This is a genomic window from Chelativorans composti (assembly GCF_039541695.1).
GTDB lineage: Bacteria > Pseudomonadota > Alphaproteobacteria > Rhizobiales > Rhizobiaceae > Chelativorans > Chelativorans composti.
In genome coordinates this window covers 114351-171637 of sequence record NZ_BAABGS010000074.1, presented here as the reverse complement: position 1 = coordinate 171637, position 57287 = coordinate 114351, and the positions used below count along the sequence as shown (strand labels likewise).

The window sequence follows — 57287 nt, the reverse complement described above, 5'->3', positions numbered from 1 at the left end:
GCCCCGTGCGCGCACCGGCCTTGTGAGCCGCTTCGATAGTCGTGAGGCATTGCATGATGTTCAGGCGTTTCGTTGGTACTCTGTTGATCGCATCATTCGTTTTCGCGCCGCTGGCCGCTGAGGCCCAGGAGAGCGTGCGCGACACGCTTTCACAGCTCCTGCGCGGGACAGCGTCCACGGAGCAGCCGGTTCAGCGGAAGGTTCCCTTCAACAACGAGGAAGTGCTGCTTTCCTACGCGCCGCTGGTGAAGAAGATCGCGCCGGCGGTGGTCAACGTCTATGCCTCGACGCGGGTGGAGGTACGCTCGCCGTTCATGGGCGATCCTTTCTTCGAGCGGTTCTTCTCCTTCCCGCAGATGCCGCCCCGCGTGCAATCCTCGCTGGGCTCCGGCGTGCTGGTGGACGCAAGCGGCTTCGTCGTCACCAACTACCACGTGATCAGCGGCGCGGACGAGGTGCGCGTGGCTCTCGCCGACGGGCGGGAGTTTGCCGCCAAGATCGTGCTGCAGGACGAGGGGCTCGATCTTGCGGTGCTCAAGGTGGAGGCGGACGAGAAGTTTCCGGCCGCCGCCCTCGGCGACTCGGACGCGCTCGAAGTGGGCGACCTGGTGCTTGCCATCGGCAATCCGTTCGGCGTGGGCCAGACGACCACCAGCGGGATCGTTTCTGCTGTCGCGCGCTCGCTCGGCGGCATCGGCGACGTGGGCTATTTCATTCAGACGGACGCCGCGATCAATCCCGGCAATTCCGGCGGCGCGCTGGTCAATATGGCCGGTGAGGTGATCGGCATCAACACGGCCATCTACAGCCGTTCGGGCGGCTCGATCGGCATCGGCTTTGCCATTCCCGCCAATCTGGTGCGGGCGGTCGTGGAATCGGCCAAGAAGGGGCTCGACCATTTCGAGCGGCCCTATATCGGAGTGGATGTGGACCGCGTGACGCAGGACATCGCCCACGCGCTCGGCATGGCGCGCCCGGCCGGGGCGCTGATCACCAACATCGCCAAGGACAGCCCCGCGGAAAAGGCGGGCATCGAACCTGGCGACATCGTGGTATCCGTCGACGGCAAGCAGGTGGACACGCCAGAGAGCCTGGACTATCGCCTGGCCACGCTGCCGCTCGGTTCGACGGCGAGGATCGATGTACTGCGCAACGGCGAGACGAAAACGCTTTCGCTCTTGATCGAGAAGGCTTCGGAGGGCCAGGGCGTCGAACTCCTGATCGAGGGACGCGGGCCCTTCGCCGGGGCCAAGGTCTCGGATCTCACTCCCGCGCTCATCCAGCGGATGCGTCTGCCTGTCAATCGCACCGGAGTCGTGATAACGGACATTGCCCGCAATTCGCCGGCCGCGCGCGTGGGCCTGAGGCCCGGCGACATCATCCGCGAGCTCAACGGCGAGACGATCACCTCGGCCGAACAGCTGAAGCGGATCGCCGAGGGCGACGGGCGCATGTGGCGCTTTGCGATCGACCGGGGCGGGCGGATCATCGAACAGATCTTGCGTTACTGATACATGGCTGACCTTTTCGACCAGACCGCAGGAACAGCGAACCAGACGCCAGGAAAGCCGCTGGCCGACCGGCTGCGGCCGACCCGGCTCGCCGACGTCGTAGGGCAGGAGCATCTCACCGGTCCCGACGGAACGCTCACGCGCATGATCAACTCCGGTTCGCTGGGCTCGCTCATCTTCTGGGGGCCGCCCGGCACGGGCAAGACCACCGTCGCGCGGCTGCTCGCCAACGAGACCTCGCTCGCCTTCGAGCAGATCTCGGCGATCTTTTCGGGTGTTGCGGACCTCAAGAAGGTGTTCGACGCGGCCCGGCTGCGGCGCCAGCAGGGGCGGCAGACGCTGCTGTTCGTGGATGAGATCCATCGTTTCAACCGCGCGCAGCAGGATTCCTTCCTGCCGGTCATGGAAGACGGAACGGTCGTGCTGATCGGCGCGACGACGGAAAATCCATCCTTCGAGCTTAACGCGGCGCTGCTGTCGCGCGCGCGCGTGCTCAACTTCAAGCCGCATGACGCGGAGAGCCTCGAGAAGCTGCTCCAGCGCGCGGAGAAGGAAGAGGGCAAGGCACTGCCGCTCACCGAAGAGGCGCGCGGCGTGCTGATCCGCATGGCGGACGGGGACGGGCGCGCGGTGCTGACGCTTGCCGAAGAGGTCTGGCGCGCGGCGCGCCCGGGCGAGACCTTCGACGCGGAAACCCTTCAGAAGATCGTGCAGCGGCGCGCGCCGATCTATGACAAGAGCCAGGACGGGCACTACAATCTGATCTCCGCACTCCACAAGTCGGTGCGCGGATCGGACCCGGACGCCGCGCTCTATTACCTCTGCCGCATGTTCGACGCAGGCGAGGATCCGCTTTACATCGGCCGCAGGCTCGTGCGCATGGCGGTGGAGGACATCGGCCTCGCCGATCCGCAGGCGCTTGTCATCGCCAACGCGGCCAAGGACGCCTATGACTATCTGGGTTCTCCGGAAGGCGAGCTTGCACTGGCGCAGGCCTGCGTCTATCTCGCCACGGCGCCGAAGTCGAATGCGGTCTACACGGCGTTCAAAGCCGCCATGCGGTCGGCCAAGGAACACGGATCGCTGCTGCCGCCCAAGCATATCCTCAACGCGCCGACCAAGCTCATGAAGGAAACCGGCTACGGCGAGGGCTACCAGTACGACCACGACATGCCGGATGCGTTCTCGGGCCAGGACTATTTCCCGGAGGCCATGGGGCGGCAGACCTACTACAATCCGCCCGAGCGCGGTTTCGAACGGGAGATCCGCAAGCGGCTCGACTACTGGGCGCGGCTCCGGCGCGAGCGGTCCGGCAGGGGCTGAGACGGGCAACACGGCGATCTGAACAAGGAAAGGGACAGCCATCCTGTACCACCTGCTTCTGGTCTGTCTGGGCGGCGGAATCGGCGCCGGGCTGCGGCACCTGACGAATGTCGGCGCGGCGCGGCTGCTCGGTGTTGCGTTCCCGTGGGGCACGTTCACTGTTCCTGGCAACCGGGATTCTCGGCGGGTTCACCACCTTCTCGGCGTTTTCTCTGGATGCGACGCTGCTGTGGGAGCGCGGGGCGGTGTCTCTTGCGGCTGCCTACGTGCTGGCTAGCGTATTAGGGGCCATTCTTTTCCTGTTTGCGGGATTGTGGCTCGCAAGAAGCGTTTTCTAATGGTATGCCCGCCGAAATGGTGAAGACATGGCAGGCATAGAACAGATCAAGGTGGAAGACAGCGAGGCGGGCATGCGGCTCGATCGCTGGTTCAAGGTACATTATCCGGGGCTCGCGTTCGGGCAGCTGCAGAAGCTCCTGCGCACGGGCCAGATCCGGGTCGATGGCGGTCGCGTGAAAACGGACACGCGCGTGCAGCCCGGCCAGATCATTCGCGTGCCGCCGCTCGGTATCGACCGCAAGGGCGCGCAGCCCATGACGAGCCGTACGATTCGCGACCGCGGCGACGCCGAAGTGCTGGCGCAGATGCTGCTCTACGAGGACGACAAGGTGTTCGTCTTCAACAAGCCGGCGGGCCTCGCCGTCCAGGGCGGCTCGGGAGTCAACCGGCATGTGGACGGCATGCTCGAAGCCTGGCGCAACAAGAAGGGCGAGAAACCGCGCCTCGTGCACAGGCTCGACCGCGACACGTCCGGCGTGCTCGTCGTGGCGCGCACGCGGCTTGCGGCGGTGAAGCTTACGGAAGCGTTCCGCGAGCGCGAGACCAAGAAGGTCTACTGGGCGCTGGTGAAGGGCGTGCCGCGCAAGCGGGAAGGCAAGATCTCGACCTGGCTGCTGCGCGAGGCCACCCCGGACGGTGACAAGATGCGGATCGCCAAGCATGGCGAGCCAGGGGCGGAGCACGCCGTCACGCTCTACCGGGTGGTGGAGCAGGCCGGGCAGGCGCTGTCATGGCTCGAACTGGAGCCGCAGACCGGCCGCATGCACCAGCTGCGCGTGCATACGACGCATATCGGCTGCCCAATTATCGGGGACCCCAAGTATTTCGTCGCGGATCACAACTGGGAGCTCCCGGGCGGAATCCAGAACCGGCTGCATCTCCATGCCCGGCGCATCGTGATCCCGCATCCGGATCCCGGCAAGGGCGTGATTGACGTGACGGCCGAGCTGCCGCCGCACATGAAGCAGAGCTGGAACCTGCTCAGCTTCGACGAGGCTTCGGCCGAAGAAGAATGAAGGGAAGGTGGCCGCGCCAACGCCGCCGCCTATATGAATGACATGCGTGAACTTCTGAACGATCTCGAACAGGGGCGCCAGCCGGACCCGATCCGCGCCGCCCAGGAAAGCATGCGCCCGCAACTGCCCCGGCGCTTCTACAAGGAAGTAACGGTGGGCGGCGAGGAGGGGGCCTTCAAGGTGCTGCTCGACGGAAAGACCGTACGTACGCCCGGCGGAGCCGAAGTCATTCTCCCCAGGGAAGGCATGGCGCGGCTCGTGGCGGACGAATATGCCGCGCAGGGCGAGCGGATCGATCCGATGACCATGCCGGTGACGCGGCTCGTCAACACCGCCATCGACGGCGTGGCGCGCGACCCGCAGGCCGTTCTCGAGGATATCCTGCGGTATGCCTCGTCCGACCTGCTTTGCTACCGCGCCGAGTCGCCAGAGCGGCTTGTGCAGATGCAGCGGGATGCCTGGGATCCGGTGCTGGACTGGATCGAGGGGACGATCGGTGCGCGCTTCGTGCTCGCCGAAGGCGTGATGCACGTGCAGCAACCGCGCGAGACCATTGCTGCGGTCGGCAGCTATCTCGCGCAGCGGCGCGAGGTGTTCCGTCTGTCCTCCCTCCATGTCATGACGACGCTGATGGGATCGTCGATCCTGGCGTTGGCGGTCGAGGCCGGGTTCCTCGATGCCGAGGACGCCTGGAGGGCCGCCCACATCGACGAGGACTGGAACGCCAGCCAATGGGGCGAGGATTACGAAGCCGCCCAACGGCTTGCCGCTCGCAAGCGGGACATGATGGCGGCGGTTGAATTGTTGCGGATTCTCTAGTTAACTGATCAGCAGAGGCCGACCCTTTTCTCGCCGATCATCGAGGTGCCCGATGTCCCTTGAAACCTGGCTTGCATTCGCGGCGGCGTCTGCCGTGGTGGTCGCCATCCCCGGACCGACCATTCTTCTGGTGGTCTCCTACGCCCTGAGCCATGGGCGCAGAATCGCTTTTGCGACGGTCGCCGGCGTGACTCTCGGCGACTTCACCGCCATGACGGGCTCGATGCTCGGCCTGGGCGCTTTGCTCGCCACTTCGGCCACGCTGTTCACCGTGCTCAAGTGGATCGGCGCGGCCTATCTGATCTACCTTGGCATCAAGCTCTGGTGCGCGCCGGTGAGCGAGGAGAGGGGGGAGACGCCCGACGCCCCAGCTGCCACCTTGCGGCCAGGCCGGATCTTCCTGCACACCTATGCGGTAACCGCGCTCAACCCGAAGACGATTGTCTTCTTCGTCGCTTTCCTGCCGCAGTTCATGAACCCTTCATCGCCGTTGCTGCCGCAGATGGTCATTCTGGAAGTCACCTTCCTCGTCATCGCGACGGTGAACGCGGCGCTGTACGCGTTCATGGCCTCGGCCATCCGCTCGCGGATCGGCAATCCTACCGTCCAGTACGTTATCAATCGGACGGGCGGCACGCTGATGATCGGCGCCGGCCTGCTCGCGCTCGGCTGGAAGCGCGCAGCCGCTTAGAAGAGCAGTTCAGTTTTTTACGAAACACTGAACTGCTGTAGGTAAGCGGCTGGTCATGGTTCCGGACAGAAACCGGTTTCCACTTTCCTTGAACGGCTCCAGGCCCGGTTCCGAGCAGGTCTGAACCGTCTCCTTCCGGCCGCAGGAAGCATATGATTGGAGACGTTCAGATTTTCCCGGAGGTGCAGGTCGCTCAAAATCAGTTCCGCGGACTATCAGATTTCGATCCTTGATAAGTTTTAAAAAACAAATAGGTGAGTTAGAATCTTCACGTTCATGTGAAGGTTGAAGCTTTTGGAGTCGGTCAAAATCCTCCGGGGAAGACCGTAGCCCTGTTCGTTAGCTACGGGCAAGAGGTAGCGCTTTTCAAGCACGCCCCGGCGCGCGGATGGGAAACCGCTGCGGGCTTTCGTACAGAGCGGCGAAAAGGCTGGCTTGGGCCACACGAGGCTGAACATGTCAGGGCAGCTTGGGCCGGTCCTTCTCGCCGGGCAGGATGATCAGGTCGCTCTCCTCCGCAGGGCGCTGCAGGTGCCGCGCCTCGTCCCAAGGGGCGCGCAGCCAGATATCGATCTCCTCGTCACGGGTGAGGATGACTGGCATGGCCTTGGGGTGCACCTGCGCCACAAGGGCGTTCGACGCGGTGGTAAGAAAAGCATAAAGTTCGTGGGTGGCCGGTTCCTCGCGCGCGAGGCGCTTTCCGGTCCAGCGCGTCCGGAGCCCGGCGAAGAAAAAGGGGCGTCCGTCCGGCCGCGCGAACCAGGCGTCCGGAGTCCGTTCGCCCGGCCGCTTGCGCGCGGGATCAGGCTCGGCGAATTTCAGCACCGGCACCAGGCATCGGTGCCCGGGTGAGAGCCAGGGACGCCAATGGGGCGAGACGGTGTTGCGGATGTTGGTAATGCCATAGTCGAAGTCCTTGCCCTGGAGCATCGAGGGAGGAGAGGGCATGCCCCAGCGAGCGCGCACCATCTCAGGCCCGCCCTCGACCATGCGTATGACGGGACCGAACCGGTTCGGATAGACGTCGAAGCTTTCCTCATTGAAGAAGGCCCGGTCCGCCAGCCTGTCCAGAAGGCGCGAGAGCTGGCGAAGCGCCTCAATGTTCGTTGTGGAGGTGTAGAGGTTGCACATGGCCGTATAACCCGCCCTGACGGCAGGTACGATGGCTGGTTTTTGTCCAGCCTGGCAAGATACAGCGGCAATGTTGAAGGCTTGGTGCGGACGGCGGGGGTCGAACCCGCACGGGCGAAGCCCGAGGGATTTTAAGTCCCTTGCGTCTACCAGTTCCGCCACGTCCGCATTGTGGTCCTTTTCCCTTGCTTCAGCCGCTGCGTCAATTGCGGCAGAGACGTTTTCCGGACTCTTCCGCAAGGATTTGGTCCGCGCGGCAGTCTCGACAGATGCCACGAGCACTTGATGGCAAATGACCGCAACAGGCAACAGGGCAGGGCAGGGCCTGACGGCGGCCCCGCCGCATCATCACTCAGTGATACCGCCGGATGAGGCCGACGAGCTTGCCCTGCACCTTCACGCGGTGGGGCGGGAAGATGCGGGTCTCATAGGCGGGATTGGCGGCCTCCAGGGCGATGGAGGCGCCCTTGCGGCGGAAGCGCTTCAGCGTCGCCTCCTGGTCGTCCACCAGCGCCACGACGATGTCGCCCGGGTTGGCCGTCTGGGTGTGGCGGATGATCACCGTGTCGCCGTCGAAGATGCCGGCCTCAATCATCGAATCACCCTTGACCTCAAGCGCATAGTGCTCGCCGCCGGAAATCATGTCCGGCGGGACGGCGATGCTGTGGGTCACGTGCTGAATGGCGTCGATCGGCACGCCCGCGGCGATGCGGCCCATGACCGGAATGGATATGCTTGTCTCGCTGGAAACCGGCGTGGCACGCGAAGGCGTCGGCGCCGGTTCGGGCTGGCTCTGGCCGCCCTGGATGACCGAGGGGGAGAAGCCCCGGGAACGCGGCGGCACGTTCGGCATCATCGAATCCGGCAGGCGTATGACTTCCAGAGCCCGCGCGCGGTTCGGCAGGCGGCGGATGAAGCCGCGCTCTTCCAACGCGCTGATCAGGCGGTGGATCCCCGACTTTGACGCGAGGTCCAGAGCTTCCTTCATCTCGTCGAAGGAAGGCGGGATGCCGGTCTCCTTGAGACACTGGTGAATGAACAGCAAGAGTTCATGCTGCTTGCGGGTTAGCATCGGCTCCGAACCCCTGAATCAAAGTAAAAACAAATCCAGAACATAACGTAGACGTTCAGGATGTGTTCTGCAACTGGTAACTTGCAGGGCGAAAGGTTAGAGCGGCGTTAACGCAGCATGAGAACCTGGCAGCGCTCGCCGGCCTCCGCCGCCGGCGCATGCGGTTGGCGGATGATGAGCGCGTTCGCGGCGGCAAGCACGCTCAACATGGAGGAGTCCTGGACGGGGAAGGGGGTGGCGATGAGCCCGCCCGGTCCGGGGACCACCGTGGCGCGGACATAGTCGCGCCGGCCGTCGTTGGCGGGCATGGGGGCGCCGAGCTCCGCCTGGTGCAGGTTAGGCGCATGCAGCCGTCCGCCGAGGCGGCGCACGAGCGGCCGCAGGAAGACGTGGGCGCATATGAGACTCGAGACGGGATTGCCCGGCAGGCCGAGCACGGACATGCGGCCCAGGCGTCCGAAGATCAGCGGCTTGCCCGGCCGCATGGCGATCTTCCAGAAGGAGAGCTCCATGCCCTCTGCGGCAAGCACCTCGCGGGTGATGTCGCGGTCGCCGACGGAGGCGCCGCCTAGCGTCACCAGCACGTCGGCCCCCGCCTCGCGGGCGCGGCGCACGGCGGCGGCGAAACCCGCATGGTCGTCCGGCACAATGCCGAGATCGAGCACCCGGCCGCCGTCCTGCTGGACGAGGCCGGCGACGCCGAAATTGTTGGAAGCGATGATCTGATCCGGACCCGGCTCGGCTTCCGGGGGCACGAGTTCGTCGCCCGAGGCGATGAGTGCCACGAGCGGGCGACGGATGACCGGCACCTGAGCATGGCCCGACGCTGCCGCCAGGGACAGTGCCGCCGGATCGAGCGTGCGGCCCGCTTCCAGCACCGTGTCGCCAGACCGAAAGTCCAGTCCCGCGCGGCGGATATGGCGGCCTGGGGCGGCAGGCTCCAGCGCCTCGATCCTGCCTTCGTCGATGACCCGGGCGTTTTCCTGCAGAACGATCGTGGTGGCGCCCTTCGGCAGCGGAGCGCCGGTAAAGATGCGCACGGCGGTTCCGGCGGTCACTTCACCGTCGAATCTTTTGCCTGCGGCGGAAGTGCCGATGACCTTCAGGGTGACAGGCGTGCTGGCAATATCGGCGTCCCGCACTGCGTAGCCGTCCATGGCCGAGGCGTCGAAGGGCGGCTGCGTGCGGCGCGCCTCAATCGGAGCAGCCAGAACGCGGCCGACGGCCTCGGCGAGCGGAACGGTTTCAGCGGAGACGGGCTGCACGCCCTCCAGGATGCGCTCGAGGGCCTCATCGACAGAAAGCAGGGCCATCAGTCCCGCTCCCCGCGCTTCCAGTGGCCGGACTTGCCGCCAAGCTTCTCCTCAAGCCGGATTTCCCCGATCACCATGTCCTTATCGAGCGCCTTGGCCATGTCGTAGATGGTGAGGCAGGTAACGGAGACAGCCGTCAGCGCCTCCATCTCGACGCCGGTCTTGCCGGTGAGTTTGGCGAGGGCGCGGATCCGCAGGCCGGGCAGGGCCTCGTCCGGCTCGATGTCGACGGAAACCTTGGTGAGTGCAAGCGGGTGGCAGAGCGGAATGAGGTCGCTCGTCCTCTTCGCTGCCATGATGCCCGCGACGCGCGCCACACCGATCACGTCGCCCTTCTTCGCGTTGCCGGCAAGAATGGCCTGCAGCGTTTCAGGCGCCATCCGAACGCAGCCGGTCGCGACCGCCACGCGCTCCGTATCCGCCTTGGCTCCCACGTCGACCATGTCGGCCTTGCCCTCGGCGTCGAGATGGGTAAGCCGCTTATCCTCCTCCGCGGACATGAAAACCCTCCTTCAGGCGGCCGGGGCGAGCCCCAGCAGGCTGCGCGTTGCCTCCGCCACGTTCTGCTGGCGCATCAGGCTTTCGCCGACGAGGAAGCTGCGAATGCCCACCTTGGCAAGCCGCTGACAGTCTTCGTGGGTGAAGATGCCGCTTTCGCCGACGATCAGCCGGTCGGACGGGATCATGGGTGCGAGCCTCTCGGACGTGGCCAGCGTCGTCTCGAAGGTTCTGAGGTTGCGGTTGTTGATGCCGATCATGCGGGAGGAAAGCTTCAGCGCCCGTTCCAGTTCCTCCTCGTCATGCACCTCGATGAGCGCGTCCATGCCGAGCTCGAAGGCCGTTTCCTCCAGCGCGCGCGCCGTGTCGTCATCGACGCTCGCCATAATGATGAGGATCGCGTCGGCGCCGAGCAGACGGGCTTCCAGCACCTGGTAGGTGTCGAGCATGAAGTCCTTGCGGATGGCTGGCAGCGAACAGGCCGCCCGCGCCTGGACCAGAAACTCGGGCGCACCCTGGAAAGAGGGGCCGTCGGTGAGCACGGAAAGGCAGGCAGCGCCGCCCTGCTCATACTCCTTCGCCAGCGCCGGCGGATCGAAATCGGCGCGGATAAGGCCCTTCGAGGGGCTAGCCTTCTTGATCTCGGCGATGAGACCGAAGCCGCCCTGGTCCTGTTTCGCCTTCAGCGCATTCATGAAGCCGCGCACGGGCGAGGCGTCCTTCAGCCGCGCCTTCAGTTCCGCCTGGGGGAGGGCGGCCTTGGCAGCAACGATTTCCTCGCGCTTGTAGGCTTCGATCTTGCGCAGAATGTCCGCCATCAGATGCTCCTTCCAGTGCAGCGGGCAGTTGTCGTTTGCGTCGGTGAAGGGCAGGGCCTCAGTCAGCCGTTTTCCGGTTGGAGACCTCCACGAGCTTCTCGAGCGTGCGCAGGGCAGCGCCTGTGTCGAGCGACTGCGTCGCCATCGCGATGCCTTCCTCAAGGCTCGAAGCCTTGTCAGCCACCACCAGCGCGCCCGCGGCATTGAGAACCGCGATGTCGCGGTAGGGGTTCCTGGCGCCTTCCAGAACGGCGCGCAGCGCCTTGGCGTTCGCGACGCCGTCACCGCCGCGCAGCGAGGCCATGTCGGCCTGTGCGAGGCCGACGGATTCCGGCGTGATCTCGAAGGTCTTCACCTCGCCATTTTCGAGGCTCGCCACCAGCGTCTTGCCGGTCGTCGTCATCTCATCGAGGCCGTCACCGTGAACGACCCAGGCCTTCTCGGCGCCAAGGTTGCGGAGGACATGGGCGAGCGGCTCCACCCATTGCGGCGCGAACACGCCGAGCAGCTGACGCTTGGCTCCGGCCGGATTGGCGAGCGGTCCGAGCAGGTTGAAGATCGTGCGCGTGCCGAGCTCGAGGCGCGTCGGGCCCACGTGGCGCATGGCTGAATGGTGCATGGGCGCAAACATGAAGCCGATGCCGGCTTCAGCAATGCAGGCCGCGATCTCATCCGGCCCCAGCTCGATGTTGACGCCGAGGGCGGCCAGCGAGTCGGCCGCGCCGGACTTCGAGGAGAGGGCGCGGTTGCCATGCTTTGCCACCGGCACGCCGCACCCTGCCACGATGAAGGCGGCACAGGTGGATACGTTGTAGGAGCCGGAGGCATCGCCGCCGGTGCCGACAATGTCGACGGCGCCTTCGGGCGCGCTGACGCGCAGCATCTTGGCGCGCATGGTCTCCACCGCGCCGGTGATTTCGGCCACCGTCTCGCCGCGCACCCGCAGCGCCATCAGGAAGCCGCCCATCTGGCTCGGGGTCGCCTCACCGGACATGATGATGTCGAAGGCCTCGCGCGCTTCCTCGTGGGTCAGCGGCGTACCCGTTGCCACCTTCGCAATATGCGCCTTCAGATCAGCCATGACTTACCTCAGAACAGGGTGAGGGCCTGCTGTACCGCAGCCCGGTTGACCGTGACACCCAGATCGGCCTGCAGGCGCGCGGCAAGCTGAACCAGCAGATCCTGGGTCATGGTATTGCCGACCGCCCTGGCGACATCAGCCGGGACGCTTTCCGCGGAGGCGGAAGCAGGCTGAAAGACCTCCGTGACCTGGAACAGGAACTCGCCGTCTCCCGCCGGGTTCGCAAACGAGCCAACGGAGCCCTGCGGGATGCCGAACACGGCGGTAACGCCCGGACGGCCGAGGTCGGGATCGTTCGCCTCGCGCTTCAGACCACGCTTGGTAATCTTCTCCAGACCGAACTCGGAGGCGACCTGGTCCAGCGTCCTGGTGCCGTCGCGCACCGCCTTGGCAAGCTCCTCGGCCTTGGCCTTCAGGCGCTTCGCGACTTCCTCCCTGGTCCAGTCGGCGACCACGCGGTCGCGCACCTCGTCGAGCGTGCGATCACGGGCGGGGATGATCTCGTCCACCTCGTAGAACAGATAGCCGTGCGAGCCCACGTCGATGGGCGCGTTCTCGATGCCTTCGTCCGTCTCGAAGGCTGCCGCGAGAAGGCGTGGAGCGGCCGGCAGGTCGGAGACGACATTGCCGTTCTGGTCCTCGCCGCCGCGCGAGATGGCCTTCACGGTGCGAACCTGAAGGCCGAGGCTCTGGGCCGCTTCGGCAAGCGTGGCGCCGCCGGCGCGCGCATCCTCGTAGGCGTCATAGGCGTCCTGGATCTGCCGGGTCGCGTCGGAAATGGCGAGTTCCTTGCGGATCCTGTCCTTCACCTCAGCGAGCGGCGTTACCTTCTCCGGCTCGATCTTGGTGACGCGCAGGATGACCGGGCCGAACATGCCGTTCACAATGTCGCTCACCTGGTTCTCGGCAAGCGAGAACGCCGCATCGGCGATGGTCTTGTCGGCGATCTGGGCATGGGTGAGAGAGCCGAGGTTCACGTCCTCGGGCTTCTTGCCCTGGAGCTGAACCAGATCCTCGAAGGTGACGCCGGACTTCAGGCTTTCGACCGCCGTGCTGGCGGCTTCCTCGCTGTCGAAGTTGATCTGCTCGATCGTGCGGCGCTCCGGCACCGTGTAGCTGGCGCGATTCTGCTCGTAGTAACGCTCGATGTCCTCATCGGAGACCGCGTCCGGATCGGCGATGTCCTCCGGCTCCAGCTTCACGAAGCTGATAGTCCGGTACTCGGGAGCCGCGTACCCGGCCTTGTGCTCCTCGAAATAAGCCTTGAGTGCATCGTCGGACGGAGCCTCGACCGGCTCCACCAGCGAACGCGGCAGGGCCACGTATTCAATCGTGCGGTCTTCGCCGCGATAGCGGGCCATGCTGGCAAGCAGGGTGTCGGGCGCCTTCACGCCGGTAGCCAGCGCGTCGACGATCTGCTGGCGGCGGGCGGCTGCCGTCTGGTTGCGCAGATAGGCGTCGCGGGTCATGCCGATCTGCTGGAGGATGTAGTCAAACTGGGCGACGTTGAAGCGACCGTCCGGGCCCTTGAAGGCAGGATCGGCGGCCGCAAGTTCCGCAATGCTCTCACGGGAAACGCCAAGGCCCATCTTGCGGGCCATTTCGTCAAGCAGGGCGCCGACCGTGACCTCCGAGAGAACCTGCTCGCTGATACCGAGGGCCTCCGCCTGGGCGCGCGTCAGCTGCGTGCCGAGCTGGCGCGACAGCTCCGAGACCCGCCGATCGTAGGCCAGTCGATAGTCCATCGCCGACACGCTCGTTCCGCCAACGGTCACGACCGATCCGCCGGTCGGATCCATCAGCATCTGTCCGGAAATGCCCCAGATGCCGAAACTGACGACAAGAATGGCCAGCAGGAGTTTTGCGATCCAGGTGTTGGCTGCGTTGCGGAGACTGTCGAGCATGGAAACGTTTCTTGCCAGCTGTGAGGTTATGGTGATCAACTGTTGGGAATAGCGTCGTTATTCGCCACTGTCGATTGCTTTGTGATGCCTTTTTGATAGTGAACAGACAAGTTGTCCGCTAGCTGATCAGGAGTTGCAGCCCATGACGCCAGGAATTCGTCCGCTCATCGCCGGAAACTGGAAGATGAATGGCACAGGAGCCTCGCTTGGCGAACTGCAGGCAATTGCCGCAGGTTTCGCCGAAGCTTCAGGCGCGAAGGCGGACGGACTGATCTGCGTGCCGGCTACGCTGCTCGATCGGGCATCGAAGGTTCTCGCTGGCTCGCCGGTCGCTTCCGGCGGCCAGGACTGCCATGCCAAGGACAGCGGCGCGCACACGGGCGACATTTCCGCGCCCATGCTCAAGGACTGCGGCGCATCCTTCGTCATCGTCGGCCATTCCGAGCGCCGCGCCGACCACGGCGAGACCGACGCGGATGTCGCTGCAAAGGCCCGTGCGGCCTGGAAGGCGGGGCTCGTCGCCATCATCTGCATCGGCGAGACGCGCGAACAGCGGGAGGCAGGCGAGACGCTTACGGTTCTCTCCAGCCAGATCGCCGGTTCGGTTCCGGCGGAGGCGACGGCTGCAAATACCGTGATCGCCTACGAGCCGGTTTGGGCCATCGGCACCGGCCTCACGCCCACCATTCCCGACGTTGCCGAGGCCCATGCCCATATCCGCGCCGAGCTCGCCAGGCTGCTGAGCGAAGAGGCGGCAAAGGTGCGTATCCTCTACGGCGGCTCGATGAAGCCCGACAACGCAGCCGATCTGCTATCGGTCGCCAATGTGGATGGCGGACTGATCGGCGGCGCAAGCCTAAAGGCCGCTGACTTCCTGGCCATCGCGGGGGCGGCGCGCGGCGCATAGGTGCAATCCCGCCGCCGCGCCTTGTAATGGGGCGAAGGATGGTTATCCTGTGCGCGGGGCTTGGAAATGCCGCGAAACGCGTGTATTGAGCCGCGTCCGCATATGGCATCAGCCCATGACCGCCGGAAGGAAAGATGCAGAATATCCTCATTGTCATTCACCTGCTTATCGTTGTCGCTCTGGTTGGCGCCGTTCTCCTGCAGCGCTCTGAGGGTGGCGGTCTGGGAATCGGTGGCGGCTCGGGCTTCATGACGGCCCGCAGCGCAGCCAACACGCTGACGCGCACGACGGCGATTCTCGCCGCTCTCTTCTTCGCGACTTCGCTGGGCCTCTCGGTGCTCGCCCGTTACCAGGAGCGTCCGACCGACATCTTCGACCAGCTTCAGAGCAATCAGCCGGCCTCGAGCGAGGGCCGCGGCGGCGTCCTCGACCTGCTTGGCCCGGCGCCTACCGAAGTACCGGAAGCTGCGCCTGAGAGCGCGCCCGCCGAGGTTCCGGCCGGTGAGGCTGCTCCGGCCGAGCCGCAGGTGCCGAACGCGCAGTAAGACTGGCCCGACGGCCAATAACGGAATCAAACGAGCAGGACCGGCAACGTCCGGTCCTGTTCACTTTGGGCGCGCGTATGCGGAGAGACCCGTTATGCGCAGAAAAATGGCCGGGACATTAAATTTGTTCTGGCAAAATCACCTCTGTCCGGATAAGCGATAATTCCCATGGCGCGATATGTTTTCATCACTGGCGGCGTGGTTTCCTCCCTTGGCAAGGGCATAGCAGCGGCAGCGCTGGGTGCGCTCCTGCAGGCACGCGGATACCGTGTTCGCATCCGTAAGCTCGATCCCTACCTCAACGTCGATCCCGGCACGATGTCGCCTTACCAGCACGGTGAGGTGTTCGTGACCGATGACGGAGCGGAGACCGACCTGGATCTTGGCCACTACGAACGCTTCACCGGGCGCTCGGCGGTCCGTTCCGATAACATCACCACTGGCAGGATCTACCAGAACATCATCGAGAAGGAACGGCGCGGCGACTACCTCGGCGCGACGGTTCAGGTGATTCCGCACGTCACCGACGAGATCAAGAGCTTCATCCTCGACGGCAACGAGGACTACGACTTCGTTCTCATCGAGATCGGCGGAACCGTGGGCGACATCGAGGCGATGCCGTTCCTCGAGGCGATCCGCCAGCTCGGCAACGAGCTGCCGCGCGGCGGCGCGGTCTATGTGCATCTCACGCTGATGCCCTACATCCCGGCGGCCGGCGAACTCAAGACCAAGCCGACCCAGCATTCGGTGAAGGAACTGCAGTCGATCGGCATTGCGCCGGACATTCTTCTGGTCCGCGCCGACCGTCCGATCCCCAAGGAAGAGCGCCGCAAGCTCTCGCTGTTCTGCAACGTGCGCGAGAGCGCCGTCATCCAGGCGCTCGACGTCAGGCACATCTATGACGTGCCGATGGCCTACCACAAGGAAGGCCTGGATTCGGAAGTGCTCGCCGCCTTCGGTATCGACCCGGCGCCGAAGCCGCGTCTGGAGCGCTGGAACGAGGTGACCTCGCGCATCCACAATCCGGAAGGTGAGGTGACGATCGCCATCGTCGGCAAGTACACGGGCCTCAAGGATGCCTACAAATCGCTGATCGAGGCGCTGTCGCACGGCGGCCTCGCCAACCGCATCCGCGTCAATCTCGAGTGGATCGAGTCGGAAATCTTCGAGAAGGAGGATCCGGCTCCGTATCTGGAGAAGGTGCACGGCATTCTCGTACCGGGCGGTTTCGGCGAGCGCGGCTCGGAAGGCAAGATCATGGCCGCCAAATTCGCCCGCGAGCGCAAGGTGCCGTATTTCGGCATCTGCTTCGGCATGCAGATGGCCTGCATCGAGGCGGCCCGCAACCTTGCCGGCATCACCAAGGCGTCCTCGACCGAGTTCGGCCCGACGGATGAGCCGGTCGTGGGCCTGATGACCGAGTGGCTGCGCGGCAACATGCTCGAGAAACGTGCGGCAAGCGGCAACCTTGGCGGCACGATGCGCCTGGGCGCCTATGAGGCGAAGCTTCTGGAAGGCTCCCGCGTCGCGCAGATCTACGGCACGACCGAGATTTCGGAGCGCCACCGCCACCGCTACGAGGTGAACATCGAGTACCGGGAGCGGCTCGAGGCCGCGGGGCTGGTCTTCTCCGGCATGTCGCCCGATGGCGTGCTGCCTGAGGTGATCGAATACCGGGACCATCCGTGGTTCATCGGCGTGCAGTACCATCCGGAGTACAAGAGCCGGCCGTTCGAGCCGCATCCGCTGTTCGCCTCCTTCATCGCCGCGGCGGTGGAGCAGTCTCGCCTGGTCTGAGACATACGGAAGGGGATTGCATGATCCGGCGTTTCGCCGGATCATCGCTTTGGGGGGCCGTTTCAGGAGCGTTCGGAGGCGCAAGCGCCGGAGCAAAATCCGGTAGCGTACCTGAAAGCGTGCTGTCCGGGACATGACGGGAAGACCTGGCGCCTGCAGACCGCCCGATTCGGTCCGGACCTGGTCACAGGGCGCCGTCAGACATCTTGCAGGAGTAGCAGACATGAAGCCGAACGCCCGAGTTGAGGTGGGAAACGTCGTTTTCGCCAATGATGCGCCGCTCGCGCTCATTGCGGGACCGTGCCAGCTCGAAAGCCGTCAGCACGCCTTCGACATGGCCGGCAGCTTGAAGGAGATGGCCGAGAAGCTGGGCATCGGCTTCGTCTACAAGACCAGCTTCGACAAGGCGAACCGCACCTCGCTCTCCGGCGCGCGCGGCGCGGGGCTCGAGGCGGCGCTGCCGGTCTTTGCCGACCTGCGCAAGGAACTAGGCGTGCCGGTGCTGACCGACGTCCACACCGAGGAACAGTGCCGTATCGTGGCGGAGGTGGTGGATGTCCTGCAGATCCCGGCCTTCCTCTGCCGCCAGACCGATCTGCTGGTCGCGGCCGCGAAGACGGGCAAGGTCGTCAACGTGAAGAAGGGCCAGTTCCTGGCCCCTTGGGACATGAAGAACGTGGTGGGCAAGGTCGTCGGCTCCGGCAATCCGAACGTCATGGCAACGGAGCGCGGCACGAGCTTCGGCTACAACACTCTCATCAACGACATGCGTGGCCTGCCGATCATAGCGGAGCAGGGCGTTCCGGTGATCTTCGACGCCACCCACTCGGTCCAGCAGCCGGGCGGCAAGGGCGATTCCACGGGCGGCGAGCGCCGTTTCGTCGAGACCCTGGCGCGGGCGGCGGTGGCCGTGGGGGTCGCCGGCGTCTTCATCGAGACGCATCAGGACCCGGACAATGCGCCATCCGACGGACCCAACATGGTCCATCTCAAGGACATGCCGGCACTCATCGAACGCCTGATGGCCTTCGACATGGTTGCAAAGGACCTGTGACGACACACCGACACTCATGGTAAGCCGCTCGAGCCATGAGATTGACGAACGGTGAGCCCTGTCGAAACGCAGGGCTCCGGTTTCTCCAATCCTCCCCGGTGGTTCGACGCGGTCACCGTGAGGGCGGGCATTCCGAGCGCTCCCGCCACGACGGCGGGTGTGGGATAGAACCTGTGATTTGCGCGGGATCGCCTCGACCTCGGGAGCAAGACGCGGCACAATCCGAATCCAGTTGTGATGGGTGAAGAAGATCATGGCAAGCGAACCGCGTGATCCGATCAGGCGTGCAGCGATGCAACAGGCTGAGGAGGCGAAGAAGCCGTCTCCGTCTGCGCCGCTGCGCCGGTTCATCCATCTGCGCGTCCACTCGGCGTATTCGCTGCTGGAGGGCGCGCTCCACGTCGGCAAGATCATCAATCACGCGATCGGCGACAATGCACCCGCCATCGGCATCGCCGACACCAACAACCTGTTCGGCGCGCTGGAATTCGCCCAGAAGGCCTCCAAGGAGGGTCTGCAGCCGATCGTCGGCTGCCAGCTCGCCACCCATTTTCACGACAGTCTTGCAGAGGCGCGCAAGGGCAACCGCAAGAACGCCCAGCAGGAATACGACCCGCTGCTGCTCATCGCCGCGACGGAGAAGGGCTACGACAATCTCGTCAAGCTGGTGAGCCGCGCCTACCTCAACCACGAGCCCGGCACGCCGCCCCACATTACGCAGGAATGGATGCGGGAACTCTGCGAGGGCATCATTTGCCTGACCGGCGGCCCGAGAGGACCGGTGGGCGTTGCCCTGCAGATGGGCCGTAAGGAAATTGCCGAGCAGCGGCTGCTGTTCCTAGAGGAGACGTTCGGCGACCGGCTCTATGTGGAGCTGGAACGTCTCGGCAATTATGATCGCACGCTGGAAGCGGCGACAGTTGATCTCGCCTACACGCATGACCTCCCGCTCGTCGCCACCAACGAGGCGTTCTTCCGAAGCCGCGACGACTACGAGGCCCATGACGCGCTGATCGCCATCGCCGAAGGCGCCGTCGTCGCGCAGGACGACCGCCGCCGCCTGACGCCGGACAATTACCTCAAGTCGCAGGCGGAAATGTCCGAGCTGTTCGCCGATCTGCCGGAGGCGCTCGACAACACGGTGGAGATCGCGCAGCGCTGCTCCTACTATCCCAAGACGCGCAAGCCGATCCTGCCGCGTTTTGCCGGTGCCGGTTCGGATCCGGAGACGGCCGAGAAGGCGGAGGCCGAGGAACTCAAGCGCCAGGCCCGCGAGGGTCTGGAGCGCCGCCTGAAGGCGCACGGGCCCGCCAAGGGGCACACCGAGGAGGACTACAGGGAACGCCTCGAATACGAGCTCGGCATCATCGAGCGGATGAAATTCCCCGGCTACTTCCTCATCGTGTCGGACTTCATCAAGTGGGCCAAGGCGCACGGCATTCCCGTCGGCCCAGGGCGCGGCTCGGGTGCGGGCTCGCTTGTCGCCTACGCGCTGACCATCACCGACATCGATCCGCTGCGCTTCTCGCTCCTCTTCGAGCGTTTCCTCAACCCGGAACGCGTCTCGATGCCGGACTTCGATATCGACTTCTGCCAGGACCGGCGTGAAGAGGTCATCCGCTACGTCCAGGAGAAGTACGGCCGCGAGCAGGTGGGCCAGATCATCACCTTCGGTTCGCTGCAGGCGCGCGCAGTGCTGCGCGACGTGGGCCGCGTGCTGCAGATGCCCTACGGGCAGGTGGACCGGCTCTGCAAGCTGGTGCCGTCCAACCCGGCCAATCCGACCCCGCTCAAGAAGGCGGTGGAGGAGGAGCCCCGATTCGCCGAAGAGGTGGAGAAGGAACCAATTGTCGGCACGCTGCTCGAGATCGCCATGAAGCTCGAGGGCCTCTACCGCCACGCCTCCACGCATGCCGCCGGCATCGTGATCGGTGACCGCCCGCTCTACGAGCTGGTGCCGATGTACCGCGATCCGCGCTCCGACATGCCGGTCACCCAGTTCAACATGAAGTGGGTGGAGCAGGCGGGTCTTGTGAAGTTCGACTTCCTGGGCCTCAAGACGCTCACCGTGCTGCAGACGGCGGTGAACCTCATCCGCCGGCGCGGAATCGAGATCGATCTGTCCAAGATCCCGCTCGACGACAAGAAGACCTACGAGATGCTGTCGCGCGGAGAGACGGTCGGCGTGTTCCAGGTGGAAAGTGCCGGCATGCGCAAGGCGCTGATCGGCATGAAGCCGGACTGCATCGAGGACATCATCGCGCTGGTTGCCCTCTACCGCCCGGGCCCGATGGAAAACATCCCGGTCTACAATGCCCGCAAGCACGGCGAGGAGGAGATCGCGTCGATCCATCCGATGATCGACCACCTGGTGAAGGAGACGCAGGGCGTTATCGTCTACCAGGAGCAGGTGATGCAGATCGCCCAGGTGCTCTCGGGCTACACGCTCGGCGAAGCAGACCTGCTGCGCCGCGCCATGGGCAAGAAGATCCGCGAGGAGATGGACAAGCAGCGCGTCCGCTTCGTGGACGGCGCCAAGAAGAACGGTGTCAGCGAGGCGCAGGCGAACACTATCTTCGACCTTCTCGCCAAATTCGCCGACTACGGCTTCAACAAGTCGCACGCGGCAGCCTATGCGGTCGTCTCCTACCAGACGGCCTATCTCAAGGCCCATTACCCGGTGGAATTCCTCGCCGCGTCGATGACCTACGACATGGCGAACACCGACAAGCTCAACGAATACCGGCGCGATGCCCAGCGCCTCGGCATCGAGGTCGTGCCGCCATCCGTCATGACCAGCCATCGCATCTTCGAGGTGGGCGAGAACCGCATTTACTACTCGCTCGCAGCCATCAAGGGCGTGGGCGAGGCCGCCGTCGACCACATCGTCGCCAAGCGCAACGAGAAGCCCTTCGAGAGCATCGAGGACTTCTGCTCGCGCGTCGATCCGCGCATCGTCGGCAAGCGGGTGCTGGAAAGCCTGATCTGCGCGGGTGCGCTCGACTGCTTCGGCCATGACCGAGCGGCCCTGTTCCAGGGCATCGACCGGCTGATGGGCCTGTCCGCGCGCGCTGCGGAGGACGCGGCGCTGGGACAGGGCGACATCTTCGGCTCCGCCGCGCTCGAGCCGCAGAAGCTGCACCTGCCGGTGAGCGAGCCATGGCTACCGGCCGAACGCCTGCACCGCGAATTCCAGGCCGTCGGCTGCTATCTCTCCGCCCATCCGCTCGACGATTACCGCGGGGCGCTTGAGAAGCTCCGCGTCCAGACCTGGGCCGAGTTCCAGGCCGCCGTGAAGCGCGGCGCCACCGCCGGGCGGCTCGCCGGAACGATCACCGCCAAGCAGGAGCGCAAGACCCGCACCGGCAACAAGATGGGCATCGTGCAGCTCTCCGATTCAACCGGCCAGTACGAGGCCGTGCTGTTCTCCGAGACGCTGAATCACTACCGTGACGTTCTTGAGCCCGGCAAGTCGGTCGTGATCACGGTGAACGCGGAAGACCGGCCCGAGGGCGTGAACCTGCGCATACAGACGGTGCAGTCGCTCGACGAGGAAGCGAGCAAGATGCAGAAGGCCCTTCGCGTCTACCTGCGCGACCCGAAGCCGCTGCAGCTAATTTCCGCCCAGCTCAACACCCGCGGCGAAGGGCAGGTGAGCCTGATCGTCATCAAGGATGGCGGCCAGGGCGAGGTCGAGGTGAGCCTTCCGGATCGCTACCGCCTGACGCCTCAGATCGCTGCCGCCATGCGCGCTGTCCCCGGCGTGGTGGATGTGGAGCTCGTGTAGCGGTTGAAGTGCTTTTCATTGCGTCTTAGGAATTTGTGTCAAGTTATTTGAAAAATAGGGGAATAGGCCGTTGGTCGGCGCGGGCGTCCAACCTTGCGTCGCTTGCCCAAGCTGCTGGAGCAATTCAGACTTTAACGAACACTTCGAATTGCTCGGGTGAAGACTACCCCTTCGCCGGCGGACAGTGGAACGTGTAACCGGTCTCCACCGCCGACTTGCCAAACTTGTCCCGCAGCCTGTCGATCGCCGTTTCGGCCAGCGCGCGCTTCTGCGCCTGAATGTCGATGAGGTCCGGCGGGTCGGCAAGGGACGCGTCCGTCAGGTCGGTGACGCCGATGCCGAGCAGACGGAACGGGGTGCCGTCAACTTCCCGCTGCAGCAGATCGACACCCGTACGGAAGATCCGGTCGGCAAGCCGCGTGGGGCTCGAAAGCTGCCGGTTGCGGGTCCGAAGGCGGAAATCCCGGGTCTTGAGCTTCAGCACGACCGTGTTTCCTGCGATGCCCGCCTTCTTGAGGCGGGCGGACACCTTCTCGCTCATCGCGCGCAGGATCGGCACCAGTTCGTCCAAGGCCGCAATGTCGCGGTCGAAGGTGATCTCGTTCGAGACGCTCTTGGCCTCGCTTTCGGGCTCGACCCGGCGGTCGTCCTCGCCGCGCGAAAGCCGGTGGAGCCGGTCGCCCATGACGCCGTAGCGCCGCATGAGCTCTTCCCGTTCCATCCGCTGCAGCTGCCCGACCGTGCGAATGCCGTCCTTCGCCAGTGTCTCGGCGAAGGCCTTGCCCACGCCCCAGATGATCGTCACCGGTTTGTCGGCGAGGAAGGTGACCGCCTCGTCACGGCCGATGACGGAAAACCCGCGCGGCTTGTCCAGGTCGGAGGCCACCTTGGCCAGGAACTTGCAGTAGGAGAGGCCGACCGACACCGTAATGCCGATGTCGCGCTCCACTTCCCTGGCGAAGCTCGCGAGCACGTATGCGGCGGGCGCCCCGTGCAGCTTCTCGGTGCCGGAAAGGTCGAGGAATGCCTCGTCGATGGAGAGCGGCTCCACGAGCGGGGTGAGCCGCAGCATGCGCTCGCGCACCTCCCGCCCGACGCGCGCGTACTTCTCCATGTTCGGCTTGATGACCACGGCATCGGGGCAAAGCTTCAGCGCCTGAAACATCGGCATGGCCGAACGCACGCCGTGGATGCGGGCGATGTAGCAGGCGGTGGAGACCACGCCGCGCTTGCCGCCGCCCACGATCACCGGCTTGTCGAGAAGCTCCGGGTTGTCGCGCTTCTCCACCGCCGCATAGAAGGCGTCACAGTCGATGTGCGCGATCGCGAGCTTGTCGAGCTCAGGATGAGCGAGCAACCGCGGACTTCCGCACGTCCGGCAGCGCCGCTCGGTCCCGCTGGCGGGGGCAAGGCAGTCGCGGCAGAAACCTGACATGCTGCGGTTGTCTTTCATGACGAAATATGGGAACGTAACGGGAAAACAGCGTACACCGCCATCCTCCGGTCCTCAACCACGCAGGGCTAGAATTCACCGGAGATTGAGGCCATGGGTGATTCCACCAGGGCTTCCCGTGTCAGGGCTGGTAGTCCCAGCGGTCATCGCCGAAGGGCAGGCTGCGGGCCGCCCCGCTCACCTGCTGGGGTGAGATGTCGGCAGACTGGCAGAATGCAAGCAGTGTGGGCTCGTGGGCGAGAACGAATTGCAGCACACCGGCCAGGAAGCCGGGCGCGGCGGCGGTCTCGCGGATCTGGGAGGCCTCGATTCCCGAGATGCTCAGGAACCGGGGGAGCAATTCCTCGCTGCTCGCGATGAAGCCCAGTGCCTTGATGGCGATGTCTTCCGCGTGTTCCCGATCCATGCCGCATACCCCTGACGTCTTGGTGGAAAGGATTTGATAGGCATAAGACCGAAAATGTACAAGGCAAGGGGCTGCAGGATTGGTGGTCACCATCATTTCGACGCACGCGTTCTTCAATTCTTAAGAAGGATGAGGCATGGCAGGGGCGTCAGCGAGACCTGCACGGCTGCTGGTGCGAAAGGCAAGCGCGCGGCCCGGGTTGCGGGGAGAGCAGGCGTCAAGCGCTGATGGGGAGAGCGATGGCCAAGAAAGTGATGATCGTCGAGGACAACGAGCTCAACATGAAGCTCTTCCGCGACCTGATTGAAGCCAATGGCTACGAGACCGTTCTGACCCGAAGTGGTCTGAACGCGCTCGAGCTCGCCCGTGAACACAGGCCCGACCTGATCCTGATGGACATCCAGCTCCCGGAAGTCTCCGGGCTGGAAGTCACCCGGCGCCTCAAGCAGGATGAAACGCTGCGATCGATTCCCGTGATCGCCGTGACGGCGTTTGCCATGAAGGGCGACGAGGAACGCATCCGCCAGGGCGGCTGCGAGGCCTACATCTCGAAGCCGATATCGATCACGAGCTTCATACAAACGATAAAGACGTATCTGGGGGACGTCTAAGGGCAGGTTCTTGCCAGGACTGGGGTAAACAAGCGGGGTGGGGGCATGACCGCTCGAATTCTGGTGGTCGATGATGTGGCTGCGAACGTGCGGCTGCTCGAAGCGCGGCTGTTGGCCGAATATTACGACGTGGTGACTGCTTCGACAGGGCAGGAAGCCCTCGAAATCTGTGAAGAGGGCAAGATCGATCTGGTCCTGCTGGACGTGATGATGCCTGGCATGGACGGATTCGAGGTCTGCCGCCGGCTGAAGGGCAGTCCGCGGACGCAGCACATTCCGGTCGTCATCATCACGGCCCTTGGTCAGGTGGACCAGCGCATCACCGGCCTCGAGGCGGGCGCGGACGATTTTCTGACCAAGCCGGTCAACGACCTGCAGCTGCTGACGCGCGTGCGCACGCTGACCAGGCTGAAGGCGCTCACGGACGAATTACGGCTGCGCGCAGATTCCGCCAGCGATCCCGCTCTCGCGGAGCTGTTGCATCCGGCCGCGCAGGAATATCAGGAGCCCGCGCGGCTTCTGCTGGTGGATCCCGATGCTTCGTCTTCCCGCATGATCGCCGGCATGCTGCTGCAGCACTACGTGGTGGACGAGGTGTCGGAACCCCAGACCGCGCTGCTGCGGGGCCTCGAGCGGGATTATGACTGCATCCTCGTGGCTACCGGCGCGGAGGACGGCGATCCCCTGCGGCTCTGCGCGCAGTTTCGGGCACTTGAACAGACGCGACTCGTTCCCATCATCCTGATCGCAAGTCCTGGCGAGGAGCATCAGGTGCTGCGCGGGCTGGAACTGACGGTCAACGACTATCTCCTGCGGCCCATCGTGCCGATGGAGCTGGTGGCGCGCGTGCGTACGCAGGTGAAGCGCAAGCGCTACAACGACCAGCTGCGCGCCAGTGTCGCCAGGACGGTTGAAATGGCGATCACCGATCCTCTCACGGGCGTCTACAACCGGCGTTACCTCGACGGCCACCTGCCCACGCTCTTCAACCGCGCCCAGGCGCGCCAGAGACCGCTGTCGCTGATGCTGATCGACATCGACCGCTTCAAGTGGATCAATGACGAGATGGGCCATGCTTTCGGCGATCAGGTGCTGCAGGAATTCGCGCTCCGGTTGCGTCGCAACCTGCGAAGCATCGATCTGATCAGCCGCTATGGCGGAGAAGAGTTCGCCATCGTCATGCCCGAGACGGACCTTGCCTCGGCGCGCATCGTCGCCGAGCGGATCCGCGGCGAGATCGCGAACAAGGCGTTCTCCTTCAGCGACGGCAGAACGCTTCGGGTGACCGCAAGCGCCGGAATCTCGACGAAGAAACCGTTCGACGACAGTCCCGAGCAAATGCTTCAGCGCGCCGACGACGCTCTCTACGAGGCAAAGAAGCAGGGCCGCAACCAGGTGGTTGCACCGGCTGCCTGACCAGAGCCCAGACCAGACGGGCGCGGTCATTGCAATGCGACGTCGGGGCGTCGCGCAGTTGAGCTTCCACCGCACGACCGGTGAAAAGGTAATTTCGGGCGCGGTTCACGAAGATTCGCCGGCTATTGATTTTTCTCTATAGGTCGGGCATAATACAACCATAGGTAGATCTATAGACGATTGTGGTTGTGTTGATCCCTTTCTTCTCAGGTTCGCCGCATCTCCTGAGAGAGGGGGTAGCCGGCCGGCTCTGGCATCACGGCGGTTTCCTCGTACCGCTGCCAGATTGCCGACCGGCATTTTTCGACGGCGTCTTCTGTCTGGAGGCCATCTTCCAGCAATGTCCCCCGACTTGTTGCCGGAGGGCAGCGCGTGGAGCGACATTCGCGAGACGGCATGGCAGGGGCCCAAGGGTGGCAATCCCTTGGGGGGGGCGATGCACGAGGGAAAAGAGGTGACAGCGGCGCTGCGCGGCACGCCCTGACCGGAAGCCGGCAAAGTCCGGAAGGCCAGAGGGCAACGGCTGCTGCTCTTCAAGGCCCAAAATGAAAACGGCGCCCGTAAGGCGCCGCATCAGAAGACGAAGCTGTCAGGCAGCTTACTTGATCTTGGCTTCCTTGAACTCGACATGCTTGCGGACGACCGGATCGTACTTACGAACGGTCATCTTCTCTGTCATCGTACGGCTGTTCTTCTTCGTGACGTAGAAATAGCCGGTGTCGGCCGTCGACAGAAGCTTGATCTTGATGGTCGTGGCCTTCGCCATATCAATCGTCCGTATGTTCTAGTGATAACGATGGGCCGGCTGGGAGAACCCGAGACGCGGAAATTGTGGCCAGACACATATCGATCCTCACCGAAATGTCAAGCGATTGTCGCCGACATTCCGGAAAAGTGCGCGATCAGACTGTCTCCCGCACGAACCTGCGGTGACGCACGCAATAGCAGGGGACCGGATAGGCGCCGGGCTTGAGTTCCGGATCGTCCGCGAGCCGCCGCTCCAGATCCCCGATGAGTGTCTGGGTAATGTCGGGGATGTTCAACTCCCTGGCCTTCGACAGGGGCACCCACACCTGCTCCTCGAGTTCATCCGTGGGAGCAGGAAGCTCCGCCGAGACGGCTTCACGCCAGACGGCAAAAAAGCGGGTGTCGTAGCGGCGAATGTTGCCGGGCGGCGTGATGGCGCGGCCGAAATAGCGCAGCGAGTCGAGCGCCGGCTGCACGCCACTGTCGGAAAAGGCCTGCCAGGCGGGGCTCCGCGTGACAAAAGGCGTCTTGTAGCCGATCAACAGACCGGCTTCCTCATAGGTTTCGCGGATGGCCGACATGGCGATCGCGCGGGCGCGCGATTCGCTCATGCCCGCGATGCGCAGCTTTGCCGCCTCGGCAGGGTGCAGGGGCGCGGCAACGGGGATTCGCGCGTCGGCTGGATCCGTGCGTCCGCCGGGAAAGACGAAGCGTCCGGCCATGAAGACATGCTTGCTGTGGCGGCGGCCCATCAGCACACTGATCGCGCCGCCCCGCCGGTCGAGCAGAATAAGCGTGGCCGCATCACGCGGACGCAGTCTGGCGTTCGTACCCGCTGTCCGCCTCTCTTCCGTTTGCTGCGGTTCGGCAAGTGCCGATGGTGGCATTCCGCCCTCCCTGTTCGGATGCTGCTGTCGGGTCAATCGAGGTCACCGGCGTGTCCCAATATCGGACGGGGCTGGTCGGAAATTCAAGTCCGGCTGGGGGCGGTCGGCAGGAAGCCGGCACGACGAGATCCTCCGCCGGCGACAGGCGGGCAGGGCTCTACTGATCCCCGTATCCCTTTTCCAGCTCGTTCTTGTCCTCGCCGCCGAAGCCGTGCATGCGCAGGGCCCATTGGAGGCCGACAACCGCGCCCTTGATCGGATTGATCAACGCGACGGCCATAGCGATGGTGATCGGGATCCAGATGGCGATGTGCGTCCAGAGGGACCAGTTGGTAACGCGCTCCAGGCTCAGCAGCCCGCCCACGGTGATATGGCCGACAATGACGATCACGAGATAGGCTGGCAAATCGTCCGCGCGGTGATGGTGAAATTCCTCGCCGCATTCGGAGCAGTGGTCGGCCACCTTCAGGAACCGGTAGAACAGTTTTCCCTTGCCGCAATGCGGGCAGCGCCCGTTGAAGCCGCGCCACATGGCCTGAAGCACGGGCCTTGCCGGCTCCTTCGCCGTGGCGGCTGCGCCGCCAAATACATGCTCTTCCATTACTTTCTCCTACCCCGTCGTTCCGGCTTGCGACCGCGCCGTGCGCGCGCCGCATCCCGCCCGGCCTTCAGTAGCGATTTGGAGGATCCTGGCAGGCTGGCGGGTTCGCTCAGCATCTCGAAGCGCATCGCGCCGGCAAGAGGCGTCACCTCCACCAGGCGCACATCGACGCTGCTGCCGAGCTGATAGCCGCGTCCGCTCCGCTGACCTACCAGCGCATGGCGTGCTTCGTCAAAGATATAGTAGTCATCGCCGAGGCTCGAGACCGGGATGAAGCCGTCGGCGCCGTAATCGGGCAGCTGCACGAAGATGCCCGCAGCCGCGATGCCGGAGATGCGCGCCTCGAATTCGTCGCCCGTCCGGCTCGACAGATGTTCGGCGACGAGACGGTCGATGGTCTCCCGCTCCGCCGCCATCGCGCGCCGTTCGGTCGCGGAGATCAGCGCCGCGGTTTCTTCCAGACGTGTCTCGTCGTCGCGGCTAAGTCCATATGGTCCGAGCTCTTTCGCCTTGATCAGCGCGCGGTGGACGATGAGGTCGGCATAGCGGCGGATCGGCGAGGTGAAATGGGCGTAGCGCCGCAGGTTCAGGCCGAAATGGCCGAAATTGTCCGTCGAGTAGACGGCCTGGCTCTGGGTGCGCAGCACCACCTCGTTCACCAGCTGCTCGTGCTCGGTTCCCTTCACGCGGGCAAGGATTGCGTTGAACTGGGAGGGACGAAGGGCCCCGCCCTTGGTCAGCGGAATGCCGAGGGATGCAAGGAATTCCCGCAGTGCTTCTAGCTTGGCAAGCGACGGTTCATCATGCACGCGGTAGATGAAGGGCTGGCGCGCCGCCTCCAGCGTTTCCGCCGCCGAGACGTTCGCCTGGATCATGAACTCCTCGATCAGCTTGTGCGCGTCGAGCCGCGGCGGAACGAACACACGGTCCACGGTGCCGTCGGGCTTAAGGATGATCTTGCGCTCCGGCAGGTCGAGATCAAGCGGCTCACGCTGATCGCGGCCACGCTTCAGCACCTCGTAGGCGTCCCAGAGCGGCTTCAGCACCGTGTCGAGCAGCGGGCCGGTCCTGTCGTTGGGCTTGCCGTCGATCGCCTCCTGTGCCTCGTTATAGGAGAGACGGGCCGCCGACCGCATCAGCACGCGGTGGAAGGAATGCGAAAGCTTCCGGCCGTCGGCGCTAAAGCGCATGCGCACTGCAAGGGCAGGGCGGTTCTGGCCTTCGCGCAGCGAGCAGAGGTCGTTGGAGATGCGCTCGGGCAGCATGGGAACCACGCGGTCGGGGAAATAAACCGAATTGCCGCGCTTCAGCGCCTCGCGGTCAAGCGCGGATCCGGACCGGACATAGTAGGCCACGTCTGCGATCGCCACGGTCACGATGACGCCGCCGGGATTCTTTTCCTGATCCGGATCCGGCTCGGCAAAGACCGCGTCGTCGTGGTCCTTCGCGTCCGGCGGGTCGATCGTGACCAGCGGAATGTCCCGCCAGTCCTCCCGCCACCCCGAAGGGCGGGTGACAGGTTCGGCCTCTTCCGCCTCGGCCAGCACGTCGGCGGGGAAAATGTGAGGGATCTCGTGCGCGTGGATGGCGATCATGGAGACCGCCTTCTCGCTCGAAAGCGACCCGATGACCTCAAGCACCTTTGCCTTCGGCAGGCCGTAGCGACCCGATTTCAACGGCAGCACCTCCACGAGGTCGCCGCTTTTCGCGCCATTGGCGAATTCCGTATCGACGATGAGCTCGGGCTGACGTCGCTCCACCGGCTCGATGCGCAGGGTGCCGTCGCGCATCTCGCGCAACACGCCGAGCACGGCCTTGCGCCGCTTTTCGAAGATCTTCATCACACGGCCGACATAGGCCGGGCCGGTGTCGGCGTCGTTCAGGTGTACGCGCGCGAGCACGCGGTCGCCCACGCCCGGCACCAGGCGGGCACCCTTCTGCACGCGGATGGAAACGAGCGGCACCGGGCCGTCGAATTCCTCATCTTCCTCGGCCGGACGGGCGATCAGCCCGCCTTCGGCATCCCGGGAGAAGATGTCGAGCACGACGACCGGAGGCAGGTGGCCGGCGCGCACGTTCTTCTTGCCGCGGGGCTTGATCGCGCCTTCGGACTTGAGCTCGGCCAGCATCTCCTTGAGCCAGAGGCGATGCTCGCCCTTGATGTTGAACGCCCTGGCGAGCTCGCGCTTGCCAGAGCGGTCGGGATTCTCGGTGATGTAGCGCAGGATCTCCTCCTTCGAGGGGAGATGCGCTCCGTCAGCCCGAGATGAGGAAGCCTTGCTCGCGGAGCGCTTCAATAACCTGCTGCCCAAATGACTAACTCCCGGCCTTCGCGGTCTTCTTGGCCGTGGCCTTCTTCGCGGTTGATGTCTTCGCCGACGCCTTCGCGGACGTCTTCTTCGCCGTCGACCTGCCACTTCCCGCCTTGGCGTCGATCAGGGCGATGGCCTGTTCCAATGTCACGCTGTCCGGGTCGGTTCCCTTCGGCAGCGTGGCGTTGATCTTGCCAAGGTTCACGTAAGGGCCGTAGCGCCCGTCGCGCACAGTGATGACGCCGCCGTCCGGATGTTCTCCGAGCTCCTTGAGCGCGGCGGGTTTAGAGCGGGCGCCCGCGCCGCGGCTCTTCTTCTCGGCGAGGATCGCAACCGCGCGGTTGATGCCGATCGAGAAGACGTCGTCCACCGAGTCGAGATTGGCGTAGCTGCCGTCATGCAGCAGGAACGGTCCGTAGCGCCCGATGCCAGCCGAGATCGTCTTGCCGGTTTCCGGATGCACGCCCACTTCGCGCGGCAGCGAGAGCAGGGCGAGTGCCTTCTCGAGGTCGATCATGTCGGGGGTCCAGCCCTTCGGCAGACCCGCGCGCTTGGCATCCTTGCCTTCGCCGCGCTGGATATAGGGACCGAAGCGGCCGTTGCGCAAGGTGATCTCCTCGCCAGTGTCCGGATCGGCGCCCAGCACCTTGTTACCGTCGGCGAGCGCCTCGCTGCCATTGCCATTCTCGCCGGATTCGCCGAACTGGCGGGTGTAGCTGCACTCCGGATAGTTGGAGCAGCCGACGAAGGCGCCGTAGCGGCCGAGCTTGAGCGACAAATGGCCGGTGCCGCACTTCGGGCAGATGCGCGGGTCGCGGCCGTCCTCCTGCCTGGGGAAGAGCAGGGGAGCGAGCTCGTTGTTCATGACGTCGATGACGTCAGTGACACGCAGTTCCTTGATGTCGTCCACCGCGCCGGAGAAGTCGCGCCAGAAATCGCGCAGCACCTCCTTCCAGGAGAGCTTGCCGTCGGAAATCTCGTCCAGCTTCTCCTCGAGGTCGGCGGTGAAGTCGTATTCCACGTAGCGCCGGAAGAAGTTCTCCAGGAACGTCGTCACGATGCGTCCGCGGGGCTGCGGGATGAGACGGCGGCGCTCGTTGGCGATGTAGTCGCGGTCCTCCAGCGTCTTGAGGATCGCCGCATAGGTGGACGGGCGGCCGATGCCAAGCTCTTCCAGCTTCTTGATGAGGGTCGCTTCCGTGTAGCGGGGCGGCGGCTCGGTGGTGTGGGCCGTGACCTGGATCGACTCGCGCTCAAGCGCCTCGTTGGCGTTGATGACCGGCAGGCGGCCGTCCTCGTCGTCGTCGGTCTGGTCGTCCTCCTTCACTTCCGTGTAGGCGGCGAGGAAACCGTCGAAGCGGACGACCGAACCCACCGCGCGCAGGCCCGCCGTGCGGCCGCCATTGGTGGCCTCGATCTCCACGGTGGTGCGCTCGATCTCCGCCGGCTCCATCTGGCTGGCGATGGCGCGCTTCCAGATCATCTCGTAGAGACGTGCCTGGTCGGCGTCGAGATACTTGCGGACCTGGTCCGGCGTGCGGGAGAAGTCCGTCGGGCGCACGGCCTCGTGCGCTTCCTGCGCGTTCTTCGCCTTGGTGGAATAGAAGCGCGGCTTGTCGGGCAGGTAGCGGTCGCCGAACGTCTTGGCGATCGCGGCGCGGGCCTGGTCAATGGCCTCGGGCGCCATCTGCACGCCGTCGGTACGCATATAGGTTATGAGACCCATGGTCTCGCCGCCGATATCCACGCCCTCGTAGAGCCGCTGGGCAATCTGCATCGTGCGGGTGGCCGAGAAGCCGAGGCGCGAGGACGCGGCCTGCTGCAGGGTCGATGTGGTGAAGGGCGGCGGCGGGTTGCGCCGGGTGGGCTTCGCCTCGACCGACAGTACGCGGAAGGCAGCGCCATCGAGCATCCGACGGATCTCTTCCGCCTGCTCGGCGCTCTTGATGTCCAGCTTCTGCAGCTTGCGCCCGTCGAGTGCGGTGAGCCTCGCCTCAAACGTGTCACTGCGCGGCGTGGCGAGCGTGGCAGCGATCTGCCAGTAGTCCTCGCGGACGAAGCGCTCGATCTCGGCCTCGCGGTCGCAGATGAGGCGTAGGGCCACCGACTGCACGCGGCCCGCCGAGCGGGCGCCCGGCAGCTTGCGCCACAGCACCGGCGACAGGGTGAATCCCACCAGATAGTCGAGCGCGCGGCGGGCGAGATAGGCGTCCACCAGCGGCTTGTCGATGTCACGCGGATTGGCCATCGCGTCGAGCACCGCCTTCTTGGTAATGGCGTTGAAGACGACGCGGCGGACCTTCTTGTCCTTGAGCACCCGCTTCTGGTTCAGAACGTCGAGCACATGCCAGGAGATGGCCTCACCCTCGCGGTCCGGGTCGGTCGCCAGAATGACGCCGTCGGCATCCTTTACAGCCTTAGCGATTTCGGCCAGCCGCTTGGCGGAGGCGCCGTCCACCTCCCACGACATGGCGAAGTCCTCGTCCGGACGGACGGAACCATCCTTGGCGGGCAGGTCTCGCACATGGCCGAAAGAGGCTAGAACCTTGTAGCCTGACCCCAGGTATTTGTTGATGGTTTTCGCCTTGGCCGGCGATTCGACGATAACAACATCCATGGATGGACAATACCTTTTTGGGCGCCTGGGTGCTGGCACCGCCAATTATCTGTCGAGCGAATGCTCCGGTTCCTAGGTCAAATGGCTGTGCTTTCGACCGCGGTCAAGCCCCGACGCGTTTTTCACAATGCTCGCGGTGATGAATCACTAATGTCATCAGCCATCCCGATCGCGTTATTGGTGCATACTCCCGATCCCCGATTATCCCTGCAGCCAGAAGAGGATTGGGGTGGGGACGCGATCGCGATCAGATCCGGTCCGCGCCTCGCAACAGCGAGGAAACGGAATGGGAGGCAAGGGAAGGGAACCGGAAAAGCCGGCGGTCGACACGGCGACGCTGGACTATATCCGCTCGATGCTTCGGGAACTGCGACATCTCGCCGAAAAACAGAAGGCCGAGATGCTCATCTACTTCATCGAAATGGCCTATGAGGAGGTGAACGACCTCCTGTCGCGGGCGGCGGAAGGGCAGTCGCACGATCACGGATCGAGCAGCAGCGACACGTAGCCTCCGGGATGGCGTTCGAGCCGCCCGGCCAGGTCCAGTTCCAGGAGGACGAGGGCGACCTGGGCGGCTTCCAGGCCGGTGTGCCGAATGATGTCGTCGATCAGGACGGGTGTGCGCCCGAGGGCGTTGATCACCAGAGTCCGCTCGCTTTCCGCCGGGGGAGGGACGGCTGCGAGATCAGGCGGTTCTTCCGCGCTTGTGACGGGCATCGGCCTGCTGATCACGGGCCGCAGCGCCTCAATGACGTCCTCGGCTTTGGTGACAAGGGTTGCACCTTCCTTGAGAAGCTTGTTGGTGCCTCCGGCGCGCGGATCGAGCGGGAAACCGGGAACGGCGAAGACGAGCCGCCCCATCTCGTTGGCGAGCCATGCGCTGATCAGCGATCCGGAGCGTTCGGCGGCTTCCACGACCAGCAATCCATAGCAGATGCCCGCAATGATGCGGTTGCGGCGCGGGAAGTCCTGCGCGCGGGGAACCCAGCCGAAGGGCATTTCCGTGAGGACCACGCCCCTGTCGAGAAGTTCGGCGTATAGACGTTCGTTCTCCGGCGGGTAGGGCTGGTCGAGACCGCCGGCGATGACGGCGACCGTGCCGGTCTCAATGCTTCCGCGATGCGCCGCCGTGTCGATGCCGCGCGCGAGACCGGAGACGATCAGCAGCCCGGCCAGGCCGAGATCATGGGCAATCTTCTGCGTGAAGCGCATGCCGGTGATGGATGCGTTGCGCGCAACCACGATGGCGCAGGCTGGCGCCTGCAGCAGTTCGGTCCGGCCTGCAGCGGCGATCAGCGGCGGCGGATGTTCGATGCGCGTCAGCAGTGGCGGGTATTCGGCTTCGCCGATGGCGACGAAGCGCGCCCCCATGCGCTCTGCCGCTTCCAGTTCTGCGTCGATCTGATCCCAGGTGGGTAGATTGACCTGCTCGCGTCCACCGCGCGAGGCAAGCTCGGCAGCGCCTCGAGCGCCGCCTCGGCGCTGCCGTAACGGTTGATGAGAGCGCGAAAGCTCGCGGGTCCCACATTCTCGGTGCGGATGAGGCGCAGCCAGCTGCGCCTCTGGCGGTCGGAAAGGAGGCGGCGCTGCCGGGTGCTGACCTCCATTCCGCCCTCCCTTCGTCCTCTGGCCTAGCCCTTGGCGCCGATCCTGCTCTCGGTTCCGGCGATCAGGCGGGAAATGTTCGCGCGATGCGTGATGAACACGAGAACGCTGAGGCCGAGGCAGAGAAGCGCTTCGCCCGGTCGTCCGATCAGGTAGAGGGCGATCGGCACGCTGACCGAGGCGATCAGCGCGGAAAGCGAGGAGATGCGGGAGATGAAAGCGGTGGCAAGCCAGACCACGGCGAACACCAGCGCACCGGGCCACGCCGCACCCAGGAGCACACCCAGATAGGTGGCGACCCCCTTGCCGCCCTTGAAGCCCAGCCACATCGGAAAGATGTGGCCGAGGAAGGCTCCGAGACCCGCCACGAGGCCCGCCGCATGCCCGAAGCGCGCCGCCAGCAACACCGCCGCCGTGCCCTTCAGGGCGTCGAGCATCAGCGTCAGCGCCGCAATCTTCTTGTTGCCCGTGCGCAGCACGTTGGTGGCGCCGATGTTTCCAGAGCCGATCTTGCGCACGTCCCCGAGGCCGGCCATGCGCGTCAGGATAAGGCCGAACGGAATCGACCCGAGCAGGTAGCCAACGGCCAATGCGGCAATCAGCACGGGCAGCCCCGTATCAAAGCCTGCTGATTCAAGCATGCGTTTCCTCGCCCCTAAGCTGAAAACACTTTGCGCCCTGCAACCACGGTTTGCAAGACCCAGCCCTGCATTCGCGCATCCTCGAAGGTCGTGTTCTTGGAGAGCGAGCGGATGTCGCTCTTGCGCACCACCCACGGCTCCTCGAGATCCACGAGCACCAGGTCGGCTGAAGCGCCGGGCCTCAGAGTTCCACCCGAAAGTCCGAAGATCTGCGCGGGTCTGGTCGACAGCGCCTCGATCAGCCGTAGGAGCGGCACGTCGCCCGAATGGTAGAGTCGGAGTGCGGCGGCCAGAAGCGTCTCCAGACCGATCGCGCCCGCCGCAGCTTCCGAGAAGGGCAGGCGTTTGGTGTCCACGTCCTGCGGATCGTGCGACGAGACGATGATGTCGATGGTGCCGGTCTTCAGAGCCTCGACCACGGCCACCCGGTCATCTTCCGACCGCAGCGGCGGCACCAGGCGGAAGAAGGTGCGATATTCGCCGACGTCGTTCTCGTTGAGGCACAGATTATTGATGCTGACGCCAGCAGTTACGGCCAGTCCTTCATCTTTCGCGCGAGCAACGAGATCCGCCGACATGCCGGTCGACAGTTCCGCCGCGTGGTAGCGCGAGCGGGTGAGGCGGGCAAGCATCAGGTCGCGCATGAGCGGGATGGCCTCCGCCTCGCGTGGGATGCCGGGGAGGCCGAGCCAGCTTGCCAGCAGGCCTTCGTTCATCACGCCGGATCCTAGCTCCCTGTCCTGCGTGGCATGGGAGATCACCAGCCCCATGTCGCGCGCATAGGTGAGCGCGCGGCGCATCACCGTATTGCTTGCGAGAGTGCGGCGGCCTTCGGTCAGCATCACGGCGCCCGCATCGCGCAGCAGGCCGAACTCGCTGAGCTCCGCCCCCTCGAGACCCTTGGTGATGGCGGCCGCAGGGAAGACGTTGACGCAAGCCGTCGCCGAGGCCGTGCGGCGAACGAATTCCACCAGCGCCACGTCGTCGATCACCGGATGGGTGTCCGGCATCATGATGAAGGAGGTGACGCCGCCGGCGGCCGCCGCGCGGCTTGCCGAGGCAATCGTCTCGCGGTGTTCCGCGCCTGGCTCGCCACAGAAAACGCGCGCGTCCACAAGGCCGGGAATGACGGTCTTGCCGGTGGCGTCAATGACTTCCGCGCCTTCCGGCACGCCCTGATTGAGCGCTTCGGGACCGGCAGCGGCGATAACGCCATCCTTGACGATGACCGTGCCGACCGCGTCGAGCTGGCGGGAAGGGTCGATGATCCTGGCATTGGCGAAGACTGTTGCGGTCATGCGGAAGCTCCCTCGCGGCGGGGATCGAGCAGTGCCTCGAGCACTGCCATGCGGACGGCGACGCCCATTTCAACCTGTTCCTGGATCACGCTCTGCGGGCCGTCGGCGACTTCGGAGGCGATCTCGACGCCGCGGTTCATCGGGCCGGGGTGCATCACCAGAGCATCCTCCTTGGCGAGCTTCAGCCGCTCGGCGTCGAGGCCATAGAAGCGGAAGTATTCGCGCACGGAGGGCACGTAGCTGCCCGACATGCGCTCCCGCTGCAGGCGCAGCATCATGACCACGTCGACATCCTTCAGGCCTTCCTCCATCGAGGTGAAGGGCTCGACGCGCATCTGGGCGATGCCGGATGGCATGAGCGTCGAGGGCGCCACCACCCGGACCCGCGCGCCGAGTGCGTTCAGCAGGATGATGTTGGAGCGCGCCACGCGCGAATGCAGGATGTCGCCGCAGATGGCCACGGTCAGCCCCGCGATCCGACCCTTCTTGCGACGGATGGTGAGCGCGTCGAGCAGCGCCTGAGTGGGATGCTCGTGCGCGCCATCGCCCGCGTTGACCACCGAGCAGCCGACCTTCTGGGCGAGCAGGGCGGCAGCACCCGCCGACGAATGGCGGATCACCAGGATGTCCGGCCGCATGGCGTTGAGCGTCGTGGCCGTGTCGAGCAGCGTCTCGCCCTTCTTGGTGGAGGAGCTCGCCACCGACATGTTCATCACATCGGCGCCAAGGCGCTTGCCCGCCAGCTCGAACGACGACTGGGTGCGGGTCGAGGCTTCAAAGAAGAGATTGATCTGGGTGCGCCCGCGCAGGACGGTGCGCTTCTTTTCAGGCTGACGCGACAGGGAAACCGCCGCGTCGGCGCGGTCGAGGAGTGTCTCGATATCGGAAGGCGAAAGGCCTTTGATGCCAAGCAGGTGGCGATGGGGAAAGATGGGGAAGGGATCGGTGTGTGTCATCGCGCGGAGCTATATTCCGGGGTTGCGGCGTCCGCAAGTTGTGCCGGCCGCCTGGACGGGCTTGAAAACCACAAATTCTGTGCTGGATCGGGCCCTGGTTCCGATCGGACCGATTGTAGGGAACGGGGCGCAGATGTGAAGCCACGCAGACGCGAAGCCACGCATTTGTTCGGTGCCAGGCGCGTGCCGGCGCAGTGGCGGGTGATCGCCGGCATGACGCCCCGGCTGCGGACCGCGGATCGGGAGAATTTCCTCACGGACCCGCGGAACGGACGATTTTCGGGCGCAGCCAGAAAGTGCTAAGCACGCGTAAAGTGCTAAGCATGCGTTTATAACAAGAAAACGAATATGCGCGACCATGTCCGCAACGGAATCACAAAGGACGGACGAGTGGATCACGACCTTACCAATCAGACGCCGCCGATGAACGCGGCGAACGCGTGGCGCGCGGACCCGCTTCTGAACCAGCTGGCGGACAGTTTTTCGCAGCAGGTCAAGACGGAGCTGGAAACGCTCGCGCGCTACGCCCGCAGCCCGGAGGCGCAGGATCTGGCGCGGCTGGCAAATGCGGAAAGCCCGGTACTGCGGACGCACGACCGTCATGGCCGTCGCGCCGACATCATCGAATTCCATCCTTCCTATCACGCCCTGATGCGGCGCTCGATCGGCGTCGGCATCCATTCGTCGATCTGGGAGGATTCGCCGGCGGAGAAGGGCAAGCGGCACCAGGCTCGCGCCGCGCGCTTCTACCTGCTGTCGCAGCTGGAGCTGGGGCACCTCTGCCCGCTCACCATGACCAGCGCGTCGCTCGCCGCACTCATGTCCACGCCGCAGCTGTTCCGCGAGTGGGCACCGCGCATCGTGGCGCGCAAGTATGACCACACCAACAAGCCTGTCGCGCAGAAGCAGGGCGTCACCATCGGCATGGGGCTCACCGAAAAGCAGGGCGGTACCGACCTGCGCGCCAACACGACCACGGCAGAGCAGGTGGGGCGCGGCGTCTTCCGCCTCACCGGCCACAAATGGTTCCTGTCCGCGCCCATGAGCGATGCCTTCCTCGTTGTCGCGCAGGCCAAGGAGGGACTTTCGTGCTTCTTCGCGCCGCGCCTGCGCGAGGACGGCACTCCGAACGGCTTCCACTTCCAGCGTCTGAAGGACAAGCTCGGCAACCGCTCCAACGCCACCGCCGAAGTGGAGTTCGTGGACACGCTGGCCTGGCCGGTCGGTGAATTGGGCCACGGCATCCGTACCATCATGGACATGGTCACGCTCACGCGCCTCGACTGCGCTCTGGGCTCTGCGGGCCTCATGCGCGCGGCGCTGGCGGAGGCTGTCCATCACGCGCGCCATCGCGCCGTGCAGGGCGTCAAGCTCATTGACCAGCCGTTGATGATCCGGGTGCTGGCTGACCTCGCGCTCGACGTGGCCGCCGCCACGGCGCTCTCATTCCGTCTGGCGCGCTCGTTCGACGAGGCCGCCAACACCCGGGCGGACGCCGCCTTCGCGCGGGTGATGACGCCGGTGGTCAAGTACTGGACCACGAAGATAGCCCCGGCCATCACCTACGAGGCCATGGAATGCCTGGGCGGCAACGGTTACGTGGAAGACTTCCCCATGGCCCGCTTCTATCGCGAGGCGCCGGTGAACGCGATCTGGGAAGGGTCCGGCAACGTGATGGCGCTGGACGTTGTGCGGGTGCTGACCCGCAACCCGAGCCTGCTGGACGACGTGCTGGCGGTCATCCACGACGACCTCGGCGAGGCGGGACCGGGCACGGTGAAGGTGCTGTCGGCAGCGATCGAACTGTGCAAGTCCGACGAAGCGGCAGCCCGTTTCCTCACCGAGCAGCTGGCGCTTGCCGCCGCCGCCGCGGAGCTGCGCCGCCTCGGCACGGGCCGCATCGCCGATGCCTTCATCGAGACGCGGCTTGCAGGCCAGTGGCGGACGACCTATGGCATGCTCGACATGCGCCACGACGCCCGCCGCATCATCGACGTGCTCTATCCGGCCGTATGACCAGGTTGGACTGAGGTGTCACATAAGACGCCCCGCGGAGTCGGCGGGGCGTTTGTGTCTCAGGCTCAAGAATTCTGGTTCCGCAGGCTGCGCAGCCGGTCGATTGCCCCCTGCAGGATGAAGGCGGCGGCTGCCGAATCGATGCGCGTGGCGCGCTTGGCGCGTGACACATCCATTTCCAGCAGTGCCCGCTCTGCCGCCACGGTGGACAGCCGCTCGTCCCAGAAGACGATCGGCAGACCCGTCATCGGCATGAGATTGCGCACGAAAGCTTTGGTGGACTGGACGCGCGGTCCTGCACTACCATCCATGTTGACGGGAAGGCCGACGACCAGCGCGGCGGCGTTTTCCCGTGCGAGCTGCGCAAGCAGCGTCTCGGCATCCTGGGAAAATTTCTTGCGCATGATGACCGGGCGAGGCGAAGCAAGGCTGAGCGACGGGTCGGAGACGGCAAGGCCGATGGTCTTCGTGCCGAGGTCTATGCCGGCCACGATTCCCCGCGGCGGTAGGGCACTGGCGAGTTCTTCCATGGTCAGGACTGGCATCCGATACTTCCTTTTGACATCGCTGCCGCTCGTCTTATCCTGCGCGATCAAAACAAGCGAGGAACCGATTGATGAAAATAACCTGGTATGGCCATTCGGCGTTTCGCATCGAGGTTGAGGGAGCCGTCATTCTCATCGATCCCTTCCTGAGCGGGAACCCGACCTGGCAGGGAGGCTGGGAACGCCCCGCCGAGGGCGTCACGCATGTCCTGCTCACCCACGGCCATGGCGACCATGTGGGCGACACTGTCGCGATTCTGAAGAAGACCGGCGCCATGCTCGTCGCCAATGCCGAGATCTGCACGTACATGTCCAAGCAGGACATTGGCAACGCCAAAGTCAACCCCGGCAACCACGGCGGTACGATCGACTGCGGCGCCTTTACCGTGACCTTCGTGAACGCGCTGCATTCGTCCTCGCTCAGCACGGCCGACGGCACGCCGATCTACCTCGGCAATCCGCTCGGCCTGGTACTGCACTTCCCGAAGGACAAGACGCTTTATCATATGGGCGACACCGACATCTTCGGCGACATGGCGCTTATCAACGAGCTGCACCAGCCGCAGATCGGCATCGTGCCCATCGGCGACCGCTATACGATGGGCGGAGCCGTGGCGGCCTACGCCTGCCGGCGCTTCTTCAACTTCGAGACGGTGATCCCGTGCCACTACGGCACGTTCCCGGCGCTCGACCAGACGCCGGACAAGTTCATTGCAGGCCTCGAGGACAGCGGCCCGAAGGTCGTGGTGCCGACCCGCGGCGAGGCCGTCGAGCTCTAATCCGGCGGAAGCCTCAGGGGCGCGGCAACTTCGGCGTTGCGTGCCGCGCCCCGCACGATTATAGCCCAAGCAGCATTTCATCGTGCCGGCCCGGTCGCGGTCGGAACCCGGCACTGCAACAGCAATAGCGTGGAGCGGGCCCCGCGTCGGGACTGCTCCGGACACCAACGGAAGCGAAACGATGTCCGTCGATACCGAAACGGTGAAGCGCGTGGCGAAACTCGCCCGAATTGCAATTGACGACGAGGCGGCGAGCCGGATGACCGGCGAGCTCAACGCCATCCTGGGTTTTGTCGAGCAGCTGAATGAGGTGGACGTGGCCGGCGTCGAGCCGATGACGTCCGTCATCCCCATGGCGATGCGCATGCGCGCCGACGAGGTGACGGATGGCAACAAGGCTGCGGACATCGTGGCCAACGCGCCGACCCAGGCCGACAATTTCTTCATGGTGCCGAAGGTCGTCGAATAGGCTCTAGGCCCCGCCGAACTGCCAGAACCCAGCACGCAACCGCCGCCGGTCATCCGGCTGCTGCCGCGAACGGAAGATCATGACGGAACTTACCAAACTGACCATTTCCGAGATCCGGGCCGGACTTCGCGCCAAGGATTTCACTGCCCTCGAACTGACCGAAGCCTATCTCTCCGAGATCGAGAAGGCGAATGGCAAGATCAATGCCTATGTCGCCGTCACGGCCGACAAGGCCCGCGAGATGGCCAGGGCTTCCGATGAACGCATCGCCCAGGGCGAGGCCCGTCCGCTGGAAGGCGTGCCGGTCGGCGTGAAGGACCTGTTCGCCACCGAGGGCGTCCACACCCAGGCCTGCAGCCACATCCTCGACGGCTTCAAGCCGCCCTACGAGTCGACGGTCACCGCCAACCTGTGGAACGACGGCGCCGTGATGCTCGGCAAACTCAACATGGACGAGTTCGCCATGGGCTCGTCCAACGAGACCTCCTACTACGGCCCGGTGATCAACCCGTGGCGCGCCGACGACAGCGACCGCGACCTGGTGCCGGGCGGCTCCTCGGGTGGCTCCGCCGCTGCCGTCGCCGCTCAGCTCTGCGCGGGCGCGACCGCGACCGACACGGGCGGCTCGATCCGCCAGCCCGCAGCCTTCACCGCCACCGTCGGCATCAAGCCGACCTATGGCCGCTGCTCGCGCTGGGGCATCGTCGCCTTCGCCTCGTCGCTCGACCAGGCGGGCCCGATCACCCGCGACGTGCGCGACGCCGCCATCATGCTGAAGTCCATGGCCTCGGTGGACCTCAAGGACACGACCTCGGTCGATGTTCCGGTTCCGGATTACGAGGCCGCGCTCGGCCAGTCGGTAAAGGGACTCAAGATCGGCATTCCGAAGGAGTACCGCGTCGACGGCATGCCGGCGGAGATCGAAGCGCTGTGGCAGAAGGGCATCGACTGGCTGCGCGACGCGGGCGCCGAGATCGTCGATATCTCCCTGCCGCACACCAAGTATGCGCTGGCGACCTATTACATCGTTGCCCCGGCGGAAGCCTCCTCGAACCTGGCCCGCTATGACGGCGTGCGCTACGGCCTGCGTGTGCCGGGCAAGGACATCATCGAGATGTACGAGAACACCCGCGCAGCCGGCTTCGGCCGCGAGGTGAAGCGCCGCATCCTGATCGGCACCTACGTGCTGTCCGCCGGCTATTACGACGCCTACTACGTGAAGGCTCAGAAGGTGCGCACGCTCATCAAGCGCGACTTCGACCTGGCTTTCGAGGCCGGCGTCGATGCCATCCTGACGCCCGCCACGCCGTCCGCCGCTTTCGGCATCGCGGACGAGACGCTCCACAACGATCCGGTAAAGATGTACCTGAACGACATCTTCACCGTGACCGTGAACATGGCCGGCCTGCCGGGCATGTCCGTTCCGGCCGGTCTCGACTCGAAGGGCCTGCCGCTCGGCCTGCAGCTGATCGGCCGTCCGTTCGACGAGGAGACGCTGTTCCGCGTCGCCCATGTGATCGAGCAGTCGGCCGGACGCTTCGAGCCCAAGCGCTGGTGGTAAGCCGCCAGCGCCGGGCAGGGGAATGTTCCACTACGCTTCGGCCATCGTCTGGGGGCTGTTGCAGCCGGTCAACCTGATCGGGCTTCTGCTGGCCGCCTCCATCCTGGCCGGGCTCTTGCGGTGGCGGAAGACGGCGCTCTCTGCCTCTTCCGCTGCGCTTCTCGTTCTTGCGCTCGGTGGCTGGACCCAGCCTCGGCGCGCTTCTCATGCAACCGCTCGAAGACCGTTTCGTCCGGCCGGACCCCGCGCCCGCTCGCATCGATGGCATCATCGTGCTGGGTGGCGGCTTCGAGGGCGCGATCAATCTCGCGCGGGGCGGCCATGAGCTCAACCGGGGCGGCGACCGTTTCGTGGAGACCGCCATCCTCGCCCGGCGCTATCCCGAGGCCCGCATCGTCATATCCGGCGGCTCGGGATCGGTCATGCTGGCGGGTGAGGGCGATGCGGACACGGCGCCACGCCTGCTGGAGGCCCTCGGCGTCGATCGCGCCCGCCTCGAGCTTGAGAACCAGTCCCGCGACACCTACGAAAACTCTGTGATGACCCGCCGCCTGATCGAGCCGAAACCGGGCGAACGCTGGCTGCTCGTCACTTCCGCCTTCCATATGCCGCGGTCGGTCGCCCTGTTCAGGAAGGCGGGTTTCGACGTCATCCCATGGCCGTCCGATTACCGCACGACCGGGCAGGAAACCTTCGGCCTTGCCCGCGACAACGTCATCGACAATCTGCACAATCTCACCACGGCGCTCCGGGAATGGATCGGCCTTTCAGCCTACTGGCTGACCGGCCGGACCGACACGCTCCTGCCAGAGGCCGCGCAGGAATAGTTATCCCCAAGGCCGTGCTTCGCGCCCCATCGGGACGACGACAAATCACGCCGGGTCACGCCAGCTAACGCGTGCCCCAGGCCAATTTGACGCCACGGTCACGCCCATTTTATTACCGGAGAGTTAAATTTGGAGAGTGGTTAAGTCATTGAAAAATAATGGTGTCTGTTCTCGATATTTACGATGGTTAGCCGATCTAGCCACAGTCTTGCCGCGATGCGGCTTGCCTCGGTCACCGAAAGGGGCTATTGGGGATCCACCGCACTGACCGAGGAGGAGGGAGGTTAGAGCGGAGTGAAACAGATGCATAGGAATTCAATGGACGGATCCATACAAAAATCCTGCTGGGGCGTAACCGCCAAGGCAGCGATTGGTTTCGCCGGCATTATCCTCCTTGCCTGGTTGTTTATCGGGGCGCACTAAGCAAGCGGTCGTTCCGACGGAACTCAGAAAAAACCTGAGTCTTGTGCCGTTCTTCCTGTCAGAGCCTCATGGCTGATCCCATTGTAGAGAACAGCACAAATAGAAAACGGACTTCCTGAAAACAAAGCGCAGCCCGTGGGCTGCGCTTTGTCGTTTCCGGGCACAGGTGGCGCAATCGGCTGCGCTGGCCTATGTTTGGCGTGCCGCGCTAGAGGCGGGGAAGAGAGGAAATGGGGTTCATTCGTGTTCTTGTCGGTATTTGATCTTTTCAAGGTTGGCATTGGCCCGTCGAGTTCGCACACGATGGGTCCGATGGTCGCCGCCAGGCGCTTTCTGGACGAAATTGCCTCCTCGGACTGGCCGCGCCCCGCGGGTGTCGAGGTCGCCCGCATTTCCGTGAGCCTGCATGGCTCGCTGGCTTTCACCGGCGTCGGTCATGCCACCGACCGGGCGGTGATGCTGGGCCTTCAGGGCATGTCCCCGGATACGGTGGATCCCGACGAAGCGGAGAGGGCACTGGAATCGATCCACCAAACCAAGTCCATCAATCCGCCCGGCCATCCGACCTATCGCTTCGATCCCGAGGCGGATCTGATCTTCGACCGCAAGAAGCCGCTTCCTGGCCATGCCAACGGCATGCAGTTCCAGGCCTTCGACGCCGATGGACGTCTGCTGCTGCGCCGCGTGTACTATTCGGTGGGCGGCGGCTTCGTCGTCTCTGAAGAGGAGTTGCAGGGCCAGAAGTCGAATGGCTCGGCAAAGCAGAGGCACGATGTTCCTTTCCCGTTCGCCAATGCAGCCCAGATGCTGGCCATGGCTGCCGAATCCGGCCTGTCCATTGCCGAAATGAAACGCGCGAACGAACTCGCCGTCATGGACGAGGAGAAATTCAACGCCGGTGTGGGGCGGATCTGGCAGGCCATGAAGAGCTGCGTCGAGCGTGGCCTTTCCCAGGAGGGTGAGCTACCGGGCGGCCTCAAGATCCGCCGCCGCGCCCGCGGCATCTACCGGAAACTCGAGGAGGAATGGCGCAACAACCGTCCGAACCCGCTTGCCGCCAACGATTGGCTCTCCGTCTACGCCATGGCGGTGAACGAGGAGAATGCCGCCGGCGGGCGCGTCGTGACGGCGCCGACCAATGGCGCGGCGGGCGTGATTCCGGCCGTCATCCATTACTGGCTGCGCTTCCATCCCGAGGCGGATGAAGGCCAGGTGGCCGAGTTCCTGCTCACGGCCGCAGCGATCGGCGGGCTGATCAAGCACAATGCCTCGATCTCGGGCGCCGAAATGGGCTGTCAGGGCGAAGTGGGCTCCGCGTCCGCCATGGCGGCCGCAGGCCTTGCGGCGGTGCTTGGCGGAACCCCGGCGCAGGTCGAGAACGCGGCCGAGATCGCTCTCGAACATCACCTCGGCATGACCTGCGACCCGGTGAAGGGGCTCGTCCAGGTTCCCTGCATCGAGCGCAACGCACTGGGCGCGGTGAAGGCGGTCACGGCCGCTTCGCTCGCTCTCAAGGGCGACGGCACCCATTTCGTCCCCCTCGACGCCGCCATCGAGACCATGCGGCAGACCGGTCTCGACATGAACGAGCGCTACAAGGAGACGAGCCTCGGGGGCCTTGCCGTCAACGTGGTGGAATGCTGATTCCGCAGCGGAACGGTTTCGGGCCGTTCCGCCGCCGCCGTTGCGGATTTCTGCCCTGTTATTCACCAAAGCGGCATTGACCCAGACCTGCATTTGCGCGAAACGGGGCCCATGGCCCTTCATCTCATAAAACTGTGTGTCGGCTGCCAGTCGCCCGAAGAGCTGGAGCAATGGATCGAACTTCGCCTCGCCGAAAAGCGGCGGCTCGGCCATCCGGTCGAGCAGCTCCACAGCACACGGATGGTTCCGAAGCGGGTGGACGAGCTTCTGGACGGCGGTTCGCTCTACTGGGTCATGCGCGGCGGGATCACCTGCCGCCAGCGTCTCCTGGATATCCGCCCGTTCGTGGATGGTGAGGGAGTTGGCCGTTGCCATCTCGTGTTGGAACCGACCGTCATCCGCACCGAGTGGGCACCGCGCAGGGCCTTCCAGGGCTGGCGCTATCTCCCGACAGATGATGCGCCGGCGGACGCCTCGGACTCCGGTACTGCCGAGCTGCCGGACAGCCTGCGCCGCGAGCTCGCCGAACTGGGGCTGTTGTAGAGGTTGCGGCGGGGAATTTCCTCCGCTCCAATCCGGTGGGGACTTGCCATCGGGCGCCGGGCCTCACATCTTTTGAACATGAGCACCAGCAAGAGCCCGGTCAGATCCAGCCAAGGCGACATCACGAACGTTCGCTCGGACAAGAGCGCGATCGACGCCTTCGTCCGGCAGGCGCGTGCGCTTGCCTCCCAATCCACGGGCGAGGGGAAGGGACGGCTCATCCTGGCGCTCGACGCCACCATGAGCCGGCAGCCCACCTGGGATCTCGCCTGCGAGATCCAGGCGCGTATGTTCGACGCGGTCGGGAGAGCTGGCGGCCTGCAGGTGCAGCTCGTCTACTATCGCGGCTTCGGCGAATGCCGGGCGTCGCGCTTCGTGAGCGACACCGCCTCCCTCAAGACGCTCATGACGAAGATCGACTGCCGCGGCGGCCACACCCAGATCGGCAAGGTTCTCACCCACGCGCTCAAGGAGCACGCACGCGAGCGGGTGAACGCTCTCGTCTTCATCGGCGACGCGATGGAGGAGAACATCGACGATCTCGCCGCCAGAGCGGGCGAACTGGGCTTGCGCGGCGTTCCCGTCTTCGTTTTCCAGGAGGGGCATGATCCGGTGGCGACGAACGCGTTCAAGGAGATCGCCCGGCTGTCGCGCGGGGCCTGGTTCCGCTTCGACCGTTCCGCGAGCGAGACGCTGGCGAAGCTGCTGGCCTCGGTGGCGGTCTACGCGAGCGGCGGGTTGAAGGCGCTCGAGACGCGAGGCAGACCCGAAGATCTGCTCATGCTGGAACACCTGAGCGGCCGCAAGCCATGAGCATCCTGATCGGTGTCCTGATCATCCTGCTGCTGGCGGGAACCGCGGTCTATGCTTTTCTCAAGGCGAATCCCGCATCCATCGCCCGCACCCTGAGGTTAGCGGGGCCGATCGCGCTCGGGCTGGCGGGGGCCATTCTCATGCTGCTTGGACGTGCCGCGCTCGGCGGCATGCTTCTGTCGGGCGCGCTGGGCTGGCTGGGGCGCAACCGCTATGTCGCGCACACGAGGCCGTCGCCGGGGCAGAAATCGCAGGTGCGGACGGCCATGCTGGAGATGGAACTGGATCACGACAGCGGCAAGCTCGAGGGACGGGTGCTTGCCGGAACCTATCAGGACAGGCATCTGTCCAGCCTGTCCCTCGACGATCTGATTGCGCTTTACCGGGAATGCGCCCAGGACGAGGACAGCATCCGTCTTCTAGAGACGTATCTTGATGGCCGATTTCCCGCCTGGCGTGATCGCCTGGATTCGCACGAAAGCGCGGGGCAGGGACGCGCGAGCCGTTCGGGCGGCATGACTGAGAAGGAGGCCTACGAGATACTTGGTCTTGAACCCGGTGCGTCGCCGGCGCAGATCCGCGAGGCCCATCGCCGCCTTATGCAGCGAGTGCATCCCGATGTTGGGGGCTCTTCTTTTCTTGCTGCCCGGATCAACGAAGCCAAGGACATCCTCTTGTCCAAACACGGCTAACTCCCATTACGCACTACAACTCGGTCGTCTGAACCTCGGAGAGGTCCGGTTGATCTCCCCTCCCTTGACCGGGAGGGGAAGGCACCCCCTCATTGGCGGCAGATCCGCCGGTTCCGGAGGCTGATCTAAGCCAGCCTCCCGGAGATCAGTTTGCCATGGTGGCGAAGCACTGGATCTTCTGCTTCTTCAGGTTTTCGCAGGCGCTCCAGGCCGAAACCTTGTCCTCGAAGCCCCCGAAGCGCGCGCGGTGGAAGGTCTTGCCCTTGTGCTGGAACACCTCGGTGAACGGATTGGCATGGGCAAGCTCGCCGCCGACGCGCTCCTTCATTTCCTCGAGGAAGCGCAGGGCCTCGGACTTGGTCGGCATGGAGGCAACCTGGATCACCCACTGGCCGCTGGCCGAAGAGGTCGGCTGCGACGAGACCTGGGCGGGCGCGGATGCGGTGTGAACCGGATCGACGCCGTCGGTTGCCTTTGCCTCGGTGACAGCGGCGACCCTAACCACGTCCTGGGCGACGATCCGGGCCAGCATGTCCTCGTCAGCCTTCGCCTGTTCCTGGGCGTAAGCGGTGACGGGAAGCACCTCCGAGGGGCGTCCGGCCGGGATCGGGGCAATCTTCGGCAGGCTGTGGGCGGCGGCGCTCGCAACCTGCGCGGACGGCTGGATCACGACAGGGCCACGGGCGATCAGCTGCTGGTCGCGGCCTGTGGAGGCCTTCGGCAGATAACGACTGATCAGGTTGGCCATCTGCTGGTCGCGTGCCCGGGCGCTCGATCCGCCCATGACCACCGCGACGATGCTGCGGCCGTCCGTCTGAACGGAAGAGACGAGATTGTAACCTGCCGCGCGGGTGAAGCCGGTCTTGATGCCGTCGACGCCCTTGACCGCGCCGAGAAGGCGGTTGTGGTTGCCGATCCGGTGCTTGCCGAACCGGAACTCGCGCGTGGAGAAGTAATGATAATGATGCGGGAAGTGCTCGCGGAGCGCGATGCCGAGCCGCGCCATGTCGCGAGCCGTGGTCTTCTGCGCGTCGTTGGGCAGCCCGTGCGCGTTGCGGAACACTGTGCGGGTCATGCCGAGCTGACGGGCCTTGGCCGTCATCATGGCGGCAAAGTTCGCCTCGGAACCACCGAGGTGCTCGGCCAGCGCGGTTGCCGCATCATTGGCCGACTTGGTGACCAGGGCAAGGATGGCCTGCTCGACGGTAATGCTGTTGCCCGCTCCCACGCCGAGCTTGGTCGGCGGTTCGGCGGCCGCATTCTTCGAGAAGGTGATGCGCGTGTTCTTGGTGACCTTGCCGGCGTCCAGAGCCTCGAAGGTGAGGTAGAGCGTCATCATCTTGGTGAGGGACGCCGGAAAGCGCGGAGAGTCGGCATTCTCCTCGTAGAGGACCTTGCCCGTTTTGGCATCGACGACAATGCCCGCATACTTCGGATTGGCCATCGCCGGCGACGCCAGGCTCAACGCCAGCGCAGCGATCACAGCGGTCTTTCCGGAAGAGATACGACGAACAAACCTTCTGATACCAATCAACGCCTGACGCACCATCACACCCACTACTTTTTTCGGAGTAGAGGTCATGAACCCCTTGGTTCCGATACTAGTGCGGGCAGCGTTACCATTTGGTTTATGGGCGGGATAACATTTACTGAAAATTACCGTTGGGGTGTCCGAAACGGTTATCCCGCATGACGATCCGGAGTGGCCAGCTTCATGGCGTCGCCGTATGATCGGCCCGCTTCCCGCAGGCCCTCTCGTGGCCCGGAAAATGCGAACGGAATGTGGCGACGGGCGCGAAATGACGCCGGATGCTACATTTTGTCATTTAACATCCTGCCGGCCGCGGGGCTCGAACTGGGAGAGCCGGAGGGGTTCTGTCACTGTATCGCGTGCCTGAAACTCAGGCCTGGCCGGCGATCGGGGTTGTCTGGCCGGCAAGCGGACGGAGAAATTCCCCGGCAAGGATCAGTATTATTCTCGGTGAAAATTGCTAGAATAATATGCATGGAGGTTTGTCGGCCGCCGCTGCGGAGGAGATGCGCCAGTGGCTGCTCCGGCAACACCCTTTGTGGGAAGTTCATGTGCGGTCACGGTGGCGCGCAGCTTTTTCCGCTGGCCTGCGGGAACGAAGTGGATCCGAGGCCATTGGAGCCCAGGCCCCTTTATCGTACGATGAGGGAAGGGGGTTAAAATGGAGGGCCGAGAACCCTACATGTGAGCTCGCTGTGAGCGTGAATGGTTGGATGGGAAGTTGAAGATCTCGAGATGAGAATGCCAGGCGACGCTTTACGGATGTCCATTGGGGGCGAAGAGGGCGGCAATAACGATCTTGGCCGCAGCACGGCGGTCATTACCAAGACGAAGACCAGGACAAAGCGGCCGAATCTCTATCGGGTGCTGCTTCTGAACGACGACTACACGCCGATGGATTTCGTCGTGCACGTTCTGGAGCGATTTTTCCGCAAGGATCGTGAGACCGCCACAAAGATCATGTGGCATGTCCATAACCATGGCGTGGGTGAATGTGGAGTCTATACGTATGAGGTGGCCGAAACGAAGGTCGCGCAGGTCATGGAATTTGCCCGTCAGCATCAACATCCGCTTCAATGCGTGATGGAGAAGAAATGAGGTTTTGAATGCCCGCTTTCTCGCAAGGGCTGGAACGCGCGCTGCACCAGGCGCTGACCTATGCCAACGAACGCCGTCACGAGTATGCGACGCTGGAGCATCTGCTGCTGGCCCTGATCGACGATCAGGACGCAGCCGCCGTGATGCGTGCGTGCAACGTCGATCTGGAGGCGCTGCGCCGCACAATCACCGATTACCTCGATAACGAGCTGGACAACCTCGTCACCGACTATGGCGAGGATTCCAAACCGACCGCCGGGTTCCAGCGCGTGATCCAGCGTGCGGTGATCCATGTGCAGTCGTCCGGCCGCGAAGAAGTTTCGGGAGCCAATGTGCTCGTGGCGATCTTCGCCGAGCGGGAAAGCCATGCTGCCTACTTCCTGCAGGAGCAGCAGATGACCCGCTACGACGCGGTCAATTACATCAGCCACGGCATCGCTAAGCGCCCCGGCGCCAGCGAGACCCGCATGCCGCGCGGCGCCGACGAGGACCAGAGCAGCGCCGCGGACACGGAGGAGGGCACGAAGAAGAAGCAGCAGCAGGATGCGCTGACCGCCTATTGCGTGAACCTCAACCAGAAGGCGCGTCAGGGCAAGATCGACCCGCTCGTCGGCCGCGAGGCCGAAATCAACCGCACCATCCAGATCCTCTGCCGCCGGTCGAAGAACAACCCGCTCTATGTGGGTGACCCCGGCGTCGGCAAGACCGCGATCGCAGAGGGCCTCGCCAAGCGCATCGTCGAGGGCGACGTGCCGGACGTCCTGCTGGACGCCACGATCTTCGCGCTCGACATGGGTACGCTGCTGGCAGGCACGCGTTACCGGGGCGATTTCGAGGAACGCCTGAAGCAGGTGGTGAAGGAGCTCGAGGAATATCCGGGCGCCATCCTGTTCATCGACGAGATTCATACGGTGATCGGCGCGGGCGCTACCTCCGGTGGTGCAATGGATGCTTCGAACCTGCTCAAGCCGGCGCTCTCGTCCGGTGCAATTCGTTGCATTGGATCAACGACTTACAAGGAGTTCCGGCAGTTCTTCGAGAAAGACCGGGCGCTGCTTCGCCGCTTCCAGAAGATCGACGTCAACGAGCCGACGGTCGAGGATGCGGTCGAGATCATGATGGGCCTGAAGCCCTATTTCGAGGACTTCCACAAGGTCAAGTACACCAACGAGGCGATCCGCGCAGCGGTGGAGCTGTCGGCCCGCTACATCAATGACCGCAAGCTGCCGGACAAGGCGATCGACGTGATCGACGAGACCGGGGCGGCGCAGATGCTGCTGCCCGAGAACAAGCGCCGGAAGACGATCACCGTCCGCGAGATCGAGGCGACCATCGCCACGATGGCGCGCATTCCGCCGAAGACGGTTTCCGCCGACGACGAAAAGGTGCTCGCCAATCTGGAAGCCGAGCTCAAGCGCGTCGTCTACGGACAGGACCGCGCGATCGAGGCGCTTGCCTCGTCCATCAAACTGGCGCGCGCCGGCCTGCGCGAGCCCGACAAGCCGATCGGCTGCTATCTGTTCTCCGGCCCCACGGGTGTCGGCAAGACGGAAGTGGCCAAGCAGCTCGCAACCTCGCTCGGGGTGGAGCTGCTGCGCTTCGACATGTCGGAGTACATGGAACGGCATACGGTGTCGCGCCTCATCGGCGCGCCGCCCGGATATGTCGGCTTTGACCAGGGCGGCCTGCTGACCGATGGCGTCGACCAGCATCCGCACTGCGTGCTGCTGCTCGACGAGATCGAGAAGGCGCATCCGGATCTGTTCAACATCCTGCTGCAGGTGATGGATCACGGGAAGCTCACCGATCACAACGGCAAGAAGATCGACTTCCGCAACGTGATCCTCATCATGACGACGAACGCGGGCGCGGCGGATCTGGCAAAGCCGGCGATCGGCTTCAGCTCGTCCAGGCGCGAAGGCGACGACATGGAGGCCATCAACCGCCTGTTCTCGCCGGAGTTCCGCAACCGCCTCGACGCGATCATTCCGTTTGCGCCGCTGCCGACGCCGATCATCCACCAGGTTGTGCAGAAGTTCGTCATGCAGCTCGAGGCGCAGCTCGCCGAGCGCAATGTCACCTTCGACCTGTCGGAGGAGGCAATCGCGTGGCTCGCCGAGAAGGGCTACGACGAGCACATGGGCGCGCGTCCGCTGGCCCGGGTGATCCAGGAGCACATCAAGAAGCCGCTCGCCGAGGAGCTGCTGTTCGGCAAGCTCAAGAAGGGCGGCACGGTCAAGGTTACCGTCGAGGAGAAGCCGGAAGGCGGCAAGGGATTGAAGCTGGAGGCCATTCCGGACGAGGTTCCGGTGAAGCCGAAGCGGGAAGTGCCCGCCCGGACGCGGAAGACGGCGACCCGCAAGGCAAAGCCCAAGTCCGCGGCGAAACCCAAGGAAACGAAGGAGCCGCGCAAGCGCAGCCTCGTTCCCCAGCTGCCCCGGAAGCAGTGAGCCTGACGCCCTCGGGCGGGATTCCGGCAATCAAAACCTTGAAACACGCCCTCCGGGGCGTGTTTTCGTTTGGGGAGAGGTAATCGTGGCCGAATGTGCTGGTCCTGGACGGCTTGTCCCGCTGCTCTTTTCAACGGGGAACGCTCGCCGGGGATGACGGCTCATCGCGCTGCGCCTCTGGCCCGGTTTCCTGCCGGAGCGCTGTGTCGTCCGCTCCGGGAGCGCGCTCGGTGCCGCAGGCGAGCCATGCGCCCGTAATCAGGACGATCATGAGGCAAGTGTCCAGAATGTCGTGGCCGAGGATCAGGTTGAAGGTGCCGCCAATGGCGTAGGTCAACACTCCGCCGAGTAGAACGAGGGCTCCGAAGCGGCTTGGTGCATCGTTGTCATTCTTCAGCGCACGCAGTGCCGCCACCGCAGCCACTACCATCACCGCGACCAGTGGGATCAGTCCGAAGATCCCCGACTGCACGGCGATGGTCAGGTAGCCATTGTGAAAATGCGTGAAGGTGCGGACCGACAGGTCAGCATCGTGAGCGGCCTGCTGGACGAGAGCCTTGGTGTTCTGAATCCCATAGCCGAGGAGGGGGCGCTCGCGGATGAGCTCGATGGCGTGGTTCCACAGGAGGACCCGCACGCCGAGCGATGTATCGTAGGAGTTCTGCTCGGTGAGGGTCTCCCAGTCCGCCACGAGAAGCTCGACGCGCGAGACCAGCACGCCGGAAAGCAGGATCGCGCCGGCAAGAACGCAGCCCACGGTGGCAGCCGCATGCCTTCCGAAAAGGGTGCGAATCCTTCTGCGTGAAGCGATGAGCATGACAGCGGTGATGACTGCCGCGGCAAGCCAGACGGAGCGTCCGCCGGCCAGGATCATGCCGATCCAGGCCGCCCCATAGCCGGCCAGCAGCCATTCCTGAAGGGCAGATCTCAGTGTCAGGGCGCCGGCAAGACAGGTGATGCCGCCAAGGCAGCAGACGGTCGCGAAAACAAGCGCGTTTCCTGCACCTCCCTCCGGGCGCATGTCCGTCGCGATGAACTGCAGGAGCGCGATCGCGGCGCCTCCGGCGCACCCCACCGCGGCGGCAATCGCGGCAGAGTCCGCAATCTCGCGCTTTCGCGCGATTGCGAAGAGCGAATAGGAGAAGGGGAAGAGCAGGGGCGTCGCGAGCCGCACGAGGTCCTCCGCCTGGTGGAGCTCGAGCCCGTTGACGAGGGCGGAGGCGACGGAAGCGGCGACATAGGCATAGAGTAGCCCGGTCAGGGTCCACATGGTTCGGTCGCGGCTCAGCGGTTCCCGACGGGAAGCGATGAGCCACAGGCACCAGATGGCGCCCCCGTGCCAGACGATGCTGGTGAGGGACCCGGCAATGGGGGGCAGCGCAAAGCACGCTTGTGCGAAGCGGCGGTTAATTCTCGGATAGTCCATACCGTCTTCCGCGAATTGATCCGGCGTATCTGAAGCCACGCTCCGAATACGCTGGAAGGCTGCGCCCCCGCCTCGATTGGTGCAATTCCGGAAATAGTAGGTGCCCTAAAGCGGGTTTCCTGTTCGGAAGTGCGGAAATGCCGGATCGGCCCATCGGTTCCATCGAGCCGGCGCAGCCGATCCGGTCGCCTGACGCATCAGGCAGCGAGCTTTTCGAGTTCCTTGCGGATCTTCTCCGCCTGCTCGGCAAGGACCGCGTGATCTGCCATCTTTTCGCCGTGCGGGCGCAGGGGCACACCCTCGTAGCGTGGCAGCACGTGGAAGTGGAGGTGGAAGACGGTCTGTCCGGCCGGCGCCTCGTTGTACTGATCGATGACAAGACCATCGGCGTCGAAGGCGTTCATGGCGGCGCGGGCGATCTTCTGCACAGTCGCCATCACGCGGGCGAGCGTCTCAGGCTCCGCATCGAGCAGGTTGCGCGACGGCTTCTTCGGAATGACCAGGCAATGCCCGTCGGTGCGCGGCATGATATCCATGAAGGCGTAGGTATGCTCGTCCTCGTAGACCTTGTGGGAAGGCAGCTCGCCGCGCAGGATTTTCGCGAAGGGATTGTTCTCGTCGTAGACGTTGGATGTCATCGGCTGTTCCTTATCGAGCGTTCTCGTTGTTTTGACCGATGATTGGAATCTGGGACGGGGGCGGTCAAGCCCCGGCCACGGTTTAGGACACCTTTCGGTATGGGGAATGTTGGCTGAGATACTCGCCCACCATCTCCACCTCCTGCCGCTCCCGCTCCAGGTAGTCCGCCACCGCGCGCCGGAGCGCCGGATGGGCGATGTAATGGGCTGACATCGTGGTTACCGGAACATAGCCGCGCGCGAGCTTGTGCTCGCCCTGCGCCCCCGCTTCCACGCGACTGAGCCCCCTGGCGATCGCGAACTCGATCGCCTGGTGGTAGCAGACCTCGAAGTGCAGGAACGGATGATGCTCGATAGCGCCCCAGTTGCGCCCGTAGAGTGCGTCCGATCCGATGAAGTTGATCGCGCCGGCGATATAGCGACCGTTTCGTCGGGCCATGACGAGCAGGATGTCGTCGGCCATCCGCTCACCGATCAGCGAGAAGAACAGGCGGTTGAGATAGGGCCGGCCCCACTTGCGCGAGCCCGTGTCCATGTAGAAGGCGAAGAAATCGTCCCAGGCGGCTTCCGTGATGTCGCCGCCCGTCAGCCAGTCGATCTCGATTCCCGGCGCCACCGCCTCTCGCCGCTCCTTCTTCAGCGCCTTGCGCTTGCGCGAGGCCAGTGTGGCGAGAAAGTCCTCGTAGCTTCGGTAGCTTTCGTTGAAAAAATGGAACTGCTTGTCGGTTCTGAGCAGAAAGCCGTCCCGCTCGAGGACGGCGATGTCGTCCCGCGTGGCGAAGGTCACGTGCGCCGATGACACGTCGAGCTGGCGGGTGAGCGTTCTCAGTCCGCCCGCAAGCGCCTGACGCACCGCGTTTTCATCCACTCCGCGCCGGACCAGGAGCCGCGGGCCTGTGACGGGCGTGAAGGGGACGGAGACCTGCAGTTTAGGGTAGTAGCGGCCGCCCGCGCGCTCGAAGGCATCCGCCCAGCCGTGGTCGAAGACATATTCGCCCTGGCTGTGGGATTTCAGATAGCAGGGCACGGCACCGATCAGCGTGCCGTCACCCGCGCGCAGCGCCAGATGCTGCGGCAGCCAGCCGGTACGCGCCGACGCACATCCACTTTCTTCATTGGAGAGTAAAAAGTCGTATGAAATGAAGGGATTGTAGTAACTATTTCCATCGGCACGTGAAGTTCCTGCAAGCTGGTTCCATTCCTCGCGCTCGAACCCGGAGAATCGGGACAATACCGTCAGGGTGGTGTCGTCAGCCATGGAAGCCTCCCGGATCACGGTGGAGCGGCGGCAGAAAGCCCTCGAAGGTCATCTGGTCGGCGTATGCAAAGGTCACGGCGGCGGCTTCCTCGTCACGCACTGTCCAGGTGATGACCGGAATGGAGAGCCGCCCGCGGACGAAGTGAACAAACCCGTTCGGCAGGTCCCGCACATTGTAGGAGACGAAGGAAATGTCATGGGCGAGCATGGAAAAGTGCCGCTCGAGCGCCGCCTCGTCCTGTCCCTCGGCAGTGAGGCCGAAGGGAATGGCCCCGGCGTGACGGGCCATGTCTCTTATAAGGTGGTGGTCGAACGACATGATCGCCGCATGGCCCCGGTAGGCTGCAAGCCTGCGGACCACCTCCGCTACCAATTGGCCGTCGCGCCCCGGCGTTCCCTTGAGCTCGATGACGAGCGGCACCCGTCCCCGCACAAGGGCCAGCATGTCGCCGAGCGAGGGAATGCGCTCACCCGTACCGCCGATGGAGAGGCCGGCCAACTCGCGGGCAGTGAGATCCGCGACGTCTCCATCGCGTCCGGTCAGCCGCTTCAGCGAACTGTCGTGGAAGACAACCGGAACCCCGTCGGCGGACAGCTGAACATCGCATTCGATCGCATAGCCATGCCGAATAGCCTCGGAGAAGGCGGCCAGTGTGTTCTCCCAGACCGTGCGGTTGAGATCATGCAGGCCGCGATGGGCGATGGGACGCTCGATGAGCCAGGAAAGGTCGGGCATCAGATCCGGTCAGCTTCGATGATCGCTTCGATTTCCACCGGCGCATTGAGCGGCAGGGACGCCACGCCGATGGTCGAACGCGCATGTTCGCCCCGTTCGCCGAGAGCTGCAACCAGAAAGTCGGAGGCGCCGTTGGCGACCAGGTGCTGTTCCGTGTAGTCCGGCGTGGAGGCGACGAAAACGGCGATCTTCACGATGCGGCGCAGGTCCGCGAAGCCGCCCAGCGTGTTGCGGATCTCGGCGAGCACGTTGACGGCGCACCATTTGGCGGCGAGCTTGCCGGCCTCCGTGCCGAGCTCGCGGCCGAGGATGCCCATGGCCATCAGCCGGCCGTCCTTGAAGGGAAGCTGACCGGCCAGGAAGATGAGCTGGCCGATGCGCACGGATGCGAGGTAGTTGGCAACCGTCGGTGCCGGAGGCGGAAGTTCGACGCCGAGTTCGAGGAGGCGCCGTTCGATCAGTTCGGACATGGATGCACTCCCGTCGTTCCAATAGCGGTTGCAGAATCGCGCCGCATCCTTCAGGACTCGCGGTCCAGGCCGTGTACCCGGAGGCGTCATTCATGTTAAACCGAGCCAAAGCGGAGCTCTCAATGCGAATGGTGCGTCACGGCTTTGGTCTGGTATTGCTCGGTGTAAGTGCCCTTTATGGCGCCGAAAGGGCTGCCGCTGCTCCTCTGCTT

The 57287-nt window shown here is 64.5% G+C and carries 50 protein-coding genes, 1 tRNA gene and 3 pseudogenes (2 of these 54 cut by a window edge); 28 read left to right on the top strand and 26 right to left on the bottom strand.

All coding sequences use genetic code 11. The features are described from left to right. The 7 genes and pseudogenes from ABD906_RS15075 to ABD906_RS15045 all read left to right on the top strand — a co-directional run. Positions 1-121: the 3' portion of a hypothetical protein gene (locus ABD906_RS15075; protein ID WP_345100503.1), read on the top strand. 155 nt of this gene lie to the left of the window's left edge; the window shows 121 of its 276 coding nt (coding positions 156-276); the start codon falls outside the window, past its left edge; the stop codon is at positions 119-121. Continuing rightward, positions 54-1511, top strand: a complete 1458-nt coding sequence (locus ABD906_RS15070) for a DegQ family serine endoprotease (protein ID WP_345100432.1) — start codon at positions 54-56, stop codon at positions 1509-1511. The genes ABD906_RS15075 and ABD906_RS15070 overlap by 68 nt, the downstream gene beginning before the upstream one ends. Positions 1512-1514: 3 nt before the next feature. Next, positions 1515-2834 carry a replication-associated recombination protein A gene (locus tag ABD906_RS15065; RefSeq protein ID WP_345100430.1) on the top strand — a complete coding sequence of 440 codons (1320 nt, stop codon included), beginning with the start codon at positions 1515-1517 and terminating at the stop codon, positions 2832-2834. 43 nt (positions 2835-2877) lie between these two features. Further along, positions 2878-3172 (top strand): annotated as a pseudogene (locus ABD906_RS15060) (CrcB family protein). 27 nt (positions 3173-3199) lie between these two features. Further along, positions 3200-4189, top strand: coding sequence for an RluA family pseudouridine synthase (locus ABD906_RS15055; RefSeq protein ID WP_345100428.1), 990 nt, complete (start codon positions 3200-3202; stop codon positions 4187-4189). Between the two features lie 42 nt (positions 4190-4231). Further along, on the top strand, positions 4232-5008 hold the full coding sequence (locus tag ABD906_RS15050; RefSeq protein ID WP_345100426.1) for an ATP12 family chaperone protein: 777 nt from the start codon (positions 4232-4234) through the stop codon (positions 5006-5008). A 52-nt stretch (positions 5009-5060) separates the two neighbouring features. Next, positions 5061-5699, top strand: coding sequence for a LysE family translocator (locus tag ABD906_RS15045; RefSeq protein WP_345100425.1), 639 nt, complete (start codon positions 5061-5063; stop codon positions 5697-5699). 459 nt (positions 5700-6158) lie between these two features. Here ABD906_RS15045 and ABD906_RS15040 read toward each other — a convergent pair whose 3' ends face one another. The 8 genes from ABD906_RS15040 to ABD906_RS15005 all read right to left on the bottom strand — a co-directional run bounded on the left by ABD906_RS15040 (position 6159) and on the right by ABD906_RS15005 (position 13516). Beyond that, complete coding sequence (locus ABD906_RS15040; RefSeq protein WP_345100423.1) at positions 6159-6830, bottom strand: SOS response-associated peptidase; 672 nt, start codon at positions 6828-6830, stop codon at positions 6159-6161. An 82-nt stretch (positions 6831-6912) separates the two neighbouring features. Then, a tRNA-Leu gene (locus ABD906_RS15035) sits at positions 6913-6998 on the bottom strand. A gap of 184 nt (positions 6999-7182) precedes the next feature. Beyond that, positions 7183-7902, bottom strand: a complete 720-nt coding sequence (gene lexA / locus ABD906_RS15030) for a transcriptional repressor LexA (protein ID WP_345100421.1) — start codon at positions 7900-7902, stop codon at positions 7183-7185. Between the two features lie 107 nt (positions 7903-8009). Beyond that, a complete protein-coding gene (locus ABD906_RS15025; protein ID WP_345100419.1) occupies positions 8010-9215 on the bottom strand; it encodes a molybdopterin molybdotransferase MoeA in 1206 nt (401 codons plus the stop codon). After that, complete coding sequence (moaC, locus tag ABD906_RS15020; RefSeq protein ID WP_345100417.1) at positions 9215-9715, bottom strand: cyclic pyranopterin monophosphate synthase MoaC; 501 nt, start codon at positions 9713-9715, stop codon at positions 9215-9217. The genes ABD906_RS15025 and moaC overlap by 1 nt, the downstream gene beginning before the upstream one ends. A gap of 12 nt (positions 9716-9727) precedes the next feature. Then, positions 9728-10534 carry an indole-3-glycerol phosphate synthase TrpC gene (gene trpC / locus ABD906_RS15015; protein WP_345100501.1) on the bottom strand — a complete coding sequence of 269 codons (807 nt, stop codon included), beginning with the start codon at positions 10532-10534 and terminating at the stop codon, positions 9728-9730. A gap of 55 nt (positions 10535-10589) precedes the next feature. Then, positions 10590-11612: an anthranilate phosphoribosyltransferase gene (gene trpD, locus ABD906_RS15010; protein ID WP_345100415.1), complete on the bottom strand. Its 1023-nt coding sequence runs from the start codon at positions 11610-11612 to the stop codon at positions 10590-10592. Between the two features lie 8 nt (positions 11613-11620). Continuing rightward, positions 11621-13516: a peptidyl-prolyl cis-trans isomerase gene (locus ABD906_RS15005; RefSeq protein WP_345100414.1), complete on the bottom strand. Its 1896-nt coding sequence runs from the start codon at positions 13514-13516 to the stop codon at positions 11621-11623. A 142-nt stretch (positions 13517-13658) separates the two neighbouring features. Here ABD906_RS15005 and tpiA point away from each other — a divergent pair, with 142 nt between their 5' ends. The 5 genes from tpiA to dnaE all read left to right on the top strand — a co-directional run bounded on the left by tpiA (position 13659) and on the right by dnaE (position 21606). Further along, a complete protein-coding gene (tpiA, locus tag ABD906_RS15000) occupies positions 13659-14423 on the top strand; it encodes a triose-phosphate isomerase (protein ID WP_345100412.1) in 765 nt (254 codons plus the stop codon). A 134-nt stretch (positions 14424-14557) separates the two neighbouring features. After that, positions 14558-14968: a preprotein translocase subunit SecG gene (gene secG, locus ABD906_RS14995; RefSeq protein WP_345100410.1), complete on the top strand. Its 411-nt coding sequence runs from the start codon at positions 14558-14560 to the stop codon at positions 14966-14968. Positions 14969-15136: 168 nt separating this feature from the next. Then, complete coding sequence (gene pyrG, locus ABD906_RS14990) at positions 15137-16765, top strand: CTP synthase (protein ID WP_345100408.1); 1629 nt, start codon at positions 15137-15139, stop codon at positions 16763-16765. Positions 16766-16988: 223 nt separating this feature from the next. Next, complete coding sequence (gene kdsA, locus ABD906_RS14985; protein WP_345100406.1) at positions 16989-17819, top strand: 3-deoxy-8-phosphooctulonate synthase; 831 nt, start codon at positions 16989-16991, stop codon at positions 17817-17819. 292 nt (positions 17820-18111) lie between these two features. After that, positions 18112-21606 (top strand): DNA polymerase III subunit alpha, encoded by a 3495-nt coding sequence (gene dnaE, locus ABD906_RS14980; protein ID WP_345100499.1) that lies wholly within the window; start codon positions 18112-18114, stop codon positions 21604-21606. Positions 21607-21769: 163 nt separating this feature from the next. Here the strand turns inward: dnaE and ABD906_RS14975 are convergent, their stop codons facing one another. Then, positions 21770-23059, bottom strand: coding sequence for a DNA polymerase IV (locus ABD906_RS14975; RefSeq protein WP_345100404.1), 1290 nt, complete (start codon positions 23057-23059; stop codon positions 21770-21772). Between the two features lie 121 nt (positions 23060-23180). Beyond that, positions 23181-23465 carry a DUF3572 domain-containing protein gene (locus tag ABD906_RS14970; protein ID WP_345100402.1) on the bottom strand — a complete coding sequence of 95 codons (285 nt, stop codon included), beginning with the start codon at positions 23463-23465 and terminating at the stop codon, positions 23181-23183. A gap of 239 nt (positions 23466-23704) precedes the next feature. On the opposite strand from ABD906_RS14970, the gene ABD906_RS14965 reads away from it, so the two are divergent. The 3 genes from ABD906_RS14965 to ABD906_RS14955 all read left to right on the top strand — a co-directional run bounded on the left by ABD906_RS14965 (position 23705) and on the right by ABD906_RS14955 (position 25976). Further along, positions 23705-24076 (top strand): response regulator, encoded by a 372-nt coding sequence (locus tag ABD906_RS14965; RefSeq protein ID WP_345100400.1) that lies wholly within the window; start codon positions 23705-23707, stop codon positions 24074-24076. A 45-nt stretch (positions 24077-24121) separates the two neighbouring features. Continuing rightward, a complete protein-coding gene (locus ABD906_RS14960; protein ID WP_345100398.1) occupies positions 24122-25492 on the top strand; it encodes a PleD family two-component system response regulator in 1371 nt (456 codons plus the stop codon). A 340-nt stretch (positions 25493-25832) separates the two neighbouring features. Then, positions 25833-25976, top strand: a complete 144-nt coding sequence (locus tag ABD906_RS14955; protein ID WP_345100396.1) for a hypothetical protein — start codon at positions 25833-25835, stop codon at positions 25974-25976. Between the two features lie 114 nt (positions 25977-26090). Here the strand turns inward: ABD906_RS14955 and rpmG are convergent, their stop codons facing one another. From rpmG to topA, 5 genes are all read right to left on the bottom strand, one after another. After that, positions 26091-26258, bottom strand: a complete 168-nt coding sequence (gene rpmG / locus ABD906_RS14950) for a 50S ribosomal protein L33 (protein ID WP_345100394.1) — start codon at positions 26256-26258, stop codon at positions 26091-26093. Positions 26259-26394: 136 nt separating this feature from the next. Continuing rightward, positions 26395-27126, bottom strand: coding sequence for an NUDIX hydrolase (locus ABD906_RS14945; protein WP_345100392.1), 732 nt, complete (start codon positions 27124-27126; stop codon positions 26395-26397). A gap of 157 nt (positions 27127-27283) precedes the next feature. Further along, a complete protein-coding gene (locus ABD906_RS14940; protein ID WP_345100390.1) occupies positions 27284-27727 on the bottom strand; it encodes a DUF983 domain-containing protein in 444 nt (147 codons plus the stop codon). Beyond that, entirely contained in the window at positions 27727-30039 is a 2313-nt protein-coding gene (gene rnr / locus ABD906_RS14935) for a ribonuclease R (RefSeq protein ID WP_378188103.1), read from the bottom strand. Before rnr ends, ABD906_RS14940 begins: the two co-directional genes overlap by 1 nt. 4 nt (positions 30040-30043) lie before the next feature. Then, positions 30044-32656 carry a type I DNA topoisomerase gene (gene topA / locus ABD906_RS14930; protein WP_345100386.1) on the bottom strand — a complete coding sequence of 871 codons (2613 nt, stop codon included), beginning with the start codon at positions 32654-32656 and terminating at the stop codon, positions 30044-30046. 286 nt (positions 32657-32942) lie between these two features. Between topA and ABD906_RS14925 the strand changes: the two genes are divergently transcribed. Beyond that, positions 32943-33164, top strand: a complete 222-nt coding sequence (locus ABD906_RS14925; protein WP_345100384.1) for a hypothetical protein — start codon at positions 32943-32945, stop codon at positions 33162-33164. Here the strand turns inward: ABD906_RS14925 and dprA are convergent. The 4 genes and pseudogenes from dprA to ABD906_RS14905 all read right to left on the bottom strand — a co-directional run bounded on the left by dprA (position 33137) and on the right by ABD906_RS14905 (position 37156). Next, positions 33137-34263, bottom strand: a pseudogene (dprA, locus tag ABD906_RS14920) (DNA-processing protein DprA). The gene ABD906_RS14925 and the pseudogene dprA sit on opposite strands and share 28 nt — an antisense overlap. A 24-nt stretch (positions 34264-34287) precedes the next feature. Continuing rightward, positions 34288-34902: a glycerol-3-phosphate 1-O-acyltransferase PlsY gene (gene plsY / locus ABD906_RS14915; protein ID WP_345100383.1), complete on the bottom strand. Its 615-nt coding sequence runs from the start codon at positions 34900-34902 to the stop codon at positions 34288-34290. Positions 34903-34916: 14 nt separating this feature from the next. Beyond that, positions 34917-36200 carry a dihydroorotase gene (locus ABD906_RS14910; RefSeq protein WP_345100381.1) on the bottom strand — a complete coding sequence of 428 codons (1284 nt, stop codon included), beginning with the start codon at positions 36198-36200 and terminating at the stop codon, positions 34917-34919. After that, positions 36197-37156, bottom strand: coding sequence for an aspartate carbamoyltransferase catalytic subunit (locus ABD906_RS14905; protein WP_345100379.1), 960 nt, complete (start codon positions 37154-37156; stop codon positions 36197-36199). Before ABD906_RS14905 ends, ABD906_RS14910 begins: the two co-directional genes overlap by 4 nt. A gap of 348 nt (positions 37157-37504) precedes the next feature. Between ABD906_RS14905 and ABD906_RS14900 the strand changes: the two genes are divergently transcribed. After that, a complete protein-coding gene (locus tag ABD906_RS14900) occupies positions 37505-39172 on the top strand; it encodes an acyl-CoA dehydrogenase family protein (RefSeq protein ID WP_378188099.1) in 1668 nt (555 codons plus the stop codon). Between the two features lie 65 nt (positions 39173-39237). Here ABD906_RS14900 and ruvX read toward each other — a convergent pair whose 3' ends face one another. Next, positions 39238-39717, bottom strand: a complete 480-nt coding sequence (gene ruvX, locus ABD906_RS14895) for a Holliday junction resolvase RuvX (protein ID WP_345100375.1) — start codon at positions 39715-39717, stop codon at positions 39238-39240. 71 nt (positions 39718-39788) lie between these two features. Here ruvX and ABD906_RS14890 point away from each other — a divergent pair, with 71 nt between their 5' ends. The 8 genes and pseudogenes from ABD906_RS14890 (at position 39789) to ABD906_RS14855 (ending at position 47468) form a co-directional block, all read left to right on the top strand. Further along, positions 39789-40496 (top strand): metal-dependent hydrolase, encoded by a 708-nt coding sequence (locus ABD906_RS14890; protein WP_345100373.1) that lies wholly within the window; start codon positions 39789-39791, stop codon positions 40494-40496. 181 nt (positions 40497-40677) lie between these two features. Beyond that, the gene (gatC, locus tag ABD906_RS14885) at positions 40678-40965 is read left to right on the top strand and encodes an Asp-tRNA(Asn)/Glu-tRNA(Gln) amidotransferase subunit GatC (protein WP_345100371.1); all 288 of its coding nucleotides are present in this window, start codon (positions 40678-40680) and stop codon (positions 40963-40965) included. Between the two features lie 79 nt (positions 40966-41044). Then, positions 41045-42526 carry an Asp-tRNA(Asn)/Glu-tRNA(Gln) amidotransferase subunit GatA gene (gene gatA, locus ABD906_RS14880; protein WP_345100369.1) on the top strand — a complete coding sequence of 494 codons (1482 nt, stop codon included), beginning with the start codon at positions 41045-41047 and terminating at the stop codon, positions 42524-42526. Positions 42527-42548: 22 nt separating this feature from the next. After that, positions 42549-43353 (top strand): annotated as a pseudogene (locus ABD906_RS14875) (YdcF family protein). 666 nt (positions 43354-44019) lie between these two features. Continuing rightward, positions 44020-45420: an L-serine ammonia-lyase gene (locus ABD906_RS14870; RefSeq protein ID WP_345100367.1), complete on the top strand. Its 1401-nt coding sequence runs from the start codon at positions 44020-44022 to the stop codon at positions 45418-45420. Between the two features lie 111 nt (positions 45421-45531). Then, positions 45532-45963 (top strand): DUF1489 family protein, encoded by a 432-nt coding sequence (locus ABD906_RS14865; RefSeq protein WP_345100365.1) that lies wholly within the window; start codon positions 45532-45534, stop codon positions 45961-45963. A 78-nt stretch (positions 45964-46041) separates the two neighbouring features. Beyond that, positions 46042-46776 carry a vWA domain-containing protein gene (locus tag ABD906_RS14860; RefSeq protein WP_345100363.1) on the top strand — a complete coding sequence of 245 codons (735 nt, stop codon included), beginning with the start codon at positions 46042-46044 and terminating at the stop codon, positions 46774-46776. Then, on the top strand, positions 46773-47468 hold the full coding sequence (locus ABD906_RS14855; RefSeq protein WP_345100361.1) for a DnaJ domain-containing protein: 696 nt from the start codon (positions 46773-46775) through the stop codon (positions 47466-47468). The genes ABD906_RS14860 and ABD906_RS14855 overlap by 4 nt, the downstream gene beginning before the upstream one ends. 145 nt (positions 47469-47613) lie before the next feature. Here the strand turns inward: ABD906_RS14855 and ABD906_RS14850 are convergent, their stop codons facing one another. Beyond that, positions 47614-49017, bottom strand: coding sequence for a serine hydrolase (locus ABD906_RS14850; RefSeq protein ID WP_425549991.1), 1404 nt, complete (start codon positions 49015-49017; stop codon positions 47614-47616). A gap of 723 nt (positions 49018-49740) precedes the next feature. Between ABD906_RS14850 and clpS the strand changes: the two genes are divergently transcribed. Then, positions 49741-50097, top strand: coding sequence for an ATP-dependent Clp protease adapter ClpS (gene clpS, locus ABD906_RS14845; protein ID WP_378188128.1), 357 nt, complete (start codon positions 49741-49743; stop codon positions 50095-50097). Between the two features lie 8 nt (positions 50098-50105). Beyond that, positions 50106-52547, top strand: coding sequence for an ATP-dependent Clp protease ATP-binding subunit ClpA (gene clpA, locus ABD906_RS14840; RefSeq protein ID WP_345100357.1), 2442 nt, complete (start codon positions 50106-50108; stop codon positions 52545-52547). 130 nt (positions 52548-52677) lie between these two features. On the opposite strand, the gene ABD906_RS14835 is transcribed toward clpA, so the two are convergent. The 5 genes from ABD906_RS14835 to ABD906_RS14815 all read right to left on the bottom strand — a co-directional run bounded on the left by ABD906_RS14835 (position 52678) and on the right by ABD906_RS14815 (position 57075). Continuing rightward, positions 52678-53973: an O-antigen ligase family protein gene (locus tag ABD906_RS14835; RefSeq protein ID WP_345100355.1), complete on the bottom strand. Its 1296-nt coding sequence runs from the start codon at positions 53971-53973 to the stop codon at positions 52678-52680. Positions 53974-54170: 197 nt separating this feature from the next. Further along, a complete protein-coding gene (locus tag ABD906_RS14830; protein WP_345100354.1) occupies positions 54171-54611 on the bottom strand; it encodes an HIT family protein in 441 nt (146 codons plus the stop codon). Between the two features lie 82 nt (positions 54612-54693). Beyond that, complete coding sequence (locus tag ABD906_RS14825; protein ID WP_345100352.1) at positions 54694-55869, bottom strand: GNAT family N-acetyltransferase; 1176 nt, start codon at positions 55867-55869, stop codon at positions 54694-54696. After that, positions 55862-56605 carry a glycerophosphodiester phosphodiesterase gene (locus ABD906_RS14820; protein ID WP_345100351.1) on the bottom strand — a complete coding sequence of 248 codons (744 nt, stop codon included), beginning with the start codon at positions 56603-56605 and terminating at the stop codon, positions 55862-55864. Before ABD906_RS14820 ends, ABD906_RS14825 begins: the two co-directional genes overlap by 8 nt. Next, positions 56605-57075, bottom strand: coding sequence for a RidA family protein (locus tag ABD906_RS14815; protein ID WP_345100349.1), 471 nt, complete (start codon positions 57073-57075; stop codon positions 56605-56607). Before ABD906_RS14815 ends, ABD906_RS14820 begins: the two co-directional genes overlap by 1 nt. A 122-nt stretch (positions 57076-57197) precedes the next feature. Here ABD906_RS14815 and ABD906_RS14810 point away from each other — a divergent pair, with 122 nt between their 5' ends. Next, on the top strand, positions 57198-57287 hold the 5' end (the start) of the coding sequence (locus ABD906_RS14810) for an EipB family protein (protein ID WP_345100347.1). The gene runs 753 nt beyond the window's last position; only the first 90 of its 843 coding nucleotides appear in the window; the start codon lies at positions 57198-57200; the stop codon falls past the right edge of the window.

Bases quoted from the DNA above. Each gene is read 5' to 3' on its own strand.
- ABD906_RS14905 (WP_345100379.1), bottom strand. From the start codon at position 37,156: ATGACACACACCGATCCCTTCCCCATCTTTCCCCATCGCCACCTGCTT.
- ABD906_RS14820 (WP_345100351.1), bottom strand. From the start codon at position 56,605: ATGCCCGACCTTTCCTGGCTCATCGAGCGTCCCATCGCCCATCGCGGC.
- topA (WP_345100386.1), bottom strand. From the start codon at position 32,656: ATGGATGTTGTTATCGTCGAATCGCCGGCCAAGGCGAAAACCATCAAC.
- ABD906_RS14855 (WP_345100361.1), top strand. From the start codon at position 46,773: ATGAGCATCCTGATCGGTGTCCTGATCATCCTGCTGCTGGCGGGAACC.
- lexA (WP_345100421.1), bottom strand. From the start codon at position 7,902: ATGCTAACCCGCAAGCAGCATGAACTCTTGCTGTTCATTCACCAGTGT.
- ABD906_RS15040 (WP_345100423.1), bottom strand. From the start codon at position 6,830: ATGTGCAACCTCTACACCTCCACAACGAACATTGAGGCGCTTCGCCAG.
- ABD906_RS14850 (WP_425549991.1), bottom strand. From the start codon at position 49,017: ATGGTGCGTCAGGCGTTGATTGGTATCAGAAGGTTTGTTCGTCGTATC.
- ABD906_RS14830 (WP_345100354.1), bottom strand. From the start codon at position 54,611: ATGACATCCAACGTCTACGACGAGAACAATCCCTTCGCGAAAATCCTG.
- ABD906_RS14900 (WP_378188099.1), top strand. From the start codon at position 37,505: ATGCGCGACCATGTCCGCAACGGAATCACAAAGGACGGACGAGTGGAT.
- ABD906_RS14945 (WP_345100392.1), bottom strand. From the start codon at position 27,126: ATGCCACCATCGGCACTTGCCGAACCGCAGCAAACGGAAGAGAGGCGG.
- ABD906_RS14890 (WP_345100373.1), top strand. From the start codon at position 39,789: ATGAAAATAACCTGGTATGGCCATTCGGCGTTTCGCATCGAGGTTGAG.
- dnaE (WP_345100499.1), top strand. From the start codon at position 18,112: ATGCAACAGGCTGAGGAGGCGAAGAAGCCGTCTCCGTCTGCGCCGCTG.
- ABD906_RS14960 (WP_345100398.1), top strand. From the start codon at position 24,122: ATGACCGCTCGAATTCTGGTGGTCGATGATGTGGCTGCGAACGTGCGG.
- trpD (WP_345100415.1), bottom strand. From the start codon at position 11,612: ATGGCTGATCTGAAGGCGCATATTGCGAAGGTGGCAACGGGTACGCCG.
- ABD906_RS15045 (WP_345100425.1), top strand. From the start codon at position 5,061: ATGTCCCTTGAAACCTGGCTTGCATTCGCGGCGGCGTCTGCCGTGGTG.
- ABD906_RS15025 (WP_345100419.1), bottom strand. From the start codon at position 9,215: ATGGCCCTGCTTTCTGTCGATGAGGCCCTCGAGCGCATCCTGGAGGGC.
- ABD906_RS14965 (WP_345100400.1), top strand. From the start codon at position 23,705: ATGGCCAAGAAAGTGATGATCGTCGAGGACAACGAGCTCAACATGAAG.
- tpiA (WP_345100412.1), top strand. From the start codon at position 13,659: ATGACGCCAGGAATTCGTCCGCTCATCGCCGGAAACTGGAAGATGAAT.
- ABD906_RS14835 (WP_345100355.1), bottom strand. From the start codon at position 53,973: ATGGACTATCCGAGAATTAACCGCCGCTTCGCACAAGCGTGCTTTGCG.
- clpS (WP_378188128.1), top strand. From the start codon at position 49,741: ATGCCAGGCGACGCTTTACGGATGTCCATTGGGGGCGAAGAGGGCGGC.
- ABD906_RS15050 (WP_345100426.1), top strand. From the start codon at position 4,232: ATGCGTGAACTTCTGAACGATCTCGAACAGGGGCGCCAGCCGGACCCG.
- ruvX (WP_345100375.1), bottom strand. From the start codon at position 39,717: ATGCCAGTCCTGACCATGGAAGAACTCGCCAGTGCCCTACCGCCGCGG.
- ABD906_RS14940 (WP_345100390.1), bottom strand. From the start codon at position 27,727: ATGGAAGAGCATGTATTTGGCGGCGCAGCCGCCACGGCGAAGGAGCCG.
- ABD906_RS14825 (WP_345100352.1), bottom strand. From the start codon at position 55,869: ATGGCTGACGACACCACCCTGACGGTATTGTCCCGATTCTCCGGGTTC.
- plsY (WP_345100383.1), bottom strand. From the start codon at position 34,902: ATGCTTGAATCAGCAGGCTTTGATACGGGGCTGCCCGTGCTGATTGCC.
- ABD906_RS14925 (WP_345100384.1), top strand. From the start codon at position 32,943: ATGGGAGGCAAGGGAAGGGAACCGGAAAAGCCGGCGGTCGACACGGCG.
- kdsA (WP_345100406.1), top strand. From the start codon at position 16,989: ATGAAGCCGAACGCCCGAGTTGAGGTGGGAAACGTCGTTTTCGCCAAT.
- clpA (WP_345100357.1), top strand. From the start codon at position 50,106: ATGCCCGCTTTCTCGCAAGGGCTGGAACGCGCGCTGCACCAGGCGCTG.
- secG (WP_345100410.1), top strand. From the start codon at position 14,558: ATGCAGAATATCCTCATTGTCATTCACCTGCTTATCGTTGTCGCTCTG.
- ABD906_RS15055 (WP_345100428.1), top strand. From the start codon at position 3,200: ATGGCAGGCATAGAACAGATCAAGGTGGAAGACAGCGAGGCGGGCATG.
- pyrG (WP_345100408.1), top strand. From the start codon at position 15,137: ATGGCGCGATATGTTTTCATCACTGGCGGCGTGGTTTCCTCCCTTGGC.
- ABD906_RS15070 (WP_345100432.1), top strand. From the start codon at position 54: ATGATGTTCAGGCGTTTCGTTGGTACTCTGTTGATCGCATCATTCGTT.
- ABD906_RS14815 (WP_345100349.1), bottom strand. From the start codon at position 57,075: ATGTCCGAACTGATCGAACGGCGCCTCCTCGAACTCGGCGTCGAACTT.
- ABD906_RS15005 (WP_345100414.1), bottom strand. From the start codon at position 13,516: ATGCTCGACAGTCTCCGCAACGCAGCCAACACCTGGATCGCAAAACTC.
- ABD906_RS14975 (WP_345100404.1), bottom strand. From the start codon at position 23,059: ATGAAAGACAACCGCAGCATGTCAGGTTTCTGCCGCGACTGCCTTGCC.
- ABD906_RS14955 (WP_345100396.1), top strand. From the start codon at position 25,833: ATGTCCCCCGACTTGTTGCCGGAGGGCAGCGCGTGGAGCGACATTCGC.
- ABD906_RS14860 (WP_345100363.1), top strand. From the start codon at position 46,042: ATGAGCACCAGCAAGAGCCCGGTCAGATCCAGCCAAGGCGACATCACG.
- gatC (WP_345100371.1), top strand. From the start codon at position 40,678: ATGTCCGTCGATACCGAAACGGTGAAGCGCGTGGCGAAACTCGCCCGA.
- gatA (WP_345100369.1), top strand. From the start codon at position 41,045: ATGACGGAACTTACCAAACTGACCATTTCCGAGATCCGGGCCGGACTT.
- ABD906_RS15065 (WP_345100430.1), top strand. From the start codon at position 1,515: ATGGCTGACCTTTTCGACCAGACCGCAGGAACAGCGAACCAGACGCCA.
- ABD906_RS14865 (WP_345100365.1), top strand. From the start codon at position 45,532: ATGGCCCTTCATCTCATAAAACTGTGTGTCGGCTGCCAGTCGCCCGAA.
- ABD906_RS14970 (WP_345100402.1), bottom strand. From the start codon at position 23,465: ATGGATCGGGAACACGCGGAAGACATCGCCATCAAGGCACTGGGCTTC.
- moaC (WP_345100417.1), bottom strand. From the start codon at position 9,715: ATGTCCGCGGAGGAGGATAAGCGGCTTACCCATCTCGACGCCGAGGGC.
- ABD906_RS14910 (WP_345100381.1), bottom strand. From the start codon at position 36,200: ATGACCGCAACAGTCTTCGCCAATGCCAGGATCATCGACCCTTCCCGC.
- rpmG (WP_345100394.1), bottom strand. From the start codon at position 26,258: ATGGCGAAGGCCACGACCATCAAGATCAAGCTTCTGTCGACGGCCGAC.